Consider the following 57473-nt stretch of genomic DNA (forward strand, 5'->3'; position numbering starts at 1 on the left):
ATCGAAATTGTTCTTATTGCTGTGATTGACAGCAAGCGAATTGATATCATTGTTGGCAATGGCATTGTGAATCGCCTTATTGGCAGGAGTCTTATCGTAGGCCGAGCGGAAATTTTCAATATCCGACTGCGAAATTCCACCTGTTTTGTCAGGTGTCGCGGCTAAAACCGACGGGAATGCCATCGAGAATGCAGCTCCGATAATAAATAGTGATTTTTTCATGGGCTGTGACTATTTGGTTAAATACTACTTATTTAAAGTTTATTTCATGGCAAATTTAGCAAATATTCACGAATACTAAAAATTCTTTTACATAATTTTTATTTCGAAAAATTTGGAGGATTCAAAATAAAGACCTAACTTTGCACACGTAAAAACCACGACATGGTTCCTTGGCCGAGTGGTTAGGCGCCGGTCTGCAAAACCGTTTACAGCAGTTCGAATCTGCTAGGAACCTCAAAAAACAACTCCGAAACTTACTTTCAATCAGAAGTTTCGGAGTTGTTTTTTTATTATATTCAGGTCTCGGAGATTTTGGTTCTGACTCATCTCCGAGACCGGACTGTCTGATTTTGATTCTACATCCGATGACATATTCAGTGGCAGCGGATATTCATCGCCGGAGAGAAACAGGTCTGTCAGCTTTTATGACGCAGACTTTTCAGCAGTTGCGGAAACCTTGTTCTTGTCTTTTGACTGGCCGTGACGATGGCCGGTGAGATTGCCTTTACGGCTCTTGGCATGCTTCATGAAAGCCTTGCCACCGTGCTGACGGCCTCCCCCATTGACATACATGTTTTCGAGGAATACCACATACTGCTCAGGACCGATGATAGCCTTGACCTCTTCAAGATAAGATTTCTTCTCTGCGCGACGGGCTGCCATACGCGAAGAATCGTTGCGTTGTTTTGCCTCCTTGCGGGTCTGTGCCTCCTGTTGGCGTGAAGCCTTACGCTTGCTGTCGAGCTGCTGGAGCTGCGACTTCTGCGAATCGCTCAGATTCAGACCTTCAAACGGATTGGCGGCCTTGCAGCATGCACGTTTTTCAGTGTTTTTACATTTTACATTTTCCTTATTGACCTTACATGTCTGCTCCGACTGAGCGGGAGTCTGTGCCATGCCGGTGAATGCGAAGAGTGACATTGCGACGAATGCTAAACCTAATACTTTCTTTTTCATTTCTATCGTACTGTTTGTTTTACTGTTATTATTTCGTGTTGTTTGTCTGTTTGACCGCCGCACCGTCAAACAGTTTAACCATCCTGCGTTCTTTAACCGAAATTTAACTCTTTGACCTGCAATATACTAAATATTCACAAAAATTCACCCGCCGGATTAAACCTTTTCGAAACATCCCATTCTCAGCCACGCCCCGGTCCAGCCTTTACACTAATATCTATATATTATATATAGTCCCGCCTTCCCGCGAATCAACGCCCGGCCGTAGTGTCAGGCAGCTCTTTAAGCGCATCAAGCAGCTCTCCTACAGACCTGTAGCATACTCCATCGTTTATGAAATATCCGGTGGCATCTGCCCTGACCACGACTTTTGTCCCACATCCGCAGTCATCGGTCACAGCAAGTCCCTGACGGGCAAGCGCCTTTCTGACCATATTGACATAAGGAGGACAACCTGTCAGAGAAACAGCACCCGAAATCCTGTGATTGATTTTAAACAAACCCGTTTCGATGTCAAACACCACTCCGTCACGCTGAAAATATCTGCCCATGTCGCCGTTCAGCGAAAGATCCTCGGGAGTGCCGATCGACACTCCGTGGGGCTTGTCAAGAAGCCATATCTTATCCGCAATCTGAAGAGCGAGTTCCAGATCGTGGGTTGAAAGAAAGATGGTCTTCGACTTTTCCCTTGACAGGCTTTGGAGCAACTGCATGATTTCAACCTTGCTCGGATAGTCAAGAAAGGCCGTCGGCTCGTCGAGGAATATGACCGGGGTCTCCTGCGCGAGAGACTTGGCAATCATCACCTTCTGACGCTCACCATCGCTAAGAGTCTGCACCGTCCGGCCTCTCAGAGCCTCTATGCCGACAAGCGAGATGGCCTCGTCGACAATCTCCTTGTCAGCCTTGTCCATGCGCCCCCAGAAACCGGTGTAAGGACTACGCCCCATCCCGACCAATTCACTGACAGTCATGTTGCTGACACTCAGCCTTTCGGTAAGCACTACTCCTATCACCTTGGCAAGTTCCGAATCCGTATATTCGGTAAGTGATTTCGAACCGATTGTAATTTCTCCGTTCAGAGGCGCAATGAAACCGGTCAACGTCTTAAGCAGCGTGGACTTACCTGCACCGTTAGGGCCGAGCAGACATGTCAGCTCTCCCGAATACAACGACGCATTTATATCCTTGGTGACTGCGACCCTCTCATTCCTGACACAATAGCCGGTATCAAGATGGCTCAGTCTTATCGTTTCATGTTGCTCTGCCATAGAATCCTTTCATTTATCTCATATACCGCAACGATGCGGACGGAACTACATCCGTCATTCCGCAGCCTTTGGAGCTTTATTGCCTGAACCTCCCGGTTTCCGGCCACGGCTGTTGCTTCGTTTATGTTTGCCGGGATTTCCCGCTGATTTTGATTGTTTAGCCACAGGAGTTGAATTGGGCTTCGCCTCTGCTCCGGGTGTTGCATCAGCTTTTGGCATCGTGGCCTGATTCGGTTTCGATCGCTGCTTCGGTTTGGCCGTCGGTCGTCGGCCGTCTCCTGCCTGAGCCTGATTTCTTCCGGACTGCTGACGATTATTATTGCCGCCGTGGCCGTTCCTGCGGCTGCCCGGACGACTGTTCCCTCCCCGTGGGCTGCGTTTGGCGGGATTATAGGCCGGGGCTTCGCCAAGTTCGGCAGGGACATCCTGCTTCCTCACCTCATAGCCCAGAAACGACTCAATCTGCCCGAATTTCGCCTGTTCCCGCTGGCTGATGAGCGTGACAGCCATTCCGTCGGCATTCGCACGGGCCGTGCGGCCTATACGGTGCACATAGTCCTCCGCCTCATGCGGTACATCGTAATTTACTACCATCGAAATATCGTCGATGTCAATTCCACGCGACAATATGTCGGTTGCGACAAGCACATCAAGCCGTCCCGCCCTGAAATCGAGCATCACCTGATCACGCTCGGCCTGCTCAAGATCCGAGTGCATCTCGCCGGTCTTTATCTTTGCCTTACGCAACTCCCGGCTCAGCTCCTTCACCTTGAGTTTCGATGAAGAGAAGACGATTACCCTCTGAGAGTGCGCGTTTTTGAACAGATGGCGCAGAATGCCGGTCTTCTGGCCTTCATGACACACGAATGCCGACTGGTCAATCTTCTCGGTAGGACGCGAGACAGCGATTTTCACCTCTGCGGGATTATTCAGTATAGCCTTGGCCATCTGCTGGATTTTCGGAGGCATCGTAGCCGAAAACATCAGCGTCTGACGCTCTTTCGGCAGCTGCTTGACTATCTGCATTATGTCGTCATAAAAGCCCATGTCAAGCATACGGTCGGCCTCGTCGAGTATGAAATATGAAACCTTCGACAGATCGACATAACCCATCTGCAAGTGTGCGAGCAGACGGCCCGGAGTGGCGATGACCACATCAGCCCCCATCTTCAGACCTCTCTGCTGCCGGGCGAAAGTCGCGCCGTCAGTGCCGCCATAGATGGCCACGCTGCTGACAGGCACAAAATAGGCGAAGCCTTCCATCTGTCTGTCAATCTGCTGGGCAAGCTCGCGGGTCGGCGACATGACGATACAGTTCACATAGTCCTTGGCTTCAGGAAGTTCGGCAAGGCGGTCGATTACGGGAAGAAGATAGGCGGCGGTCTTGCCGGTGCCTGTCTGTGCGACCGCGATAAGGTCGCGGCCTTCAAGAATCACCGGGATAGCCTGTTCCTGAATCGGTGTACACTCGTCAAAACGCATGGCATCAAGAGCGTCAAGAATATCGTCGCTAAGGTCGAGCTCGTCAAATCTCATATATGTGCATTGTGTAAATCAGTATGCAAATGTACTCAAAAGTTTCCGATACACAAAACGCGCACCGTCTGTTTGAAGCCAATATAAAAATGCCGTGGAGAGAATCTTTATCCCCACGGCCGTTACTATTGTCATTCCGTCCTTGCAGGAGCTTGCCAGAACCACAGCTCATCAGTAGTGAGAAACCGCCGTCCATGCGGCCGAGCAATCCGGTATCATGACCGACAATTTCCTCAGCCGCATCATCTGCCAGCGTCAGAGGCTTTTCAGCCATGAGGTGATTTCAGAAAGCACGTTGTCGTGATACCTGAATTTCTCACGATAGCCCCAACCATGACCGCCTGTAGGATAGACCATAAGCGAAGCCGGGACACCGGCCTTGTTAAGAGCATCGAAATATCTGAGACTGTTGGCCGGGACTACAGTCTTGTCGTCAGCACTAAGGAGCATGAGAGCCCTTGGTGTCGCAGAAGTGACCTGCTTCTCGGATGAATAGGCAGCGTCAAGCTCTTCGGATGGATTCTCACCCAAAAATCCGGTGCGCGAACCTTTGTGGGTCAGACCGGAATCCATTGATATGACGGGATAAAACAATATCTGGAATGCCGGACGGCAATTTTCGGTTGGATGAGTGGCCATAGTCGAAGCGAGGTGACCACCGGCCGACGAACCCATTATGCCTATGCTGTCGGGATGGAAGCCCCATTGAGAAGCACTGTCGGCCATGATCTTGAACGCCGCATCGACATCGCCCATAGGGATGGAGCGGTCACCTTTTGGCATAGAGTATTCAAGCACGGCGTAAGCAAGCCCGAGCTGATTGTAAAACGGCGCCCAGTCGAATCCCTCGTGATAGACCGCGAGATGCGAATATCCCCCACCCGGGAGCGCGACGAGAGCCTTTCCGTTTCCAATCCCGGAAGGCGGCAGGAAAACGGTCATTTTCGGATTGTCGATTTTGATGACTTTGCTCTGGGCTTGGGCCGACACGGCCGGGACTGCCATTAAGAAGAAAACAGCTAACGATTTGATTAGGCTCTTAAACTCCATATCTGTCTTTATTGTTTTATATTAAATGTAAGGAGGAGATTGCATGAGCGCAAATATACGGAGAATATTCGACAAAAAGAAAAGTGAAAGTCGGCCTTTGGCCAGGGCGCGTTTGCATAAACCACTTCTTTGAATCAAATATACGGAGAATTCGCGAGACTATGGCAATAAATGGGGAATAAAGTAATGTGTTGAGAGTTAGGAGAGATTGGCGTTGTTCGTCCGAAGGGTGCTTTCGGCGGAAAATTCGGTTTTTGGAAGGGTTAGGAGATAGAATCGCTACCTATCCGTTGCCTTTTTCCTATCCGGAATCCGGTCTTGAAGACGGTTTTGCCGATGGATGATTATCCCTGTCTTATGTCATAGAACCCGCTTGTCAGGCATCTTTGCTACTGCAAATTTAGCGATTTTCTCTGGCATTGCGAAGAAATATAGGCTCCGGGATGGCATCTGTGATTCCTATTCGTGGTTCCGCTACGTTTTGCATACCTACAAATTACTCTATATCAGTTAATTTTGCAAACAAAGAATAGAGCTATGAAACAGAGCGGATTAAAGGTTTCGTTCTACCTTAAAAAGAGCGAGATGTCGGATGACGGTCTGTGTCCGGTGATGGGGCGTATAAACGTAGGCAGATACTCGGAGGCAGCTTTCAGCGCGAAACTCTCGGCATCACCTAAGGCATGGATGCTCGGCCGTGCCACTGGCAAGAGCGCCGCGTCAAGGGAAATCAACCGCCAGCTTGACGAAATCAGGGCAAGCGCACTTTCCGTCTATAAGGAACTGTCGGCTGTCCGCATGGGCGTGACCGCCGATGATGTGAAGTGCCAGATACAGGGGATGGCTTTCGGACAGGAAACGCTGATGGGATATTTCAGCACATTCATAGAGAACTTCGCAAAGCGTGTCGGTGTGAACCGGGTTCATGGCACACTGAAATCATACAATTACACCTACAAATGCCTGGCAACATTTCTGGAAACGGAGTATAAGCTGTCGGATATTCCGTTTACGGCTATCGACCGTTCCTTCATAGACAAGTATGACATCTACCTGCGTACACAGCGCCGACTCGCCACCTCCACCGTGGGCTTTCATACAACACGGTTGAAGATGATAGTCTCGGAGGCTATCACCGACGGCATCATAACCGCAGATCCTTTTGCCGGATATGAGGCAGAAAAGCCGCAGCGTGAGCAGAAGTTTCTTACTTCGGAGGAACTCCACCGGATTATGACGACACCGCTCCACGACAGCCGTCTGTACCATGTCCGCGATCTCTTCCTGTTCTCCTGCTATACAGGCATTCCATACGGCGATATGTGTCTTCTGACGGAAGATAATCTTGAAACTGCCGAGGACGGTACGGTCTGGATCAGGTCCTCGCGAAAAAAGACGAAGGTGGAATATGAGATACCGTTGCTTGAGCTGCCATTGAGAATTATCGAGAAATACCGGGGAATGGCACCTGAAGGGAAACTCCTGCCGATGTACAGCAACTCCACCCTGAACGCATATCTGAAAAGGATTGCCAAGATATGCGGCATAGAGCGCAGGCTGGTCTATCACTGCGGGCGTCATACCTACGCCACCGAGATCACGCTTGCACATGGTGTGCCTCTTGAGACCGTCAGCCGTATGCTGGGCCATAACCGGATTACCACGACGCAGATTTACGCGAAAGTGACCGATGACAAAATCGGGACAGACACACAGAACCTTGACAGCCGGATAGCGTCACGCTTCACTGTCGCCATTTAATAAACCAAACCCCACATAGTCATGAAAAAGGATAAAGACAACAATACACCCAAACGGCGTAGCACATTCGCCATCCTCTTCTATATCAACCGGACAAAAGTCCGCAAGGACGGAACATGCCAGCTTCTGTGCAAGGTCAGCATAGACGCCGAATGGGAGCAGATAGGAACGAAAGTGTCTGTGAACCCGGATATCTGGAACCCCGAAAAAGGACGGGCGGACGGGCGCAGTGCCAATGCAGTCACCGTGAACCGCGCCATAGACTCGCTGACAGCTGAGATAAACGAACATTACGAGGATATAAGGCGCAGCCTTGGCTTCGTCACCGCCGAGCTTGTTAAGAACGCCATGAAGGGCATCGGGCGCAAGCCATCGACCCTTTTGGCTCTTTTCCGTGAACATAACGAGGAATTCCACAAGCGTGTGGGCGTAGACCGCACAAAGGAATCATACGAAAGCTATCTCAACTCATACCGTCATCTATCTGCATTCGTAACCGGGAAACGGGATATGGATGATGTGCCGCTCCGTGCGCTTGACAGGTCTTTTTATGACGATTTCGAGGTGTTTCTCGGCGCAGACCGTGGACTCAAGCCCAAATCGGTTCACGAACACCTGTACCGTCTGAAGAAGATGACGATGCGAGCAGTCAGCCAGGGCACGCTCCGCCGTGACCCATATGCGAGGCTCCATCCACCGTTGCCACGTCGCAAGAGCCGCCACATGAGGCTTGACGATCTGAAACTGCTTATGGAAAAACAGATAGATGCCCCAAATCTCCAAAGGGTGCGCGATTGGTTCATCTTCTCGACGTTCACAGGGCTGGCATACGCAGATCTTAAACAGTTGACTGAGGATGACATATCCCAGACTCCGGACGGTACGTGGTGGATACATGTAAACAGGCAAAAGACGGGCAGTCGCTCGGCGATACGCCTGCTTGACATCCCAATGCGAATAATGGAGAAATACAGGGACGAGCGGCAGGACGGTAAGATTTTCAATCTTTATAGCAGAACCTATTTGATAAAACTTACCCGGCAGCTCGGCAAGGAGTACGGTTTCTGCCTTACCTTCCACAAGGCGAGGCATAATTTCGGAACACATATCACTCTGTCGATGGGCGTTCCCATTGAGACAGTAAGCCGAATGATGGGACATAAGAGCGTTACCACGACACAGATATACGCCCAGGTGACTGACCGCAAGGTTGATGAGGACATGAAGCGTCTGCGTATGCAGGCATCAAGTGCTGAAATTACCCTTATTGACGAAAGCATGGATAAGGAAATGGCAAAGAGAAGGAAATATAAATTCAGGAACAAGACGGGAAACGGCCTGTGATTGCAGACCGTTCCCGCCTATGCCTGATAGCAGCGCATATTGCGGAACTCAGCGGCTCTTAGAGCCACTTCTGTTCCTCCACGCATTTACGGTGCGCCTTTTCAAGAAGGCTCTGTATCTCGGATTCCCGGTACAGGGCCTTTCCCTGTACAATGTAGTAAGGGATAAGACGAGCGGTGCGGTATTCCTGCAAGGTGCGCCGGCTCACTTTCAGCAGGCGCGACAACTCCTCGTCAGTGAGGAACCTGTCCCCCTTGAACATGGGGCGTGCGACCGATTCAACTTGTCCGAGCGCCTGCCCGATGTTTCCGAGGCGGCGCAACAGGTCCGCCACACGCGGATCCTGCCTGTCGATAAAATAATGGCTCATAGCTGTGATGTGTTTGGGTGATACGACGACTGTAATAGTCTCTCTACATCCTCCGGACGGTAGAAGAGCTTGTTCCTGATACGGCTGAACGGCAGGATGCCTTTGTCGCGGTAGGTCTGCAAGGTGCGCTTTGAGATTCCGAGGATGTTGCACACGTCCTCGTTGTCGAGCCATTTCTTAAGGCCGATGTCCTCATTCTTCCGGCTCAGCAGTTCGGATTTTTCCTCGATTTCCCTGATTCTGGAAAACAGGGCATCGAAGGTTCTGATGTCCATGCTTATTATTTCCATGATGTTACGGTTTTTAGATTTTACGATATGTTTCAGTGGCTCACGGCGGCGGGTAGCGACTTCCCTTTCATCTGTAGGAATTCCTGTATCTCGGATGCCTTGTAGTAGGTACGCCCGTCTATCATGTAATAGCGGATAAGCTTCTTCTGTCGGTATCTCGCAAGGGTGCGCTTGGTGACGCCGAGCAACCGGCACAGGTCGTAGTTGTCGAGCAGCGTGTCGCCGTCCAGACAATCCTTGAGCTTGTTCATCCGCTCGAATGCCCGCTCCATCTTGTCAAAGCGTTCCATGAGCGAGGCAAACATCTTATGCACTGTTTCATTATATAGCATAGCTGATTTTTTTGATGTAAATGAATTGGTTTGTTTTACACCGTGTTGCGCAATCGGTTATACTACATATATTGGCTAATGCCGTGCCACCGCTACCAAAAGGCATGACAAGACACCGATATTCATCAGAATATCAGTGTGATAAAAATATCTAAGCGTAAAATAATGGAAATCAGAGGTCTTGCATTTTGCAAGACTTTTCGGCAGTATGCAATAGTCTATTGCGAGATTATCGCGCTTTGCGCCGGTAGATGTTTCGGCATATACCGTTTTTGAGCCGGGTGGATTTGCTTAATATCCACCCTGACGGCACGCCGTTTTGAAAGATATGGGTTCCTGTTCCTGCAATCTCAGGCAAAATATGGATTACCAGTTCGTCTATTATATTGTAACGGAAGAGCCGTGTCATAAGTTCCATACCGTCCAAATCCGACACTTCGGCGGTGTATATGCAGGATTTGTCGGTGCTGCCTTTGTCACACACAAGATCAAGGACCGGGTAATCCGCTTCAAGTGTGTATGTGCCTATGTCATGCCAAAAACGGACGCCTTTGGCATCGGTCATAAGCCAACGCATCCGGGGATTGTCGGCATCCGGGAGGAAACCGTCGATAGTCATTGCCGTTATGATGCGTACCGTTGCCATGTCGTTTCATTTCTCTATTATACAGCAAAAGAAAAAAGCGCGATGTCCACGCACTCAGACAGCGGTTCTGGCAAAACCGTAAGGAGAATACGCAACACCACGCTATGCGATACGCACAGCATAAGCATTACGCAATGATTCTCCTTAAACATCAACTGCCAGATTTCTGTCTGAGACTCTTGCGAACTTATGTATGTAAAGGCGGACATATCGGAATACGCCTGCCTGTATTTTCTATTTCACGCCCCAAAGTTACAAAAAAGTAGCGAGAAGGGCTGTATGCCAAGGCATAAATGTTACTTTATACCGTACTTATTCATCTTACGGTATAATGTCGTAGGATTTATGTTGAGCATTCTCGCCGCCTTGGTCTTGTTGCCGTTGCAGGATTCCAAGGTGCGGATGATAAGCTGCTTTTCAGCATCGTCATCTTTGATTGGGCGCAAATCAGGAACGATTTTTGCGACATTATCATTTGATGTTTTGCGGATATTCAAGTCCGAGACTGCGATAACGGTTGTCTTTGAAATCAGCACTGCCCTGCGCACCCGGTTCTGAAGCTCGCGGATATTGCCGCTCCATGAGTGTGCCAGCATAAGCCGCTCGGCTTCCGGGCTGAATCCAGAGGTTTCCTTGTGAAGCTCATCCGAAAACTTCTTGCGGAAGAATTCTGCCAGCGGGAGGATGTCTTCGGGACATTCCGCAAGGGATGGCTGGTGTATCTCGAACTCGCAGAGGCGGTGATACAGGTCCTCACGGAAACGCCCATCGGCGATGGATTTCTCCATATCCTCGTTGGTTGCCGCCACTATGCGCACATCGGCACGGCGTTCCGTGTTTCCACCGACAGGCATATAGACATTCTCCTGCAATACCCTCAATAATGATGACTGTGTGTGATAAGGCAACGTGCCGATTTCGTCAAGGAACAGTGTGCCGCCTTTCGCCGCGTCAAAATATCCTTTTCTGTCGGAATCCGCACCCGTGAAAGCGCCTTTGACATGACCGAAGAACATGGAGGCTGTAAGTTCCGGTGGGATGGCACCGCAGTTCACCGCGACAAACGGCTCGTCTTTTCTTGGGCTGTTGAAATGAATGGTACGGGCTATGGACTCCTTGCCGGTTCCGTTGGCACCGAGAATCAGTACCGATATGTCAGCGGGGGCCACAAGCTCCGCCAGATGCAACGCCTCACGCGCCTTCGCGCTGTCACGCTTGAAAAGCCGTTCAAGCGAATGCTGTATGGTCACGGCCGGATGTACCAGTTCCTTCACAACTTCGAACAGTCGCTCCCTATGTACCGGCTTGGGAAGATAGTCCTGCGCGCCCATCTTTATGGCTTTGACAGCATCGGGATATGAGGCGTATTCCGTCATGATTACGACCGGAATTCCGGGTTTCTCTTTCTTCAGCCATGCAAGTAATGACAGGCCATCCCCTTCGGGCAGGCGTACATCAGAGAGTATCAGGTCAAAATCCACTTTGCGTATATGCCTGCGTGCCACGACGGCATCTATTGCTGTCGTGACTTCATACCCCTCGCGTGCGAGCCAGTCCTTCTGCATCTGGGATAGGGTCACGTTGTCCTCAACTATCAGTATTCTGCTCTTCATCCCTTATCGTCTTCAGTTCTTCGTTTATATTCTCAATCAGATTCTCCATTGCCGTAATCACACCGGCGGCGGTTTTCTTGATGTCCGCAGGTGTAGAATTCCTGTCCCACAGAGATTTCCTCAACGGTTGCAGGCAGCTTTCAATACCGAGCATTTCCCATACGGGCTTAATCCTGTGTAGTATGGCCGAAACGCCATTCCTGTCGTCATGCCCAATATTCTTTTTCAGGACAGCTATCTCTGTGGAAGTCGATTCCGAAAGTCCCTTCAATATCTTTACCGGCTCGGTCACGTTTTTAACGAGCGGTGAAAAGTCAATCCGTACATCATCCGGGACCATAGGTTTCTCCATTACCATTGATATCCGTTCAAGCAGTTCCTGCATCGAGAATGGCTTGAAGATGCATCCGGAGAATCCGCGTTTTAACAGAGGTTTGCTATCGTCATCGTCCCTGGCGGTCATTGCCACTATGGGGATTGTCCTTGAATTGCCGATATTTGACTTGCGCAACAGTTCGATCAATGCGAACCCGTTGGTGCCTGGCATATTTATGTCCGTAAGTATTAAGTCGAAATCTCGTTTACGCATCGCCTTTACCACATCCGAGGCTGTGGCACATACGGCACAAGAGACAGCGTTGCGCTCAAGCATCTCGCTTACGATATCACGCTGTAGCGGGTCGTCATCGATTACTATCACGTTATGCGGTAGGCGCGATACACCGGCAGGCTTTGCTTCCGGGATATCGGCCGGCTCTATATTTCCGGTGAGTTCAAGCGGAACGGTTACATGAAAGGTTGTGCCTTTGCCGACATTGCTTACCACATCAATAGTTCCTCCGAGCATGGATACCAGTCCCTTGGTAATGGAAAGTCCGAGTCCGAACCCTTCGACATGCTCCACGTTGTCGGCTCGCTCGAACGGCCTGAATATGCGGTCTAAGGTTTCCTCAGACATCCCGATGCCCGTGTCGCTGATATCCATCACCAACTGTCCGCCTTCGTATGAGGCTGCGATTCCAACGGAACCGGACTGTGTGAATTTTACGGCATTCGAAAGCAGGTTGTCGACAATCTGTTCTATTCGGTCCTCATCTCCTATTACGGTAACGTCAATAACCCTGTAATCATACTTGAAAAGCAGCCCCTTGTCATTGATTATCTGCGCCGCACCGACGGCTATCCTGTCAAGCAGCACGTTCAGTCTGAACGGGACATTGTTCGGTGTTTCCTTAGCTTCGTTTAGCCGGTAAACATCAAGCAGGTTGTTGAGAAGGTGCACCACGTGCCGGCAAAGGTATCGTGCATTGTTCAGATAGCCATCGCGTTTCTTCTTGTCACGGGTGTCGATGGCGAGTTCTGCACTCCCGCTGATGACGTTGAGCGGACCGCGTATGTCATGGGATATCGTGAGGATGATTTTCTTGCGCATTTCAAGCAGCGACCGGTTCTGCCGTATGCTTTCCTCAAGTTTTTTCTTGTTCCGGTCTCTTCGCTGCATATCGCGGTGTATTATGACAAAAGAAACGAACAGCATCAGTAAGGTAATGGCTGTTAGTACACCTATATCACGATATGATTCTTCACGGGTAGCTGCAATCTCAAGTTCCTGCTGTCGGAGATCAGCCTGGGCCTTACCGTCAAGATAACTAATCAGATTCTGCAAGCGGATATTAAGATTTCTGTTTTGTTGTGACAGACTATCAGCCTGTGCTTTAAGTTTTTCGTTCTGCGCCCTGCGCTCAGCCATAAGACTGCGGTTGAAACTAAGTATAGTTGTCGTGGTAGATGGCTCAGGTTCTTCTTTTTTGCCGAAGATGCCGAGGAATCCCTTACGCTTCGGCTTCTTTGGCTCTTCTTTGGCAATCTGGCGAGCTATCACGGGCAGTTTGTTGGCCATCTCGTCACCGAGAGACTTTTGGCGCCGGTATATTTCTGCAAGCTGGAGCAATTTCTTCTCCTTGTCCTCAAGAAGAATACGGAGACTGTCTATGTCGGCTGCTTCCGAAATGAAAATCCGGCTGAACTCACACAGTGTGCTGTCTATATGCATACGTTCTTGACGATAATCCCCCCGTTCTGTTTCAGTCCATTCAAATGCTGTCTCGCCCATCATTGTCAACGATGTTAGGCGCATGTTCAATCGGTTAATCTCACAGCGGACATTATTGGTATTACGAGACTCTGTTTCCATAGAAACCAATGTCTGCTCCTCATTGTAATAGGCATAGCCTATGGTGGCAATCAGGATAAGTATCAGCATATAGCCTAAAACGATCGGGATTCGGGATGTATCCATATGAATAATTCATTTTAACAGCACATACCATTCGGTCATTTCTGTGAGAAACTCCTGCGGATGCTGTTTGATGTATGTGCCTATCATCGTGTAGAGTTGCCGGTCATTCCTCATCAAGGCATAGTACTCATCATCGAAGGCATCAAAGAGCTTCTCTTTATACACGTGGGCGAATCCTTCCTTCGTTCCGTCCCATACCGATTGCAGTTCATCCCGGTTGGCGGCATATTGGTTGTTGGCTCGTTTCACGACATCAGCGATCCGGTCTGCTCCAAGCTTGACAAAGGTGTCCTCGGCTTTTTGCGCACGTTCGCCACCGGAATTGTAGTAGTATTGGTTGAAACCGCCATTGATGACCTCCGCGTGCAGTTCCACCGCACACATTATGCTGTCGAACACTTCGCACTCCATGTCGCTTGCCAGTTCTTCGTCTATATATTTCCGGCAGAGTTTATCGGCAGGAAGACGCTCTATTAACTCTTCCGTTATCTGTTCGGAGCATCTTATCCTGAACAGTTTCTTTATCCATTGCATCATTGATTTCGGTTTTTATTATTACTTGAACATATTTTTTTCATTACCGTGTAAGACATATTCCGGCCTTTTATCAAGCAGTATGAACTGCGGCAACTGTTGCGCCCGCTTCCACATTGCCGGATTGTACGACCATAACACGGGAAGTTCCACTGGAGAATGCTGGAAGAAGTAACGCTTTGTTTCAAGACTTGGTAATATGGATATTATTGCTCCGTTGCCTTCCATACTCGGATGATAGCAGAAACGGAAACTCATATAGACATATCCGGGGCTTCCTTTCCGGGCGTCAATTTCAAGAGACTCCACAATCGTGTCCTCTTGTGTTTCCTCACTGTCGCTACGCTCGTCTGTTTCGGGAAGACCGCTGTCGTTGTCAAGATTTAGTTCCGGGAAATTCAATATCCCATCCACGGTTGAAAGCATGACACAGGCATTATACCGCTCATGCTTCCTTATGGATTGATCCGGTACTGTGACGCGGAGCAGCACCCAGCAGGAATCCTCCTCAATCAAAGCTTTCTCTATAGCAAATCTGACCTGCGGACGTTCCAACGGACGCAATTTTCCGTGAATGATTCAATAAGCCCTGTTACAGCCTGAATTGTTCACTTCACTCAGACAAATCCGTGAATCCTGAGCAGCACCGGTTTTGCGGATTGTGGCACATCCCGCAAATGCCAACGATAATGCCGACATCACGGTCAGCAATATTATATTTCTAAAATGATTGTTATTCATTGTTTAATGGTTAGCAGGGAGCATCGTCAGATGCTATCTTTCGTTGTTACTAATATATTTACAAATTCCAATCCGGTGAATAAACACACAATCCCAATAAGGGGATAAACAATGCCGCATAAGACAGCAAGCATATTCAATCCCCGTTCATCTCCTGTGAAGCCGTCTAAACTGACAGCTTGCAATATAAAGTTTGTAATTTGCCAATCCAATAGACTTTGGTCTATACTGATAAAGACAAGCCACAAAAAGATAGAGCAACATTCCAAGCCCAACAATAACATTATGGTTTTAGGTTGCATTGCATATAATTTATAGACCTTGTAGATTACCAGTATATCTATGATTACAAGCATACCCAAAAGACAATATTCCATAATGCCATATATTCCGAACAAACGCCCAATGCTTAAGCCACCACAAAATAATGTTATGGCTATCAGCAAAGCACTGAAAGCTGTCAATGATACTATGGATTGAACTGTTTTATTCATCGCACTAATTGTTTCTAATGGGTTGCGAATAGCTGACCGTTAGGGCAGTTCATTCGCTTGTTAATCTCTTTTCAACTCTCCCATGTTACATAATTGATTTTGCCTGTGTTGTCAGTGTTGATAACTTTGGCGTGGAACGTTGCCAGGCGTTATCACACTTTGTTATCAACTTTCTTTTTATTTTTTCTCACATCAATATAAAGCAGATCATCATGGTCTGTGATACTATACAGTTCCATATATAGCCGTTGTGTCAAAATCTCCTTATCGGTATCTTCTATTTTCTTAAATGAATATTATTGTCTCTGACTGTCCGATCTATTTCTTCGTAATCAAACATGACTTTTTGCTTTTTATTGTTGATGGTCTGGCGAGCGACAGCGTTAGGCGGTTGGCCAGTCCTTGCTACAGACGGCCGACCCGCGAGGTTTGCGGCTCAATTTCTATCAGATGCATTAAGAGGTCTTACATTACTTGGGAAATGTTTCTGCAATTTGTTTGGCAACGCGTTTTATAGCGCCTCTAATGTCTGCATGTACGCTCAATCCTAATGTAGTGTATGCGCCACGGCATGAAGCGATCGGGCGGCTGGTGAGATAATCTATGAAATTTACAGTTACGATGGTTTCTTCTTCGGACACATCGATCCCATATTTCACCATAAGCAGTTTTGACTGTTGAGCCGAGGTAAGTTCGTTTATACGCATATCGTTGACCAACTTAAGACGTGAGCCTTCTATTGCATCAAACAACTGTATTTCGTATTCCATCAGTTGGGCAGGAATGTGATAGATGTCATTGTTGATGATTGAGGCATATTCATATTTAGACAAATCTGCATTTTGCGATACAACGCTTTTAGAGGTTGTGCAGGATGATACGGCTATTCCTATAAAAAATAGGAATGAGATAATTACTCTATTCATAAATACTTATTTAGGTTCGATATGCAAATAATACTTCTCTTGCGCCGGCCCGTCTGTGCCATCTGAAAGCCGATGCAACATCAACATGCGGGTGGTTTCGTTTTCCCAATACCATTCGGCTTCCACACCTTTTTCGGGCAGACATTTGAATAGGTTTTCTTTGCCTTTGCCATCTTCTCCCTCTCCAACATTATTCTTCATCAGAGTCTTGATGGCTTTTTCCGTTGCCGGCAGAAAGTCAGCGTCAGACAACAATTTATGATTCATCGGAATGATTTGAGAATAAGGAGCGTCGTTCGTTGCAACAATGTCATATACCTTATATTCATAGTCTCTATCCAATAGACAATAGGCTGTTAGATTCTCGGGCTTCTGCAAGACGATTATGCCCCATTGAAGCCCTAAGAAATCGCGTTCGTATAGCGTCATATTGTGCGAAGTCTCATATTGCGCTTTCCCATCGCGGTAGCCTTTAAGATGGCTCTTTATCGTACCGCTCTTAAAGAAGTGCGAGCTCCATTGTGTTGAAATATGTTTTTCAACTCCTTCTGCTGTAACTCTATTTTCATACACTCTGAACGTGTGAGGAAAGTTATCCGCACTCCACACGATAGAATCGTAATAGTGTGTAAACTCAGGGAAGTCTATGGGTGAATATTCTCCATTCACGTCCGTGATTCGGAAGGTAATCAAATCGAGAGGCGCCGGCAACGGACTGTCAAGATGCATCAAGGGGGTGAAATCATTCATGATCATCTTGAACTTTGCCTCTTCGGGTAAAGTCTCAGGTTCGGGGTCTGTATGCCCTTCGTCTTTAAAGTTTCGGGACAAACAGATAATAGTATAAACCTTTTTTTCTCCGTCATTTGCCGAAATCCGAATCTCTTCGTATGCAGACTGAGCATCCGAAACATATTGAAGGAAATGGATTTTCACTTGATTGGCATCTACCCTAAGCATTGCCCATCCGCAATCGTATGTATAAGAATCTCCTGAGATGGGATTAAGCGAAAAGAAATTCTCACAAGTCATTATCACATCGCCTTGCTTGCCGTTTGCCTCGAATGAATACTTAGGAGTACCTTCCGCACCGGTGGAACCCAGGAACTTGACATTGTCGGGCGTAAGGATTTCATATGACCACACCATTGGCTCGCCGCGTAAAACATCATCCTTGTCACAAGCCGTTAAGATTAGGCAGACAACTACCATAAAAGGCATAAATAGTCTATTCATATTCGTAGCACACACTCTATTGGCCCTATTTGAGTGTCTAAATGGATAATGAGAAACATGAGCCAACTACGCTGCATCTAAGTGACAAGATGAACATAATGTTTCTTAGTTTTCATATTTCGGGTTAAGCGGTCTGTCTAACCGGGCTAAAAGTTAGTCATTAAATTGTAATTTTGCTTTATATTGAATGGTTAGCAGGGAACGGCTTGCCGTTACCCTGCTTCGTTAACATCATATTGTACGCATTATTCAGCTTCGTTTGGGTTACCGACCTGTCTTTTCTCTACGACCCGAACAAGCTGATATTTGTATATGCTACCGTCTGCTGGTGGATTTGCCAAAGTTGTCTTATTGACACGCAAATCGTATTCATAGCCTTTCTCATATTCGAAGCCCTGAATACCGCAGAATGCCAAAGGACGATATTCATCCTCTCCCTGCTCCTTGACGAGCATACATTCTATCGGAAATTCTCCTTCCGAATCAAATAAATCATACATAATTCCAGTTTCAGAAGAAACATACATCGTTACTTCTTTTGTGATGTCCTTTGGCTCATCTTCATTCATGCAAGCTGTCAGCCCCAATATGGTAACAAAGGCTATCAGCAGCGTTACTAAATAAATTTTCGTTCTCATACTTATTAGGGTTATTGATGTTAATGGTTTGGTGAGGAACAGCGTTTAGCTGTTGGCTCGACCTTGTTACCAACCTCAATTATAATTCAGAGAAATCAAAAAGATTGAAGAACTTATCAAACTTCTCTTCTGTTCTACATGACAAAAATATTCCGTCATCTGTTGGTGTATTGTCGGCTTTATAGAAATACCAAATCAGATTATCTTGATATGCATATATGATTAAAGCATTATATTGCACAACTTTATTCCATTCCTTTTGTACATATTCCAATATAGCAGGATAGGCTTCTTCGTTTTCAGCTATTCCGCCAAACTCAAAGCCTCCTTGTGCGCAATTATAATACATCGTTAATAGAATAAAATCCATTAATCCAATCGGTTCTGTTATCCAACCTTCATCATCACTATACTTAACCCAAATTGTGGTATCATGTATTGTAGTAGCCCATAAACACACTTCTTGATTTTCCGCAAGAAAGATAATCTTTTCACCATCAGATTGTAATTAGTCTAATGGCAAGAACCGTTGGAACGAAGAAGCCAATACCTCTACTTTTCCAACAGATAAATAAAAATGCTTTAGAGCTTCCGGCATTGTTAGTCCAAGCATATTTTCAGCCTGTTTGATTTCATCCGTTGTGTAACCGTCATTTGCAGTTAATTTTCTGCCTAATAACTGTTCTGCTGTTTGAATAATGTTCTTCATATTTTAATTGTTGGTAATGGCTTGACGGGGAACGGCGTTAGTCCGTTATCCCGTCTTGTTATCACCGTATTTTATATTTCCTATTCCATTAAGTATTTCAAATCTTCCACTTGGAACTTGTGCCATAATGCTATTCCGAAATTCCGAACACTCTCTGGCAATGTCCTATAATTATCATCCATTTGGAATTTTCCCAATTCAGGAGATATGCCATAAGATTGCGGAAACAACATATCTCTTTCTCCACGAATGGCATACTTCTTATTGCCGCTGTGCATAATGATTTTCATCGTGAGGTTAGGACCCGAAAAGTCGGAGCGACACCCTAATTGATAAACAAGCCATGTTTCACAAATGCCGTCACGGTCAAAATCATTAACATACGGTTCGCACAAATAATCAACAGAGAACATTCCACAGTAACCATCTTTTAAGAAATCATAAAGTTGCCATAGAATAGAATAATGTTCTCCGTCTTTTATGTAATGCCGTGCATACAGTTCTTTAGATGATATGGGCGTACTTTCCGGCAATACCTCTTTGTGTACAGGAGATTGACTGATTATTAGATAATTTTCACCTAACTTATCAGCCCATTCTGTACAACTTAAAAATTCCCCTGTATAACTGATCTCCTTTGGAAGTTCAGCAAGTTGAAGATTTTTCAATAATGGAATACCTTGTGCGCAAGTGGATAACACGCACAACAAGATACTGATTATTAGTACGATTTTCCTCATATTTTTTCTGTCTATATTGGTGATAATGGTTTAGCGGGGAACGCTGTAAGCGTTATCCCGGTTTGTTAGTTGCATCGTTATTGTTATTATCTACCCATGCTTTGATTTCATTTGGAAAATGTTTATGAAACATTCTTATCCACAACTCATCGTTACACTTGTCAGGAATACAAGCATGAATGCACTCAAACCACTGGTCCCACATCCAATCAAAATCATCTTCCAGCATCATCATCCAAAGCAGAAAATCTTTCGGTTCCCAATCAGATAATTTCATAATATCCTTTTGCAAAACCTTACGCATGGATTGAAGTTGCTCTGTTGCTTCTTGACCGGTTATTTTTCCTTTCCAAAAATCAACAGCCGAGTATGCAAAGTCATTTATCTGTTGGATAGTAGCATTAGGAAAATATTGTTTATCCAAATGCTCTACCATATCTTGCATAAAGCATATTCGACGTTGATGCCATTGATGTTGGTCATCATCTTCTATTTCATCTAAAATATACTTTGCTAACACTATAATTGCATCAAGTCCATGATTTTCTATTTTACCCCATTCGGTAGTATTCCAATCTGCTTGTGTTTTCACTTTATGATAGCAGACAGAGCATACTCCGTTTGGTAGAGTTATGGGATGTTTTCTGCAAATAGGGCATATTTTATCAACATTTTCCATTCTATTTAATTTGCAACTAATGACTTGACAAGGAGCTGCGTTTAGCAGCTATCTTGGCTCGTTAGTAATAATTCATTCCTCTTTCTGTTCATCCAAACATTCATTCACCCATTCTCTAAGTCCTTCATCAATATCTTTCTGCGATGTTTCTTCTAAAATCACTATACCTTCTGATTTTTCGGAAGTATCAAGAGAGTTTAAGAATCTGTTGAGCATCCATATATTATATTCAGTAGGCACTCGACGAATAGAAGCATATAAAAACGGAGTGTAAGTGTCATCATCAAATTTTTCCAAATAATGGACTACACGACCGGGATTGCCAAAGTTGAAATGTGGATGCCTTTCAAGCAATCTAAATAAAGGCTCGATTAAAGCATTATCCATTTCAGTTAAAACAGATTCTACCTCTTGCAAATCTCCTTCGGATTGAAGATTCATATTGTTGATTTTAGAAATAATCTCATTTACATTCATACTCCGTTTATCTTTATCAAGTTATTACTAATGGTTTGGTGAGGAACAGCGTTTAGCTGTTAACTCGACCTTGTTATAAACTCAATTTGGATTTGAAAAATAGCTTATTGTATTCGTTCAAATAAAATAGCATCCTTACTTTCCCAAAACTTAGCTTCTGTTATTGCAAATCCCAGTTTTGTACAATACGATAGTAGGATGTCTTTATTCACTCTATTTTTGATAAGCCTACGTTTATAATAGCTTTCATCTTCAAACCACTGGACAATACCATTTTCATAAAAAATCCATTTAGGGTCTTTCATAGCATATACAGTCCTAACAACTATTCCATTTTGTATGAATTGAAAAGAGTTCATGCTATCAGAGCTATCTATATTAGTGATTTGAAAATTGTAACAATCGCATTGTAATTTTGAAGATAAGCAACGAACCAAAGTATTCCAACCGTCCGAGTAGTTGGAATACATAACGCTGATATTTTTATTTGTTGCAGGCGCAAAGAAATATGCTTTCTCAAAATGCGCTCCACCTTTTAAGGGACTATTATCATACAAATCAAACACGAATGGTCTAAACGATAACTTTAGGCTACCATTCTCTAAGAAATCAGCACTTAAAGTTTTTACAATGTCCTCTAACGAGCATTGAAAACAACTAAAAGTGAAATATGAAAATTGTTCTATTAGCATGATGAACTATATTTTAACGAATTAAGCTATTTTCAGCCATTGTTTATAATGGGATAGCAGGGAACGGCTTGCCGTTACCCTGCTTCGTTAACATCATATTGTACGCATTATTCAGCTTCGTTTGGGTTACCGACCTGTCTTTTCTCTACGACCCGAACAAGCTGATATTTGTATATGCTACCGTCTGCTGGTGGATTTGCCAAAGTTGTCTTATTGACACGCAAATCGTATTCATAGCCTTTCTCATATTCGAAGCCCTGAATACCGCAGAATGCCAAAGGACGATATTCATCCTCTCCCTGCTCCTTGACGAGCATACATTCTATCGGAAATTCTCCTTCCGAATCAAATAAATCATACATAATTCCAGTTTCAGAAGAAACATACATCGTTACTTCTTTTGTGATGTCCTTTGGCTCATCTTCATTCATGCAAGCTGTCAGCCCCAATATGGTAACAAAGGCTATCAGCAGCGTTACTAAATAAATTTTCGTTCTCATACTTATTAGGGTTATTGATGTTAATGGTTTAGCGGGGAACGCTGTTAGGCGTTATCACGCTTTGTTAGCTACCTCTTTTGTATTTTCCAATTCTTCAATGGTTCTCAAACACATTCCTTTAATGCTTTTGTTTGAGGATTTCTGATAGACTAAACGTAAACTGTTTAGAATATCCATTCGTTGATTATTTGTCATAGTACCACCAAAGAAATGATTGTCGCCGTTAGCAACTCCGGTGCAATGCCGTCTTATTCCCAGTGTAATGTGACTTATAGTAAGCAAATCTCTTTTCTTCAACATTACATTACAGAATATGCCCCATACATCATTATCCCCCATATATCCTATTATAGAACCTGACATTTGGCGGACTATCGCACTTGAATGATGTGCATATTGTTTTGCAATCTCATAAGCTCGTTGCTTAAACTCCACACAAGAGGATTCTTTTGCAAAATCTTTGGCATAACAGCGGTGATCTATGTATCTTTCACATACCATAAGCAATATTAGTAAATACTCCCAAAGTAATTTTTCTTCTGCTTCTTGATGTAAAACCCGAATTAACTTTTCTCGGTTATCCGAAGATAAAAACCAAGTTTGCACACTTAATGTGTCACAGGTCTTTCCGAACAACTCGCTACGGGATGCCATAGATATAAATTTCACATAATTTTTTCGTTGCACTACATTTTCAGATTGTAGTTCTTCCAGTGCGACATCCAATGTTTCTTTGGTGTACTTATACTTTCTCATTTTAATTCAATTTGCATGGTAGCTAATGGTTTGCAGCTTGCCGCCGTTTAGGCGGAACAGGTGCTTGTTAGCTACGTTCCTTATTGTTCCATTTTCCGTTTTACAATATCTATAAATTCCTCTTTAGTCATGAACTTGTTTAGAAAGTCTTCTAACGCTCCCTCATTAGTAACATCTGTGAAAAACACCTCATGGTCTGTACTCCAGACAATCGGATTCTCTATATTGAGGTCTGATAAACAGATGTAATAGTAATTGGGATAACTATCCGTATAAAGCAATCCTATAAAGGCGGGAGTGGCACAGGTTGAATGTTGAATGATTTCGCCCAACTCTGCATCATCTGAAAACCAATCATTCCATTCTTCAAAATCTTTTGTCCCTTCTTGAAACGGTGTAAAAGGTTTGGCAACCCAAAATAATTGCCTGCGAGGTTCTTCATTCAATGTATAGTAGGCATCTGCCATTTTCTTGTAGAATGCCTCTTTGTCAGAATTGAACAAATCCGTATTTTCATCCACCCAATCGCCCAATCCTTCAATCGGTTCTGTGTCTTCAGCAGATAGCCAAGGCGTATCTTCCGGCTTTTTATACAATGCGGTATTAAAAGTTATAGCACACAAGTCTTCGGATAAAGACGTTCCTTTTACATTGGTGACATTACCGCCTAATTGCTTTATTCGGTTTATAATTTCCTGTTTCATGACTTCTATTTTTTTCGTTCGTAGCTAATGTATTTGTAAGATCACCCGTAGGTGCTGTTTATTGTGGTAAACGTCACCCGGCAGGTGTGTTTCCTAATCTCTAATAGCTGCACTCTGTGTCAGTGCGTCCCTTATTCTTCGAACATTCCGTTTGGCATAACCGAACGAGAATGGCGAAGTACGCTTGTTCAGGTCATTCACACTGTTGACCCATACCTGCCCTTTGTCGAACACGATGAAAATCTGCTCTCCCCATGTCAGATGCCAGATGGCGGGATTGGTATGCGCCACGATGCAGTCCTCACCGTAATGATCAACATCCCAGTCATAAGTTGCCGCCAGATTATATATCCTGTCGTAAATCGCCTGCTCGTCCAGCGTGGTCGGTATGCTTTGGAAATCCAGCTTGCGCCGCTGGTGGCGATATGACAGATAAGCAAGCGGCACAAACGCAATGCCGAGCCAGAAAAAGACAGACATGAACAGACTGTCTGTATAGATCGCAACTCCCGTTGTGGCAAGAAACAGCACGGAAAAAAGCAATAGCGTGTGCGATACGCCATAATGGGTATACGCCCAGCTTACAGTCAGAGGCAGAGCCTTCTTTTCCAACACGAATTCGGCAAGAAGGGCATCCTTATCCTCTCGGTAGCGACGTCTGCAAGCAAGCCACCATGCCAACTCGAACAATGCGCCTGCAACCACGATGGCAATAAGGAAGTCCGCACCGGCTAATTTGCCTTTTTTCGGTTTGACGGAATATGGTTTGCCACCAAAGGTCAGCTCCTCGCAGGACACCTCATAACTGTCATCGTTAAAGAAATACTCGTAAACGTATTCTTCCTTGCCGTTGGAAATTGAAAAGGACTTGCGGGTAGGTCGGAATATTTTCCCGTTTATGGACAGCAGTGGCGGGTTCTGGTCGGGACAGGCATTGCAGGTCAGCGTGGCACAGTATTTTGCGTAACCGCCGGCCATACGTCCCACCTTCAAACTGCATTTCAGTTTGTTCATATCCACTACGGCAGGATGTACGGTTACACGGCATTCCGGGGTGGTATATGTCCGGTTGCCTACCTTTACGGATGCGGAAGGGAGTTCGACCTCTCCGCTCTGTCTGAACTGCACAATATAACTGAATCCGCTTTCACGGCTCTTTCTTCCCACTCCGTTTATAATGGCGTAGCTACTGCCTTCATGTGACTTCGGACCTTCTATCACTTCAATGCTGCTGTTGAATACCGGAGGAGAAACCGAATCGAATTGTGCATTGACCAGCGCATACGTCAGTTCCACCACTTGTCCCGCACGGATCTCCCGCATCGTGTCAGCCTTTATGTGGAAATACACGGAGTCTGCTGTAGTCGAAGCGCACACCCGAACTACCGACAACAATGCGGATATCAATATACAGTAGATTTGCATGCTACTGACTGGCGGTCTTGTTATGTTGCCTTTATTTTTCATTTCCGGTTCTGCAATTTAACAGTTGCACATTATGTGTTATCCAATGAATCAAGCGGATTCGGTATGCTCGACTTGTGGGCACTTGTAACATGAAGGTAGATGCTCGTAGTCTTGATGTCGTTGTGTCCCAGAAGCTCCTGAATGGTGCGAAGGTCGGTTCCCTGCTCCAGCAGGTGAGTGGCAAAGGAGTGGCGGAGCATGTGTACGTGTACCCAGTGTCTGATGCCGGCTCGATCGGCGGCTTCCTTCAACACTTTCACCAATGCACTTGCCGAATATTGCTCTCCGGGTGTTTCGCCCTCGAACAGCCATTTTTGCGGGCGATATTCCTTGAAATATTCCCGAAGTTCGCACAATACCTTCTCCGACAGCAGCGAGTAGCGGCATTTTTTGCCCTTGCCCATAATGCGAATCAGCATACGTTCGCTCATAATATCCTGCGGAGTGAGGTTAAGCAACTCGCTCCTTCTCAATCCTGCGGAATAAATCAACGAAATCATACAGCGATGCTTGCGGTTTGCAAGGCATGAAAGAATGCGCCGCACCTCGTTGCGGCTCAACACTTCGGGCAGGCTCTTGTACTCTTTGGCACGGGTGATGCCGCCGTAGTATTGCCGTTTGCCGCCTTTCACCTGCTCGTAGTAGAACTTGATGGCGTTGATGCGCATATTCTGTTGCGACACCGAGATTTTCTTCTCGTTCACAAGGTAGAGTATGTAGCGGTTGATGTCGGCAACCTTCAGACGGTCGATGTTACGCCCCTTGTGATATTCCATGAAGTCGCTGAAATAGGCACGGTATGTTTGTACAACCGTCCGCGACAGCAGGTATAGCTTAAAAAAATAGCCGTCCAGGTTTTGGGCGGCTATTTTTGTGAGAGTTTCCAGCGGTCGGGAAGCAGGTCGCGGTATTTTTCGATCGGGGTGTTTGGCGGCCATGCGGCACATCGGTCGATTATGTCGCAGAAGTAGTCGAAGACGTTGACTCCGCAGCGGTGGCAGGTGATCGCAAGAGAGTGGTACAGGGCGGCGGCTTCGGCTCCGGAGTGGGAGCCGATTGTAAGTCGGCGACGGGTCAGGGATATGTAGCGGTTGATTCGCTCGACTTCGTTGTTGTCGAGTCTGTAGGTGGGTGAGGCAAAGATGCGTGGTATCTCGTCCCATTGTTTGAGTGCATGTTCGGTGGCGGCGAGCAGCGGGTCGTCGGGTGGCACGCCGATGCGGTCTTTGACTGCTGTCAGTCTCATGCGGATTTTCTCGAGCATCACCTTGGAGTATCGTTGTCTCCACTCAAGGTGCTTTCCCGCCGTCCATCCGTCTTTGCCTATGCGGTGCTGATGCTCGAAGTGGTAAAGGAGTCCGAAGAGCTTTGCTATTTCCTGCGCCTTTGGATTGTCTTTCAGATCGAGAAACTTTCGCTTGATGTGCTGCAGGCATGGCAAGCGTTTTATCCCGCTCATCCCACCGATTCCGATATGCCGGTATCCCGAGTAATAGTCGCACTGGAAGGCTCCGTTGAAGCCTTTTATGTGTTGCTCGAAGACTTCGGCCGAGCGGGAGCCGTCGTCATAGAAGAAGTACACAAGCCCGGTTGTCATGCCGACGAACACCCATATGTAGCCTTTCTTGATCTTTCTTCCCGAAGGAGTTGCCACCTGCAGCCGCACTTTCTGATAGGTCTCGTCACCGCAGATATAATTGTCCGCGACTATTGCCTGACCCAGCGCCTTGTATAGATTTTCCAGATGTACCCTTACCTTACTTACGAGCTTCTGTGCGGTGCCTTTGTCAAGGTCGAAGCCGTGGGCACGGAAGTATTCGACAGCATTTTCAAGTGGCATGCAGTGGAGATAGCGTAGCTCGGCGAGTCCGGCTATGAAGGAAGATGTATACTGCGAGTTAAGCAGCGGTGTGGCGGGTGCGGAACCTTTGTATATTTTCTCGTCCTGCACGTATTTTCTGACCTTGTAGATAATTTTTTTGAAGCGCATCGGCTCCATGACGTAGCGCACGACATCGCACTCGCCGATAAACGTCGCCGCCTCGGGATTGAAGTCCGGACTGTCAGGCTCCACTATAATGGTCTCCACCTCACACTCCGGATGCGTCTTCCTTTTGGCGCCGTTGTTGGTACGTTTCTTCTCTGGCTTCTGCTGTCGAGTTTCGGATGTGGCAGGAGTCGTCACCGGTTTCTTCTGACGCTCCGACGGCGAGCCCTGCAGACGCTGCACTGCCTGACGCGCGGCTTTCTCTTTGCTCAGTTCCGCACTTTTGCCTTTCATAGCCTCCTCCATTGAGGCCATTTGCTTGCGCAGTTCATCTACAGTCGCCACAAGCTTCTCGTTGGTCGACTGCAGCTTTTCATTGGATAAAGTAAGCGAGCTGACAGAGGCCAACGCCTCGTCGAGCCGCCCTTGAAGGAACTCGATCTGACGTTGCAGAAACTCTATCAACTCGTTCTTTTTCATGGTGTAAAGTTACAAAAAATATCTGACATTTGCAACTTTCCACGCCATTTATTTATTTGATTAACAAATTATTAAGCCTTATTTTACGGCCATTCTGAAGCGATTTTCGACCATCACCTTCACAGGCGTGAGGCCCCTCATCAGCATATAGAAATCGTCCCATTGGAGCCTGCGCACGCCGTCATCGCCCTTTTTGAGCACCTCCCGGAAACGGCCTCGCGACAGTCTTTTTGTGTACATCAAAAATCCGTCGCCATCCCATTTCAACGCCTTCATGGTCTTGCGGTCCTTTGAGAAAAACACATACACATCGCCCGATGCCGGAGAATGCCCCTTCCACGACCACACCATCTGGGCCAGACCCCGGATGCCGTAGCGCATCGATACCGGCTGCCGGCATACCCAGAGCCGCATATCCGCCTCAAGACTCCACATCACTCCTGCGTGTCATGACATCCACCAGAAGCGCCAGCCCCTCCGCGCTTATCTCTCCCAGACTCACGCCTCGGCCCCAACCGAGTTCGATGTGCACGTCACGCACGACACTGGTGGCACCGACATCCCGGCTCTCATCCGCAACCTGAATACCGGGAACCTTAACCTCCCGGAATAACGGCCCGCCACCTTCCCGCGACGAATCCGGTCTCTCCGGCAGACTGCGTTGATAATCGCTTATGCTGATTTTGCGGCGCCGAAGCCACTCATAAAGCCGCTGGACGTTGACGCCGGTACCGGCACAGAAACGGTTCAATGCGATATAGCCGTCTGTCTCGCATTGATTCTTGTAACGCGTCCATGTCTCTGAATAGACATCGGACAAAGACTTGTTATAACCCATGATTCTTTTTGTCGACAAAGATACAACTCTCTTTCGGAGTTCGTCAATATGCTATCGCGGATGGTTGTACGTATGTTTTGACGGTCGAGGGGCTGTAACGCTTTTGTTCCAGCAGTTCGAGGTAGCCTTTCGGCAGTGTGTATTCACGCTTAGGTTTGGGATGCCGCACGTAAACCCGGCTGTAATCGATGTAGGCATGCGGTGAATAGCGGTCGTAGAAATCAGGCAGCCGGAAAACGGCGGCAGGGATGTAGCCGGAGCCGTCCCCGATCGCCACCACGTCGGTGCCCTGTGCCAGCAGCAGGGCGATGGCTTGGCAGTCCGAGTAATCCACCCGGATGCACTCCTCGCCGCCACGCCTGTCTTTGTGAAGAACGATGTTGCCACGTTGTTTCCGTACCTTGTCCATAATGCCGACAATTGTTTTATGAGCTCAAAATTACTGAAATAATTCTGAAAAACAAACCAATCGGTTTGTTTTTAACACAAAAAAAAAAGCGGCTGAAAACACAAAACCGCTCGAATTTTAACATTTCAGGCTTTTAACAGCGAATAGACGAAGCGCAGTTCCCTTGCAAGCCGTTGTATGTCAAGCCCCCTCAAAAAAGACTGCTCAAAGGACAGACCGAAAAACACCTGCCGGAACAGCATGGCTGTGTCCTCGATGTCCACATCCTGCCGTATCTCCCCTGTGTCCTTTGCCGACTGTATGGCGGCTCTCCAAAACTCGTAGTCCTGCCGGAACATGCCTGCTATCTTTTCCTCCACATCCGGATAATAAAGCCGTACCTGCATCATAAGATGGTAATAATAGAAATTGAAGCTGCATCCTGCCGGATTGTTGCCGTCATCAAGAAGCGATATGAGTTTCCGCATGGTCTGTTCCACACCTTTTATATATTGTTCGATAAATTCCGACAGGGTGGCAGCCTTGAACCGGAACTTGTTTGCCACCGACTGCATCCCGAACACGTATTTATCTATAACCGCCACGAAAAGGTCCAGCTTTATCGGATAATAATACACAAGCCCGGCTTTCGTCAGCCCGCAGGCTTTTCCGATCTCTACCTGACTTGCCTTCTCATAATTCATCTTGGCGAAAACGCGCAGTGCGTTTTCAAGCACTTCTTCACGGTTGGTTATCATACTAACTTCTATCGTTTATTTTTGCGAAGTTACAAAATAATAATGGAATCATAACGCAAAAAATTTAGATTAAACTATCGATTTTCAAGGTTATGGTATTTATAATATAATTGGGTTCACTTTCATGGTGGAGAGACTCAGATACAGCCCATGGTGTTCTATCATACCGTGGCGGAACAATTTCCACAGCAGATTGCAGCCGAGCTGCGCCAGTGTCGAGTTAATAAACAGGTCTTGTTTCTCCAATGCTTCGGCAAGGGAGCAACTCGGACCTGAATCATTATCTTTCACTTTTGAATACCGCACGAGGCGTGTCACCACTTTCAGAGAGCTTACCGTTTCATAAAGATGCGATTCCGGCTGCTTGATTTTTCTTGGCACGGTTCCCATTACAACCTGTCCGCTTGACTGCGAGTTTCCGAAGTCGAGCCAATATATCGGTGTGCCATGATTGGTGTAGTCTGATTCCGGTACAGCCTTCAACACTTTCCATAAATCCATACGTGATTTCACATTGTCGGTGCAGGTAATCGTTATGTTGGCCATATTGTCCCTTCGTGCATCCTTGGGACATACCGGATATAAGTCCGGGATTGCAGCCCAATCATTCCCGAAGAAGTTGTTTATCCGTGTCACCAGACACTGCGCCTTGTTCAGCCCGATATCCGACCATCCGAAAAGCTGGCGCCCGATATTGGCTTCGGTAACTATGTCCGGGTCATAGACTGTCACGAACAGACCGGGATGGTTCAATGCCCTCAGTGTCACATCGAGCCGGGCGAGATTTGTAAGGACCTGTGAACCCGTGCCGCCGGCGCCTATAAGATTTACCGTAACCGGATGCTGCGGATTGAGTAGGTAATTGTGAATATAATGTACACGTTTCATTTCAGAAGGTCTTTTAGTTTAAGATTATTCAGAGGTATAAGTTCATTGAGGTTGAACGGTTTGTCACGTGCGGCCTTTGTCACCAGCACAAGATTGGACTTCGTAGGATTACGGCCTCCGCCCAAGTGTGAAAATTCCGTCAGCCAGAACCTTTTCTCAAGATATTCCAGAAATGTTCCGAATGTCGGTTGCCTCGGACTCTCAATTTTCGGATTCCCCATGCACACGTTTGCGCTCGTGACGTTGAAAAACGGGGCGGCATACAGTTTTGTCTCCGGAGTTGGGACTTCTCCCTTGAAGGCATACACGTTCATTCCGCCACCTTCCTTTGATTCATAGATCACTCCCGGAACATTGTATTCCGCATTTTCAATCTTCAGGCTTTCCACAAAATACATCATTCGTCTTTGCGGCGGATTATACCATACATACCGTTCAGACCCCTTGCGAGTGTCGCAATACAGCAGGTTTGACGGCAACATCCCGCATGGAGTGCCGTTGTGGACTTCCGAATAATTCCTCACAAGATCGTTCATGAACTCCAAGGTCACAGGGCGTCCTTCACCCATATTACCCTTTTTATCTATTGCACGCATCTCAAGGAAATGTTTCTTCTCGTCCTCGCTGACATAGGCGATGAGAACGGCTTTGGGATATATTACGGAGCTTATCTCCCGAGTCAGTTGGTTGGAATTCGTCATGATTCAAGATTACTTATTATGTTAATGAACTTATCGGACCATTGGAAGAACCGTTCGGGATACTCATCCGATATTTTGAAGAGTGATTCCGTTTTTGGAGTCAGTTTCATAGTTGTCACCGGTATTATCTCATACGATTCCTGATAATCCGAGTTTATGAAGTCAATCAGTGTCCTGGTGACTATGTCATCTTCCTCATAGACAATGCAGATCTGACGGTGCAGGTCCACCGGACGTATGTCCGGGTCATCATCGTAATATGGGTCATAGGCATAATGCATTATCGGTTTCTTCGGTTCAAGGAATTCCATTCCATCCAGCATGGCATCTATAAATTTTAATTCCCATGCGTTAACGGGTTTATAACCGTGCAACGCCGTGTGTATGTCGTTATGATATGACTTACTTTCAACACGTCTGAGCAGTTTGTGTATTGCTCCTGACTGATATGACTCTATGCGCTTCCTGTCCCTGATAATTTCTTTGTCTGCCTCGTTAGTGTCATAATCCATAAGGACACATTCCATTATACAGTCATGTTCATCGCAGTCCAATATTGAACCGATTCGGTTGGCGTGCATAAACTTGTTAAGGAACGATATGGCTATGCGCCTAAGCCCGTTGTTGATTCGGGTCAGAAATTTCACCGGGAAATAATACAGCTTGCAGGTTCCCCACCTGTGGCATTTCCAGAGTGTAAAATGAAGCCTGCTGTCATACATCTCGATATTCAGTCCAATATTGTCGGAGAGAATGGTCTGCATTTCATAATACAGATGGTTGATGCTCTCATTCAGAGTCCTGCCGGGTGTGTGATCGGTCTTCACATTCAACAATTCCGCATACCAGAAATAAGAATCACGCAGGAAATCATAGTTCTCCTGCGTGATTATGTTGAATGTATCCTCTCCATAATCCTTGATTATGAAAGAAGGTACGGTGCTCTGGAAGGTCGTTTTCAGAAAAGAATTACAGCACCGCTGGGCGCTGTAATTCTTCTTTGCCGGTTCACTCCGTAATGATAGCGTCTCTCGGTCTGGCTTATGAGTAGCTTTGCGAGCTGTTCCGACTGTGATTCGCTCAGGAGTCTGCATTGGTTCTCTTTTTTAGGTTTTATGGGCATTGGTTCTTATCCTTTGGTTCCGATTGTGGTCTTGAACTCATAGACCGCCGCGTCGTCCTTCATGGTGGGACCGTGTACCGTGGCGGTTGTCAGTTCGGGATAGGTGTTGGAATAGAATCCCATCACCATTTCGGGGCTGTCCGACGGATTGGGGTCGTCGAGTGTGATTGTGGCTGTCCCTTTCTTGAAAGTGAACACGCGTTTGATTCCTGTGATTTCGAGTGCCATAGTCTTACATCATTTGGGGTTGTGCATAATTTCCTTGTAACATTGATGCCGGGAAGTCGGGATATTCCGCATATTCCTCCGGTCGGTATGGTGGTGCGTCATCCGGATCCGCCATTCTCGGTGCATGAGCCGCCATGTCGTGCTCGAACGGCATCGGCTGCTGTGAGTACCGTGGCTGACCGTTGTGAGGATACGAGCCGTTCTGACCTCCGTTTGGCGGCATCATCCCGCCATTGGGATGCGCATATTGCGGATAGCCGCCATTGGGTTGCGCCTGCTGCGGCCATCCCTGCGGCTGTTGCGGATACCCGTACCGGCCGCCATATCCCTGTCCGGGATTGCCGTATGGCTTTTGAGCGGGATATGCAGCTTGTGCCGGCATTTCCTGCTGTGGCATGGCGGACTGATGTTGTGGTGCATCTTGCTGTTGAACGGTCGGTTGTTGAGCTTGCTGTACCGGTTCCGGCGTTGGTTGAGACTGTGCCTGCGGTTGTTGGACTTGAGCCTGCTGTGGTTGAGTCTCTGCGGGTTCCTCCATCATTGCGAAGAGATCTCCATGTCCCACTAATTTCCTCTGCTCGTCAAGCCGCTCGTCGATTGTCTTCAAGTCATCGGGTTTGGCGTACTTGCGTGCCTCGGTAAGCGCGTCCACAGCCTCCTTATGTTTCTTGGCGGCGATATGCTCCTCTGCCTTCTTGAGATTTTTCTCATACTTCTCGCGCTTCTCCCTTTCCTCTTTGGATTCTTTCGCCTTGGCTTCCTTAGCACTCTTGCTCGATGACGCGGCCTTGTCGGCCTGCGCCTCGAACTGCGCCATGTTGGAGATCAGTCCCGACGCCTTCTGCATTGGGCGTGCGACCACCTGCATGAAGCCGGTGTCAAGTTCTTCGGGTGTGCCGTTCAATGTCAACGGCACGATGCTGTTCTGCGCCTCATCCTTGAGAGTGTTGGACTTCGGTAGCACCGACACTGCCATGCGCCCGTCGGCGGACTTGCGGATGACCAACGTGATATCCACGTTAGGGTTCATCATCTGGTTCATTGATTGAAAAAACATATTCTTATCGTATTTAGTGTGAATATTTCCGGTTATTGCCTGCGCTCATCCCTTGAAGAATTCTGCGAGAAGCCTGTTACGGTCAGGATGGCGGCTTATCTCCATTATAGGATCCAGGATGGTGGAGATATGCACCGGTCCCCCTGTCCTGCGTGACGGGAACTTGATTTCCGGTCTTTCAATCCGGACGATTCTTTTCTTCGGCACCGGGATTGTAACCGCCGGTTGTGCCGCTGTCATGATAGCCTGTCTCATAGTCATTTCTTTTTTAATTTATTATTGAATATCCGGGCTTGGCAGCCCGATGAACTACAAGGGCATTACAGCGGCCGACTCCGGTAATGCAAGGCTTTCGGGAAAAATACCGGAGCGAAGCGAGGATGATTTTTCCCGAAACCGATAGGCCCGGCCTTGCAGTCCGAATGAGGCGGACGCTAATTTTGCCCGGTAGTTTCTTCGGGTCTGTCAGCCAGACTATTCTTTTCTGCCTTATTATCTTCTTACATATATTTATTTCATACAGCACATAAAAAGAGCCGCCCATGTGGACGGCTCTGCCATATATGCCTTTTGTAAATCTATGCCTGAGATGGAAGCTCATGATGCGTTGTTTCAAAAAATCAGACCGCTGATTATGGCGAACAGCAGAGCCGCCGCCACTATGATGCAGGCAATCTTATAGAGGAATCGGAAGAATCCCCTGAAAAAGACTATCGCCAACGCCGCCCATACAGGTGATACGCCCCTTGTATAGAGGTATCCGAACACGGCGGCCAAAGCGAGTATCAGGATTGCTTTCCACAGCCAACCCATACCGGTGATCCTTGTGATAAGTGCAGATGCTTTCATAACTGTATATATTTACCGGGGGACACGGTGTCATCCGGATTTCGGAGGCTCCCCCGTGGCGCGCCTCCACAGGCAAGGCTACGGGTAAAAATACCGGAGCGCAGCGAGGATGATTTTTGCCCGTACCGCAAGGCCCGGCCTTGACGGTGGGAAATGGCAAGCCACGAACTTCGCCTCCGAATCCGAATGACGGCATTCACTGTCCTATCTCTTTCTTGAAGTCTTCCTGTCCGGGAAAACGAGTGTGACATTGTAGCCGCGGTCGAAAACGAGCATGGCATCGAATGAATTTCCCTTCTTTCCCTTGAACCCCTTTATCAGCTTAGTCCTGCCGGATGACAGCAGTTGCTCGATATGGCCGTCCGTGAGTTCCTTGTTCAAGAATCGTCTGAACACCATCAGACCGCAGGATGTATTGTCGCACCGGGCGGTCTTAGCCCGTATCACGACATTCCCTTTGCCGCATTTGGGACATGGGCGGGAATGCACCGGGGTGACAGGCACTGTGATTCCGAGAATCTCAGTGGTGGCCTTGCGTGTATAGCCGACGATGGCGTTCATGAATGTAGAGGGTTCAAGAGTGTGCCGTTCAATCTGCAACAGTGTGTTTTCCCAGCAGCCTGTCATGCCTACATCCGCCACGAGCATATCCTTCACGGCATCGTACAGTGCCAGACCTTTGTCGGTAGGCATGATGCTCTTACCTGAGCGTCGTATGTAGTCACGTTTAACCAGAGTGGCGATAATGGCCGCACGGGTGGCGGGCGTGCCGATGCCTATGTCGCGGACAGCCTCGCGCGCCTTCTCGTCGGCGATATCCTTACCGCACGATTCCATTGCGGCAAGGAGGGTGGCCTCGGTGTACAAAGGGCGCGGCATGGTCTTCCTCTGCGCCAGCCCGTGCCCCGACACCGGCGCGGTGTCACCAACAGAAAAGGCTGGGCAAGCCGCATTGTCATCGGATTCATCCTCGCCACGGTCCTCCTTGCGGTCGAACACGGCACGCCAGCCTGGTATTACGACGGACGAGGACTTGGAACGGAACGGCATCCCGCAGATTTCGGCTTCTATTAGGTGTGTTTCGGTGACACACGGGGGTGAGAATGCTTCGAGCATACGCCCGGCAATCATCAGATAGACGGCACGTTCGTCGCTTGAAATGCCCGAAGGTGTGACACCGGTGACAATCAGAGCATGGTGGTCGGTCACTTTGGTGTCGTTTACACTGCGGTTGTTGAGCGCCGATAGGTCAAAAGTGGCACCGTAGGTGTGGAATTCCGGCATGGTGTACACCTTTTGCAGCAGTTCCGGCACGGTTCGCATGACATCATGCGGTATGTAACGGCTTCCGGTTCGCGGATAGGATATCAGTTTCTTCTCGTAGAGCGACTGCGCCACGACCAAAGTCTTCTCTGCGGTCATGTCGTGGTGCACGTTGCAGTCCTTCTGGAGAGCCGTGAGGTTGTACAAAAGCGGTGGCTGGCGGTCGGAACGCCTGCATTCCGCCTTGGTGACACGTCCGGTGGCACCGGGGACGATACGGGAAAAGGCGGCGTCAGCCTGTGTCTTCTCCCTGAAATCATCCTTGTGGAAGAAACGGCACAGCCTGCCGTCCCTGGAGAGAGTCACATGTAGCTGCCAGTAAGGGACGGACACGAAATCACGGTTCTCACGGAAACGGGAGCAGACCATAGCAAGCGTGGGTGTCTGCACACGTCCGATGGAGCTGTTGGAAGTGCCCGACACGCAGGCGAGGGCGCGGCTGGCGTTCATTCCCACAAGCCAGTCGGCTTTCGCGCGGCAGTCTGCGGCGGCATGAAGGCTATTATACTCACGACCGTCGCGCAGGTTCGCCATGCCGGTACGGATTGCCTCGTCTGTAAGCGATGATATCCACAGCCTGCGGAAAGGCTTGGTGTAGCCGAGGTATTCATAGATATAACGGAAAATGAGTTCCCCTTCGCGTCCGGCATCGGTCGCCACGATGATGCTGTCACATCTGGAGAACACATCGTCGATGATCTTGAGCTGTTTAGCGGCGGCGATGTCCGTCACCAAGCCCCGGTCGGTACGGATCTGGCGAACCACAAGCCGGAATGGGTCGGGAATCATGGGAAGACTTTCGGTAGATGTCCGGTCGTAACCGTATGCGCCCGGCATGGCGAGCGACACGAGGTGTCCGAGCGCCCATGTCACCATGTAGCCGTTGCCGGTACAGTAACCCTCTTTGCGTATGTTGGCGCCGACGACACGGGCGATGTCCTGCCCGACGCTCGGCTTTTCAGTTATGATTGCTATCATATTGGTGAAAATTTAGCCGTTCCCCGCCATAGTCAGGGAGGCAGGGAACGGCGGTTTGACATTGGGTTATATAAGAACTCTGTCATGCGGGCTTGATGCCGATAATCTCAAGGAGAGGTTCGCCGTTTTCCCTGCGTACAAGCTGCAAGGTGGCGTCAAGGACGACATCCACGCCGAGGAGCACAAGACTGAGGGATATCACACCGGTTTTTTCTCCTTGCAGGAGCGTGTCGAGTTCGCCGGCCATCTCCAGCTCGTCGCGGAGTATGCCGATGGATTCCAGTTCGCCCCAGTCCACATCTTCGGCATTGAAAGGAGTTATGTTTTCCTGATTCATTGTCATGGTCTTTTACGTTACACATTTTCTTATCGTCAGCCGACGCTCTGGCCTTTCGGTTTGCGGTTCTGCTGCCCTTGTCCCTGTGACTGACGGCGTTCCTGAGCCTGTGCGACGACATTGCGCTGCGAGGCGTCACGCTTGCGGGTGGGGTCTTCGTTGTAGTAGTCCAGACGGCCGGTGTTGAAGTTGGCACGAACATACTGGGAGAAAGGTTTCTTGTCAAAACCTATCATCCCCTCTATGAGCACCGCCTTGCCGTCCTGAAGCTGGGCGCGTTCGGTTGCGGTAAGCGTCCTGCCCCACAGCTCGGTGGGAATCTTGAACTGCTCGCGCTACTCGAAACCGTCCGGCGTGCGGGAGTAGCTCAGCCGTCCGGTTTCAAGGTCGGCCTTGATAAACGAGGAGAATTCCTCACCTTTGCGGCTCACCATATCTTTGAGGAATATTACCTGACCGGCACGCAGTTCTTCCCGTTCTTCACCGGTGAGCTTCACACCGTTGATTTCCTTGGGAATGTAGATTTCCCGGTCTCCTTCGGGCGAATCCGGATTGTAGCGCGTGTATGCGGGACGCCCGCTTTGTGGGTCGAGCTTGACAAACGAAGAGAAGTATTCACCGTCCTTTCGCTTCATATCCTCCACGAAGATAGCTTTGCCGAGATTCAGATCCTCAACCTGCTGCTTGGTGAGTTTAACTCCGCCGAGTTCCTGACGGTTGAAAACCCTGTCGTTCTCGAAGATGTATTCGATGCCGCGACGTTCGGCGCTTATCTGCACCTTGGCGTCGAAGTCGTTGCCGGCTTGCGACTTCATACCTTCGAGGAATATGGCCTTCCCTTCCTTGAGATCGTTCTTTTCCTGCTCGGTGAGCTTGACACCCTTGATTTCATCGGGGATGAATACGTTCTCGGCTTTCATCGCCACAACCTCGTTGGTGAGTTTGTCGATGCTGATGAAGGTGGGGACAATCTCACCGCTGCGGGATTTGAGGTCCACAACGCGCCCCATGTTGCCGGTTTCAAGCAGGTTCTTCTTGTCCTCGTCGGAGAAGATATGCCCGAAATACGGGCGATCGAGATCCGGTTTCTGACGCATACCGTGGATGGCGAGTACCACGGGGCCGTTAGCCGACTGTTGGAACGACAGGCGTGCGTCCGTGCGGAGCACGGCTGAGCCGAAGTTCATGGTTATAGGCACCATCTGGTTGGTCTTGTAGCCACGGAGCATCTGGTCGAGCAGTCCGCGCTCGGCGAGATAGTCGCGCGAGATACCGAATAATTTGAGCTGTTCCCAGTCGATCATTGACTCGTTGTAACGTGGGGCGCGCTGTTCCGGCTGTTGTCCGGCGGCTGCGGCCTGCTGTGCCTGTACCTCGCGGGGTGACATCCGCACTTCTTCATTGTCTTTTTGTTTCTTTGCCATTTCTTCTACATTTTGATTATTGGTGTTTTCTTGTTGTTTCCCCTTCGGGGTAATCTCGTATTTCTTGAGGAATTCCTCCACCGCGTCGGTTTTCTTCCCTGCTGCGATATCCTCTATCGCCTGCCTTACATCGTGGTCGTCAAGGTGCTTGTCCTTTACCGACAGGATGCCGAAGCGTGTGGGGTCTTTGATCTGGCTCCAGAAATTCTTGAGGAAATTCTCGAACATGTCCGCATAGCGGTCGATTTTCAGGAACGAGTTTCGGTGTTTCGTGTCTGCCGGGACAGTTTCATGTCGCCCGTCCTTGTCAAGTTTTGACACCGCCTGCAATATCAGCTCCATCTTGTCAAGGATGAACACGATGTCGCTCATCTGCTCGTTCTCGGTGATTTTGGGTGTCGGTAGATCCGGTTCCGCCCTTGCTGATTTTTTTGCCATACATTGAAGTATTTAGAGTGAATAAATAAATGTTTCCACTGCAAATATAGGCTCTAAAATCATACAAAATACTGATTTGCAAACGCTTGACAATACGTTGCACCGTATGTCATCACGTTGCACCGCAGGGTGTCACGCAAAGGTCGGAATGAGCCGATTACGGAGCGAAAAAGACAGGTACGGAGGGAAACGGAAAGGAGAACAGGCGGGACGGAGAAAACGACCGTAATATGCAGAATTGAGAGGCGGAGCTGCTTTTGTCCCCGCTTATATCCGTCAGTAAAAAACAGGCGGCAGGATTATGTGTGTTCCTGTAATATTATATCGGCTGTGGCACCGTCAATATTCCATAATGCCGGCGCCACAGTTTCTCAGTTGACCGTTTTATGCGTCATCGGTCGGCATCGCTTGCTAAGTCCCGACCGACACTACAACTCGGAGGGGCGAAACCGGAACGTTTTTTCCAAGAAAAATTACCGCAGGGAATTTTTTGCAGGAAAACCCGAAGGGCCTGAACGAGAGGATTTCGGTCTCCGAGTTACCTTGATAAAGGGACATAGCCGGCGCTGCCGACCATGCTGTTATTATCATTTAGCTTATTGTTCACTGCTTAGTATCATTCATTTTTAACAAACTGAGTAAAATTTTGAACACGGACATACATAACATATTGAAGAAGAACCATATATATAGATGCAGTGGCAAAACATTGAAAAATAGGACAAAAGCATCAGTCATAAGATATTTATGACCACAATCATTTGATAAACAACGTTATTAGAATTACTTTTGTAGCGTGACATTCTAAGATATATAATTCTCGTAAAAATATAAACGGCATAATCCAAATCAAACTTTAATGGGATTTTCGCGCTAATTACGCAAAATCGCCGGAATAAATTTGTTTAAGCGAGATTAAAATGCTATCTTTGCAGAAAATCCGCAATATCATGATACTAAATCTGGAATTTAAGAACTTTCGGTCATTTAAAGGGTGTTGTTCTTTTACGACAGAGCCGACATCTTCAAGAGCAAAACCTGACAACATCTGTAAAGTCGCTACCGGTGCTGAAGGAGAGAAACGGGTCTTGAAGATTTCTTTGATTTTCGGTGCAAATGCCTCGGGAAAAACCAATATCATTAAATTCATGTATGGTTTTCGCCGTTGGGTGCTGAATATAGACAACCGTGTTGGTGAGGATATCCCATTGTATATGCCGTTCAAATTCGACAGTGACACGGCAGACGCTCCAATTGAATTCTCCATAGAGTTCATAACAGCGAATGTCCGGTATAAGTACACCCTAAAATTTGAAAGGTCCAAGATTCTTGCAGAAACATTACAATCCTATCCTGTCGGACGACCGGTGCTTTTATATGAGCGTATGTTACTTGATGATGATAAGGAATCTGACTCAATCAGATTCGGTTCAAGTCTTACCTCAAACAAGAGCTTTAACGTCTTTAAGAACCAGTTGCTCTTGTCAAAGTTTTTAAAAGACACTCCGTGTGAGCCGGTAACCAATGCCGCAAAATATCTGTCAGGAATAGTCGTATCCAATGGTTTCCACGAAGATACAATGCTTGGGGAAGATAAGGAGATGCTTCGCTGGCTATATTCTCATCCTGACAACAGGCGTATGTTGTCAGAGTTTCTTTCTTTCGCAGATACGGGCGTTACTGACTTGCGGCTTGAAAAACGAAGTGACGGAGTTGAAGCGAGCGGCCTGCATGGACTTTATAAAGATGGTAAGGATATAGGGGAATCAGACCTGCCGCTGAAAGAGGAATCTTTCGGTACAAGGGCATTGTTCATTATTGGATGTAATATATTGCAATCCCTGCAAAATGGCAGTCCTTTCTTTGTTGACGAAATGGATTCTGGTCTGCACTCTCACATAACCCAGCTTATTGTAGATATATTCCGAAATAAACGGATAAACCGAAACAACGCACAATTGGTATTCACCACGCATGATGTAAACCTTCTTGACCAGAATACAATTCGAAAGGACCAGATATGGTTTACCGAAAAGAATAAGTATGGTGTATCCGAAATATTCTCCCTCTCTGACTTTTCCGATGTCCGGGAGGACACACTTTTCGGCAAATGGTATCTGAACAACAAATTCGGTGGCGTGCCTTCATTGCATCCGCTTGAAAAACTTTTTGTGGATAATGGCAAGGAAGAATGAAGATACACGCCATAGTAAATCTGTCATCAGGATAGTTTGCGAGGGAGACAAGACCGAGCCGTTGTTTTTCAGCGACTTGTGTAACACATACTTCCATGATAACGAATATGTTGATATCCGTACCATACCGCAACCATATGTTCCTGAAGAAGCGGATGATGTGAATCATACAAAAAGAGGATGGCACAAAGGGAAGAAACGGAAGGTTAAAGCTTCACAAAAGAAGGAGCCGGAACCAATTATCATAAGCGGTCAACCGCCGTTAAAATGGGTTCAGTATGCCCGTCACATATTATCAGAAGGGGTCGATGAGGCATGGGCTGTATATGACAAGGACGAACATCCAAAACACAAAGAGGCATTTGAAGAGGCTGCCAAAGTGGTTGACGGTAAAATTGTGAATATCGCATTCAGTAGTCGTAGTTTTGAATATTATCTGCTTCTGCATTTTGAATATCTGTACCGATCGTTCTTGCAAACAGAATGTGGTGAACGCGTTGATGGCAATAAGCATATATTTGAATGCGGCACCGGCAAAATACCTGAGAAAGATTGCAATGGGGCAATCTGCATAAATGGTTATGCCCGAACACGGGGATATTGGATGGAAACGAAATCCGGGGAATCAACATTCCCACTTGTTAAAGACAAATTAATCAAGGGTATGGTAAATGCGTGTCGGCTCAGATCTGAAAGCGATGCTAAAACCGCCGCACCCGTATATGAAAGGAATCCATATACAGATGTTGACCGACTTGTGGGAAGACTAATCGGCAAATATACTGTACCATTTGGTACTAAACAAAGAATTTGCGAGTCCGGAACAGACTGGACGATAGAACTTTCATCCCAAGGCGTTGAGATTGACAACCATAGTGACAGGGCGATACTTTTAAGTAGGGGACAGTTTACAGTATATGATTGGGAAAAAGAAGATGTCCTTATATTGAATGAAACACCCATTCTGATACAGCCTCATGATAAATGCATATTGGACTGTTGTCTCGATAAAACAAAGGTTATCTCAATAAAGCTATCAACAGAAAAGGAGATATTGTTGCTTCCCAAATATGAGAGTTGACCCTTTAAAGCTCAAATTTTGCAGATATTCCGCAAGATTTGAGCTTTGGCCGCCATTTTGGAGCGTTTTGGAACAATTTATTGCAGCCTATTCGTCCAACATACATTATTATACTGACTATCCCTGGAAAGTGTTGACAGATTTGAGGGCGATTAACTAATGCGGTTTACACCGTCGGTGACGGTTCTCTGTTTCTCTTTACACGATACTAAAAAATGGTGATATAAATGGCATAATAAGGGGTGGCATGATAAATGACGGGATAAAATTTGACCCGACTACAATATAATATCATAGAAGTTCTAATGCAACTTTAATTCTTTAACAAAATCAGCTTTACAACATAAAAATAAATTTGACATTTCAGTTCCCGAATGCTAATTTTATGATACCGTCAAATACTTATAAAGAGGCGACAGTCACAAGGTGGCAGACCTCATGCAGAGATTATTAACACGTTTCATTCATACTTAAATTTAATTTCTCATGAGTGCTATAGATGTAGCGTGTGAAATCGGGAAATCAATTATAACCGACCACGCAGTAACAAGTGCAACACAAACTCTAATGACTTCCACCATTTCCGGTGGTGCACAAATCGTTGGTGCAGCAGCTACGGGCGGCAACGTTTCCGCAGCCGTGAGTGCGGCGGGTGCATCTATCAGTTCTGCTTCGGCAGGAGTCGGAAATGCCGTAATGGGAACACAGGTGGTTTCAATGGTCTCCACCCTTTTGGCATCTCCAGCCGATCCTTTTGTAATTGGAGCGGGTATTATAGCTGGATTATGGTGGCTGTGTAGCGATTGACATCAACAAAACTCTAAAAACGGGGGACGGCACTCGGTTGTGTCGCCCCTGATGTTTTTTACACAGCAATATTGTAGAGCTGTATCAGTGTGTAATATAATATAAAAACAGCGGAACGTGCTTCAATGTAGATTCCGCTGTTTTCTTGTATTTTATTGTGCAATTTCATTTGGCATTTTTGTTAGCCGGGGTATCATCAAGTCATCACAGGCATCCTTCAACGCCACCCAATAGCCTCCATACTCCGTATGGCCCTCGTGCATACTTTCAGCAATTCGCTCAAGGTCATCATCACTGACGGCATCGGCATCATATCCTGCGGACACTATATCTTCACGCGAGACTGTTGAGACAATAGCATAGCCGTCATTGTGTGACAGTGCCAGTTTTATTTTATCAAGGAGCTTTTCAGACAGCCCATTATCCGGATGCGAGCGTATATACTCCGCACATTCTTTCAGTAACTTTATCATAAGCATTTATTTATTATTTGAAAGACATTCTTCTTCTGCCCATTTGCCGAATCTGTAGCATCCGACCAGTATGAAATCCTCACAGCCATATTCTGCCAGAGATTTGAAATCGGAAAGGCAGTCGCAGTAATAGAATATGCTCTCTTCCATTGCTGCGGATTTGTCATCCACTTTCAATGATATTTTTATATCATGCTCATTACCGTCATCCTTGTACACTATCCGGCAGTTGGCATAATCCGGCTCCGTGTCCGAATAAGACTTGAATTCCTGATACAATCTGTCGATATCCATTTTGACTTCATCGGGATCGGTCAGCTCCGGACAAGTACCGCAATCCTCGCACTGTCCGTATAGGAAAGACTCATCCGTATAACGTCTGAATACATTCCCGTTGGGATTTACTATCGCTTCACAAGCGACATTGGTGCTTCCGCACCTTGTACATATAATACTCATATATCTTCTATTTAGTTGATTATAAATCCTTATCGGGCACAGCAGCCTGTGTCCTATTCTTGCCGCCATGACAGCCACACGCCGGACAGTGCAAGGCTTTCGGGAAAAATACCGCAAGCCCCACGGGGCGCGGCAGATTTTTCCACGAAACCCGCAGGGCCTGGCCTTGCATCCGTCCGAAAGGCGTGTGGCTACCTTCGCGGAGAGAATAGACACCGGCTTTATTTCTCCCCGGCCTCTCCGTTATCCTCCGGCGGGAGCAGATGCTGTAATTCCGGGTCGTTCTTGATGCGCTCCATCTCGTCGGCGATTATCTGCTCTACATCATTCTTTATCTGAGAATAGTTTCTTTCAATCTGTTCCTGCATGATGTCGTTGCCATCCTCGTCCAGAAAATCATTGATTACAGGTATTTTCTTGTAGGCTTTTGTCTCTGCCGCCACTTTTGCGCTGTCAACGATGATGCGCGAGTGAAAGATCTTCTGGTCTATCTCCTCGCCGAAGTTGTCGGCAACGCTGCCGACGAACGTGCCCTGCGACAGATTTGCTATCTTGGATGCGGGAATGAGGAAATCGAGCTGGGTGTTTATCGAAGTGGAAGTGTCCTGCCGGTTGATGGATACCGACTGGCGCTGCTGGAGTATTTTTCCGAAGCGTTCCGACAGGTTCTTTGCCGTCTCGCCTACGACCTGCCCGCTGAAGATATTGCCGACAGTGTTCTGGATTACTTTCGCCTCCTTGTCGCCGTAGTCGCGCGCAAGCTGGGAGAAGTCCTGAAATCCGAGGCATACAGCCACCTTGTTGGAACGTGCCGTGGCTATAAGGTTGTCGATGCCGCGAAAATATATGGTCGGCAGCTCGTCAATGATGATTGAACTCTTGAGCTGTCCCTTCTTGTTTATCAGCTTGACGATACGGCTGTTATATAGTCCGAGGGCGGCCGAATATATGTTTTGTCTGTCTGGATTGTTGCCTACACATAGGATTTTGGGAGCCTGCGGATTGTTCAGGTCGAGCGTAAAATCATCGCCTGTCATGACCCAGTACAGCTGCGGTGAAATCATCCTTGACAGTGGAATTTTTGCGGAAGCTATCTGGCCCTGGAGTTGATCCTGGGCGCCCCCTTTCCATGCGTCCATAAAGGGTGACAGATAGTTTTCAAGGGAGGGATATGAAGTGAGAATGGTGAATATGTCGGCATACGGCTTGTTGAGGAATTCTATGGCATGGGGGAAGGTGCAGTAACGCCCTTCCTTATATATACGGAGGTACCATATTATCGCGGCGAGCAGGATAATCGGTGACTCAACGAAGAAATCTCCCTGTTTCTGTATCCATGTCTTGTTCAAATTCAGGAGTATGGTGTATGCCGATTCGTATGCGTCGCTGATATCCGCCATGAACTGCGGATTGATGGGGTTGCACCTGTGCGAGCGGCGAGGGTCATCGAAATTTATCACATAGAACTCCGGCTTCACCTTGTACTTGTCAAGGTTCTTGAGCAGTTCGTTGTAGGCGATGATAGATAGGTCATCGAACTTGTAGTTGTATAGGTATAGCGCGAACCCTTTGGAAATCTGCTGTTTGATATAGTTGTTCACCACAGCGTAGCTTTTCCCGGAACCCGGTGTACCGAGGACTATCGACGCACGGAACGGATTGACCACGTTTATCCATCCGTCCCATTCGCGTCCTTGATACACGAACTTGGTCGGCAGGTTCACCGAATACTCGTTCTCCATGAGGCGTGTCTCCTGCATGAAGCTCTCGTTGGCCGTGTTGAACACATCGTCCATGAGGTTGTGGAGGAACATGCGGCTCGTCCATATTCCGGCCATGAGCAGCAGTATATATCCGGTCGTGAGTGTTGCGGTGTATAACGCCGCATTCACCATCGGAGACAATGGCAAGGAAAGCATCCACCAGTTCATGAAGAAAAGCACGAGTCCCGATATGTAGGCTCCGTAGATTTTCTCCCATGTCATCTTCTGATTTTTGACACCCTTTGTACCGAGGCATGACAGGGCGAGGAATATCAGTGCGAACATCTTGGTGATAAGGAGGTTCTTGAAAAGTCCCGCAGTCCGCTGGAAGTTCAGCAGTATGCGGTCCACGACACCGATGTTCACACCGAGGTCGGTTATAGCCTGGTAGCAGTACCAGTAAACGTGTATCACTACGAATATTATGGAGATGGCGCGCATGAATTCCATGACTTTTGCCAGTCCCCGGAGGTCATCTTCCTGTTGCATATGGGATAATTTTTAATGGGTTTATAATATTGGTTGTCATTGCAGGCCGCGATAACGGCGTTTTTTCTTTTTCTTTCGGAGCAGACGGTTCGCCAGAGCCTCCTCCTGCGGATCGGGGTCATTGGTGTCGAGAGACAGTATTCCGAAAGCCTGCTGTATCGCTTCGCCCATGTCGGTGACAGCATTGGAATGTGTGCCAATACGCAGGCCATCGTTAAGTCCGTCAAGCCCCGGAATATCTGTATTGGAATTGAAAAGATTCTCGAAAGCGTTTGCCGAAAACTCCTTGCCGAGCCGGGAGCCGTTATACACCTCTTTATTGCGGTGGTCAATGAAAGTGGCACCGTATATGCGCCCGTCATCGTTCTCACGGAACACCACATCTATGCCGCGCAAGGCCAGTATAGACACGAAAGTGTCACGGTCGCCACGGCAACCGTGCTTGGCAAAGGTGACATCATTCGCAATCTTCGATTGCCATTTCTTCGCCTTGTAGTCACGCGCGTTGTAGCCGATACGTTTCTGTATCCCCTCATACCCGAACCTCTTGCCAATAAGCGATGACTTGACAGGTACGCTGACCGGACGACCCGAATCATCGGTAATCGCATAGACGATACCATTGTAGGGTGTCCCCTCATGTTCGCCTTTCACCTGTTTCGCCTCTATGTTGAAGCATGACAGCAACGCGCTGTATTCTCCGAACGACTGGAATCGGTATGATGAAAACACGCTCTTGAATATGTTGCCGATCTGACGCTTCACATCACCGTCGCGGTAATCGGCCTTTTTCAGATATGGTTCCAACAGCTCGCGGCGTTTGTCAGCCACCTGCTGCAAACCGAATTTCCGTTCCAGCTCGCGGCAGGCGCGCATGGAGCGGTTCCACTCGTATGAGTCGTCGATCTTCTCTCCGCGCTCGTTCACGCAGGTTGACACTATATGTATGTGGCGGCGCTCTATGTCTTCGTGAAGGAACACTATGTATGGCTGGGAACCATAGCCCATCTTGCGCATATACTCGTCGGCAAGCATTGCCAGCTGCTTTTCCGAGAGATTGTCATCAAGCGACGGATTGAGAGATATATGCAGTATAGGCTTGTCCGTGTTCTTGTTTGCCAAAAGGTATTTCCGGAAGCCGTAGATGGCATTCTGCATATTCATATCGGGGCAGTTGGCCGAATCAGTAATCATTCCATTCCCCGATATTATACGCGCGGTCCTGTCATCCACCTTCTGCCAGTTATAGGCGAGTGCCCCGTAGAGCGAAACGCCCCGGTTGATTTTCGCCACCATGTCAGTCCGGGAGATGGGTGTCAAGATACTTCTCCTTGTACTCGTTGATGAGAGCCACTATCTGGCGGCTCACTATCACAAGTTCGACGGTCTCCTTCTCCAATTTGCGGAGCAGCACGAAGGCCCTCTTGTCCCCGAAATTGGTCTTTACGGCTTTTACCACTTGGTTGTAGTTGTTGCCAATCGCCTGGAACTGGTGATAAAAATTGGTTAGCCGGATGTAGAAATCCGTCGTCGCAGGATCTATCTTGATTATTTTAATAGTCCGATTCAGCAACACGGATTTGATGAATTTGGAGTGATGCACCGCCTCTGATTTCTGAAACATCAGTTTGAACTGACGGTTCTCATCCTCGTCCATACGGACAACATAACGGTATTTTTCGGGTTTGGCCTTAGGTTTTCGCCCGACTTTTCTTCGTTGTGGGTTCTCTTTTTTCATACGGTTCAATACATTTTTTAGTTACTGATAATCCGGCACGGATTTCCGACTTTGGAGGAAATCCCCTCCCGAGCCGTCAGGCGAGTGGCAAGTTGTTTCAAGGCACGAAATTTATTTCGTGTGCCGAGAAACACAACTTGCTATGTTCGCTTGAACATGAATTTTCCTTCGTCAAATTGTTTCCGGGCCTCTTGCCTGACATTAGCGGGGATTTCCACCGATTGCATCGGTCTGTTTCCTTGTCGGTGGCAAAGTTACAGGCATTTATCCGGCTGTAAAATAGGGCATTATATACAACGTGATGACATAAGGTGACACGTAATGTCAGGGGCTTGACAAGATGGTTGAAAGTCGAAAAAATCTCCTTTTATTTGCAGTGTGATTGAGATCCGCAAGTCAGTAGTGACCGATTGAAAGATTGAGAGACATCTTGACTGAGTGAGGTCAATCAGGCACGAGTGACAGAGTGACTGCACTTAAAGAATCAGTAAATCACGAATGAGTGAATGCCCGAACTCATGTATGTATGAATGACTGACAGAGGTCATGAATGAGCGTACACATTCAGTCATACGGACATGCACTCATGCAGGAATGAATTCAGTATCATATAACATAAAAACGTAGACATGAAAAAAGAACCATTATTCGTTGCCATCAGCAACCAGAAAGGCGGGGTCGGCAAATCCGCCATCACAATCATGCTGACCGGGTATTTCCACTACCAGAAAGGTCTTAATGTAGCCGTTGTTGACTGTGACTTTCCACAGTTCAGCCTTATCCGTATGAAAGAGCGCGATATGCGCACAGTGGAGAACAGCGAGTATTTCCGCCAGCTTTTGGTGAACCAGTGGAACCGTATCCATAAAAAAGCCTACGCCATCGTGGGGGCGCAGGCGGAAAATGCGAGGGAAGCGACAGACCAGCTAAGGAAAGACGGTGAATACGACCTCATTCTTGTCGATCTGCCCGGCACCGTGAATTCAGCGTACAACCATCCGCGATAGCATATTGACGAACTCCGAAAGAGAGTTGTATCTTTGTCGACAAAAAGAATCATGGGTTATAACAAGTCTTTGTCCGATGTCTATTCAGAGACATGGACGCGTTACAAGAATCAATGCGAGACAGACGGCTATATCGCATTGAACCGTTTCTGTGCCGGTACCGGCGTCAACGTCCAGCGGCTTTATGAGTGGCTTCGGCGCCGCAAAATCAGCATAAGCGATTATCAACGCAGTCTGCCGGAGAGACCGGATTCGTCGCGGGAAGGTGGCGGGCCGTTATTCCGGGAGGTTAAGGTTCCCGGTATTCAGGTTGCGGATGAGAGCCGGGATGTCGGTGCCACCAGTGTCGTGCGTGACGTGCACATCGAACTCGGTTGGGGCCGAGGCGTGAGTCTGGGAGAGATAAGCGCGGAGGGGCTGGCGCTTCTGGTGGATGTCATGACACGCAGGAGTGATGTGGAGTCTTGAGGCGGATATGCGGCTCTGGGTATGCCGGCAGCCGGTATCGATGCGCTACGGCATCCGGGGTCTGGCCCAGATGGTGTGGTCGTGGAAGGGGCATTCTCCGGCATCGGGCGATGTGTATGTGTTTTTCTCAAAGGACCGCAAGACCATGAAGGCGTTGAAATGGGATGGCGACGGATTTTTGATGTACACAAAAAGACTGTCGCGAGGCCGTTTCCGGGAGGTGCTCAAAAAGGGCGATGACGGCGTGCGCAGGCTCCAATGGGACGATTTCTATATGCTGATGAGGGGCCTCACGCCTGTGAAGGTGATGGTCGAAAATCGCTTCAGAATGGCCGTAAAATAAGGCTTAATAATTTGTTAATCAAATAAATAAATGGCGTGGAAAGTTGCAAATGTCAGATATTTTTTGTAACTTTACACCATGAAAAAGAACGAGTTGATAGAGTTTCTGCAACGTCAGATCGAGTTCCTTCAAGGGCGGCTCGACGAGGCGTTGGCCTCTGTCAGCTCGCTTACTTTATCCAATGAAAAGCTGCAGTCGACCAACGAGAAGCTTGTGGCGACTGTAGATGAACTGCGCAAGCAAATGGCCTCAATGGAGGAGGCTATGAAAGGCAAAAGTGCGGAACTGAGCAAAGAGAAAGCCGCGCGTCAGGCAGTGCAGCGTCTGCAGGGCTCGCCGTCGGAGCGTCAGAAGAAACCGGTGACGACTCCTGCCACATCCGAAACTCGACAGCAGAAGCCAGAGAAGAAACGTACCAACAACGGCGCCAAAAGGAAGACGCATCCGGAGTGTGAGGTGGAGACCATTATAGTGGAGCCTGACAGTCCGGACTTCAATCCCGAGGCGGCGACGTTTATCGGCGAGTGCGATGTCGTGCGCTACGTCATGGAGCCGATGCGCTTCAAAAAAATTATCTACAAGGTCAGAAAATACGTGCAGGACGAGAAAATATACAAAGGTTCCGCACCCGCCACACCGCTGCTTAACTCGCAGTATACATCTTCCTTCATAGCCGGACTCGCCGAGCTACGCTATCTCCACTGCATGCCACTTGAAAATGCTGTCGAATACTTCCGTGCCCACGGCTTCGACCTTGACAAAGGCACCGCACAGAAGCTCGTAAGTAAGGTAAGGGTACATCTGGAAAATCTATACAAGGCGCTGGGTCAGGCAATAGTCGCGGACAATTATATCTGCGGTGACGAGACCTATCAGAAAGTGCGGCTGCAGGTGGCAACTCCTTCGGGAAGAAAGATCAAGAAAGGCTACATATGGGTGTTCGTCGGCATGACAACCGGGCTTGTGTACTTCTTCTATGACGACGGCTCCCGCTCGGCCGAAGTCTTCGAGCAACACATAAAAGGCTTCAACGGAGCCTTCCAGTGCGACTATTACTCGGGATACCGGCATATCGGAATCGGTGGGATGAGCGGGATAAAACGCTTGCCATGCCTGCAGCACATCAAGCGAAAGTTTCTCGATCTGAAAGACAATCCAAAGGCGCAGGAAATAGCAAAGCTCTTCGGACTCCTTTACCACTTCGAGCATCAGCACCGCATAGGCAAAGACGGATGGACGGCGGGAAAGCACCTTGAGTGGAGACAACGATACTCCAAGGTGATGCTCGAGAAAATCCGCATGAGACTGACAGCAGTCAAAGACCGCATCGGCGTGCCACCCGACGACCCGCTGCTCGCCGCCACCGAACATGCACTCAAACAATGGGACGAGATACCACGCATCTTTGCCTCACCCACCTACAGACTCGACAACAACGAAGTCGAGCGAATCAACCGCTACATATCCCTGACCCGTCGCCGACTTACAATCGGCTCCCACTCCGGAGCCGAAGCCGCCGCCCTGTACCACTCTCTTGCGATCACCTGCCACCGCTGCGGAGTCAACGTCTTCGACTACTTCTGCGACATAATCGACCGATGTGCCGCATGGCCGCCAAACACCCCGATCGAAAAATACCGCGACCTGCTTCCCGACCGCTGGAAACTCTCACAAAAATAGCCGCCCAAAACCTGGACGGCTATTTTTTTAAGCTATACCTGCTGTCGCGGACGGTTGTACTATCGAAGTACATCTGACGAATTGATGACTCCATATCAGACATAAGTCCATTCAATTCAGTGGCAACTTTTGATTTGCCGCTGACCTTGCCTTGCTTGGTGTCCCACAGTTTGGGATTGACATTCAGTTTAGAACTGAAATTAGTGTTCTCTCCGTTGATGGTGATTCTTGTCATGATGCAGCACGTTCCGTCTGCATAGACATGGTTTCTTCGCAGGAAGAAACGGATTTTGAGGGTGCTTTTACTCATACGTCTTTTTGATTTGTTTGGGATTTTTTGTGGCGATCCCCAACAGGAATGAGCAAAAAGGCGTTAAGGATATTTAACTATCCCGATATTTGTCTCCGTAGGCTCATATCCAATTGGTAATCGAACGCAAAGTTAATTGATTACTCTGAGGTATGAGTAGACAAATCATTGCCAAATGACGACAAATCAGTTTGTTATACTGAAAAACCTAACAATTTGAGGTTTGCCGATTTTTCTGTTAGGTTTTTGTTAGGCAACTCTGTCTAACAATGGCCTAACAGTGTCAAATCTTGGCATTGCATCCAAAAGAAAATCCCCTGTAAATCAAGGATTTACAGGGGATTGGGATTGTTCCAAGCGGAGAGAGAGGGATTCGAACCCCCGGAGGTGTGACCCTCAACGGTTTTCAAGACCGCCGCAATCGACCACTCTGCCATCTCTCCATTACGTCATCAAGGTTTCGAGCCGATGCCCTCGCTTGGTCATCTTTCGTGACTTATTTCCTTTTGACGTGTGCAAAGTTAGGGCGTTTTTTTGAACTGTGCAAATTATTTTGAAACTTTTTATGTAAAATTTCAATACAACTATCGCACAAAGCAGGCAAATGACAGCTAATCAAGCTTTTATATATTTATTAATTTCTGTTAATATCGGAATAGTAATTTATCATTATCTCCTATTTACCTTTTGGGGGATGACAATCATCAGCTGTCACACTGTCATGACCGATGACATATTCCCCATAATATGATATAAGGAGAGTCGTAAGCGGAAGGGCTATGATCATTCCTATAAGACCAAGCAAAGTCCCCCACACTGACAACGACAGCAATATTATCGCCGGATTAAGCCCCATAGCCTTTCCCATGATCTTAGGAGTAAGCACATAGTCACATATACTCTGGCTTATGACATAGACAAGCAGACATTTGCTGAATTCAGTCCAGAAAGTCACCTCTCCTCCCATCGAGGATATGAGACACACAAAAGCTACAGGGATAACAGTGATGTACTGAAAATATGGAATCATATACAGAACCCCGACAAGGATACCCAGCACAATAGCCAGAGGGATGCCGACAATCGAAAAACCTATACAGTAGAACACTGCCGCACACAGAGCCAACACGGCCTGCCCGCGGAAGTAGCGGTTCATACTGTTCTTTATATCATTACCAACTTTATTGGCTACCGGGCGATATTTAGGTGGGATTATCAAGGCGAAGCCCTTCATCAACTGACGGTAGTCAAGGAGAATGAAAATAACATAGATGAATGTCAGAAACCACTCAAGTGTGTGGAGCAGAAAACTTATCGAAGCTGAAATAAACGATGTCCCCTTGGTGATCAATGTCTCGAAATGCTGATTTTCAAGCAGGCTCTGCATAGTAGCGTCGTCAAATCGGCTGACAAGATAATCGTGGATATTTTTCGGAAGCAAGGGTATAGGATCGCCACGTTTAGCATAGTCATTTATGAGAGTCCCCATCTGATGAATCTCTTTCACTATTGACGGAACAAACATGTAGGCCAGCCCGAATATAATCCCGCCAACGGCAATCAATGTCAAGAAGATCGCCACAATACGCCAACGGATGTGCAGCCGGGTCATACAGAATTCGACAATCGGCTGCAGAATATATGAAATGAGGCATGCCAGAAAGAAAGGCAACAAAACATTGCGCAAAATATCTACGAGCCATATTATACCCGCAATGACGAGTGCGGCAAACAGGAAGCGCATCACCCGGTCAAATGTAATTGGACGTGAGGTCGACATAAACGTGATGATTTTACAATTATAATACCAATAAGAGCCAAATAGTTTACAATATCGTTAAAATTACCGCATGACAGAGTGTACGGTGTCCGCATCAATAATCAACAATCGGACAAAACCGTCCGTATTCGGACAATAATCAAATCAGCTACATATTATAAATCAGCTACATACCACTTTGGCACGATAAATGCTATATTATACACCATAACAAATAAAAAATCATTCACACATTATTTTTACTTCTGAAAAGATGGACAGAGAACTCACTAAAGCAGAACGGACCAAAGCACGGCGCAAAAAAATAATCCCTTATATAATAGGTATAGTCGCGGTGATAATAATCTTCGCGGTAATTATGATTTCGCTTAAGGCGAGCGTCAATCGCGACGACCTTATGACAACGACTGTCGACCGTGGAACAATCGAGACAACAGTCACGGGTTCAGGCAGTGTAGTCCCGGCATTTGAAGAAATCATCAATTCCCCGATCAGTACACGGATAATGGAAGTATATTGCAAGGCCGGCGACAGTGTCGACATGGGTACTCCCCTACTCCGGCTCGACCTACAGAGCACCGAAACAGAACTCAACAAGCTCAAAGACCAGATAGAAATGAAACGCTATGAACTTGAACAGCAGAAAGTCAACAATTCAACCCGTGTCAGCGATCTGGCCATGCAAGTCAAAGTAAAGGAAATGAGCGTCAACCGTCTTGAAGTCGAACTCCGTAACGAACGCTACCTCGACAGCCTCGGCTCAGGGACAGGCGACCGTGTGCATCAGGCCGAACTTGCCTACAACACCGGCCGTCTTGAACTCGAACAGATGCGCCAACAGCTTGCCAACGAACACCGCGTAACTGACGCAGGGCTTAATGTCAAGAATCTCGACATCAACATTGCTGAAAAAAACCTCGGTGAAATGAGCCGTACACTCAGTGATGCCCAGATACGTGCCCCACGCCGTGCGACACTCACATTCATCAACGACCAGATCGGCCAGAAAATCTCCGAAGGTGAAAAAATCGCCATCATTTCCGACCTGAGCCACTTCAAGGTCGACGGCGAACTGGCCGACTCTTACGGCGACCGCATACGTGTCGGTTCTAAAGCTGTTGTCCGCATAGGCCGGGAACGAATGCCGGGAATCGTCAGCAACGTAACGCCGCTCTCCCGCAATGGTGTCATATCGTTCACCGTGCGTCTCGACGATGACGCAAACCATCGGCTACGCTCAGGTCTGAAAACCGACGTATATATAATGTGTGATGTAATGGAAGATGTGAAGCGAATCAAAAACGGCTCTTTCTACACCGGCCCCGGCTCTTATGATCTATACGTCTTCAATGGAGACAATGAGCTGACGCGCCGTACCGTAAAGCTCGGCGACAGCAATTTTGAGTTTGTCGAAATCATCAGCGGACTTGAACCTGGCGACCGCGTGGTCATCAGCGACATGAAACGCTTCGGCAATTCCAACACAATCAAAGTGAAATAAATCTCTCACCTCTACATGACCATATCACATCAACAATAAGCCCCACTCCCATGCAGTTAAAATCGTCATTAAAACAGCTTCTGGTCGAATCCCGTGCAAATCCGGGCTTTACATCGCTCTATGTCGGCGGTGTGGCCTTCGCCGTGGCATTTACCATGATATTCGCCATTATCTACTATGTCCACCTCGCCCCGCTCTATCCTGAATATAACCGCTCGTCGACATATTATATCAACAATCTCACCGTCCGCAACGACAAGACAGGTGCGATGAATCAATCATCAGTCGGAATACCGTTTGTACGCGAATTTGTTGAAAAGTCCAAGAATATAGAATATTCGACAATCGTCTTCCAAAAGCAAGGCTTCATCCAGCCTCCCGACCAGAGCGGCGACTTCAGTGTCAATATCATTGACACGAATCCTGATTTTTTTAGACTCTACTCCTATGAGTTCGTCGTCGGACGCCCGTTCAACGAAGCCGAGACCGAATCAGCCATCAATAACATAGTCGTCGACTCCTCGGTTGCCGACCGTCTGTTCGGAGACCCCGAACAGGCCATAGGCAAAGAAATATCAATAAGCTACAAACCCTACAGAATAGTCGGAATAGTGCGTAGCGGCAATCCTGTAGCCTATATGTCATACGCCAACGTATTCCGCCCTTATACAATCCGCACGAAATCAGACAACACTTCATTAAAGGGCGACAAATGCGACTACCTCGGCTACTACTCTGTGCCCATCAAGTTCAAAGACAGCAGACAGGCCGAAAGATTCCGTGAGGAGCTGACCGAAAAAGTCCGGCGTATCAACGCGGCCGATTCCACAGGCCAGCGGCTCGATATACAGAGTGCTCCCATAAGCCATACCGTCCGAATCCTCTCCCAGCGCAGCAACGGCGAGAATCTTTCAATGACTGAATACCTGAAACCGTTGCTTATCACACTCCTCTTGTTGCTAATAATTCCCGCCATCAACATCAGCGGCATGATAGGCGGACAGATGGACCGGCGTCTTGCCGAAATCGGTGTGCGCCGCAGCTTCGGAGCTACACGCGGACACCTCACCCGGCAAGTGATGTTCGAAAACCTTATCCTAACCCTTTTCGGCGGTATTATCGGATTTGCAATCGCATGGATTATAATTGCGTTCGGACGCAATATGCTATTGAAGCTCATCATCCCGGCGTGGGAATGTATCGACGCTCCGGCCGAAATCAGCACTGAGATGATGTTTGCACCGCTCGTCTTCATCGCAGCCTTGCTCCTCTGCATCATGCTCAATCTTCTCTCGGCCTATATCCCGGTACGCCTGTCCCTCCGGCGTCCCATAATATCATCTCTTAACTCAAAACGCTGATTATCCGCCATGCTTAAACTGATTTATAAAAACCTTCTTGCCCGTCGCGGACGTTACTGCTGGATTTTCATTGAGCTTTGCCTTGTCGCACTCATATCATGGACAGTGCTCGACAAAGTTGTCGTCAACACATACAAGAAGACAATCCCGACAGGCTACGACCTCGACCGCCTCGTGTCATTCCAACTTTCCCAAAAGCCTCACGACGGCGAAAGCGACGAAACCGAAAATACTGACATTGACCGACGTGCGGAAATCGCCCTCGGCCATCTCAACCGCATCCTCGACCGTGTGCGTTCAGACGCGCGTGTCGAATCTGCGACATTTGTCAACGACCTCTCACCCCTGAGCGGGTCAGTCAATGTCAATTCCCTGCCGTCGGGACGTGAAAACGAAGACGGCTTCTATTTTGTCGTACAGTTCTGGCCAGAGACCGATTTCTTCAAGACCTTCGGCATCACTGATGCCAATACAGGTAAAATCTATGACGAGACTTCAATGTCAGGTCGCGATCTGATTATCTCAAAAAGCGTCGCTGACTATCTCTTTCCCGGTGAAAATGCCGTAGGCCGCTTTCTCGAAGAGAATGACAAAAAACACAAGCCGGAAAAACTCAGCGGAATCGTCGGAGTAGTCAACGATGTCATCTATCGCCCGGATCTTGCCATTACACCTATTGTATATAAGACTCGTAAAACACGCGACATTGTCCGCAATGGCGGCATCACATCCATCCAGCCTGTCATCCGTCTCAAAGCCGGAGTCGATGTCAGCAAATTCATCGAGGATTTTTCCCCGGTAGTTGCCACGGAAATCCGTTCAGGCAACATATATTCCCACTCTTTGCAGAGCTTTAAAGAAAAGAATGAAATAATGTCGCGCGACATGAACAATCAGGATTTCATCTCCATGTCAATCGCGTTGTTCTTCTTTGTCAACATTCTTCTCTGCATGGTGGGCACATTCTACCTTCAGACCCGCAAACGTAGCGAGGAGACCGGTGTCATGCGCACCTTCGGAGCCTCACGCGGATTCATCGTGCGCGAAATGCTCGGCGAAGGATTCGTCATCACGACCTTGGCATGGATTTTCGGCTGTTTTCTCTACTGGCTATATATCAAAGACGAAAGTCTTGCGCAACTTGCCTATTCATTCAGCGATGCACCGTCATCCATCCTGAGACAGATGACACCGACATGGATAGATGATTTCACAATTCACTTCTCAGTCGTCTCTC

At 47.6% G+C, this 57473-nt stretch carries 60 protein-coding genes, 2 tRNA genes and 4 pseudogenes (2 of these 66 running past the window's edge); 13 read left to right on the forward strand and 53 right to left on the reverse strand.

Going from position 1 to position 57473, the window contains the following annotated elements:
- Positions 1 to 222, reverse strand: the start of a protein-coding gene (locus tag E7747_RS15305; RefSeq protein WP_136416865.1) for a C1 family peptidase. Its footprint begins 1185 nt before the window's first position; the window shows 222 of its 1407 coding nt (coding positions 1-222); its start codon is at positions 220 to 222; its stop codon lies off the left edge, out of view.
- A gap of 164 nt (positions 223 to 386) precedes the next feature.
- On the opposite strand from E7747_RS15305, the gene E7747_RS15310 reads away from it, so the two are divergent.
- Positions 387 to 457: transfer RNA gene (locus E7747_RS15310), tRNA-Cys, on the forward strand.
- Positions 458 to 645: 188 nt separating this feature from the next.
- Here E7747_RS15310 and E7747_RS15315 read toward each other — a convergent pair.
- From E7747_RS15315 to E7747_RS15335, 5 genes are all read right to left on the reverse strand, one after another.
- On the reverse strand, positions 646 to 1179 hold the full coding sequence (locus E7747_RS15315) for a hypothetical protein (RefSeq protein WP_136416867.1): 534 nt from the start codon (positions 1177 to 1179) through the stop codon (positions 646 to 648).
- Between the two features lie 251 nt (positions 1180 to 1430).
- Entirely contained in the window at positions 1431 to 2450 is a 1020-nt protein-coding gene (locus E7747_RS15320; RefSeq protein WP_136416869.1) for an ABC transporter ATP-binding protein, read from the reverse strand.
- Positions 2451 to 2504: 54 nt separating this feature from the next.
- Positions 2505 to 3986: a DEAD/DEAH box helicase gene (locus E7747_RS15325; RefSeq protein ID WP_136416871.1), complete on the reverse strand. Its 1482-nt coding sequence runs from the start codon at positions 3984 to 3986 to the stop codon at positions 2505 to 2507.
- On the reverse strand, positions 3976 to 4260 hold the full coding sequence (locus E7747_RS15330) for a hypothetical protein (protein ID WP_136416873.1): 285 nt from the start codon (positions 4258 to 4260) through the stop codon (positions 3976 to 3978). Before E7747_RS15330 ends, E7747_RS15325 begins: the two co-directional genes overlap by 11 nt.
- Entirely contained in the window at positions 4242 to 5036 is a 795-nt protein-coding gene (locus E7747_RS15335; protein WP_136416875.1) for an alpha/beta hydrolase, read from the reverse strand. The genes E7747_RS15330 and E7747_RS15335 overlap by 19 nt, the downstream gene beginning before the upstream one ends.
- Before the next feature lie 537 nt (positions 5037 to 5573).
- Here E7747_RS15335 and E7747_RS15340 point away from each other — a divergent pair.
- Positions 5574 to 6797, forward strand: a complete 1224-nt coding sequence (locus E7747_RS15340; RefSeq protein ID WP_136416877.1) for a site-specific integrase — start codon at positions 5574 to 5576, stop codon at positions 6795 to 6797.
- Positions 6798 to 6818: 21 nt separating this feature from the next.
- A complete protein-coding gene (locus E7747_RS15345) occupies positions 6819 to 8141 on the forward strand; it encodes a site-specific integrase (protein ID WP_120466198.1) in 1323 nt (440 codons plus the stop codon).
- A 58-nt stretch (positions 8142 to 8199) separates the two neighbouring features.
- Here E7747_RS15345 and E7747_RS15350 read toward each other — a convergent pair whose 3' ends face one another.
- The 39 genes and pseudogenes from E7747_RS15350 to E7747_RS15540 all read right to left on the reverse strand — a co-directional run bounded on the left by E7747_RS15350 (position 8200) and on the right by E7747_RS15540 (position 38781).
- Positions 8200 to 8511 carry a helix-turn-helix domain-containing protein gene (locus E7747_RS15350; RefSeq protein ID WP_016273983.1) on the reverse strand — a complete coding sequence of 104 codons (312 nt, stop codon included), beginning with the start codon at positions 8509 to 8511 and terminating at the stop codon, positions 8200 to 8202.
- Entirely contained in the window at positions 8508 to 8801 is a 294-nt protein-coding gene (locus tag E7747_RS15355; RefSeq protein WP_016273984.1) for a helix-turn-helix domain-containing protein, read from the reverse strand. The genes E7747_RS15350 and E7747_RS15355 overlap by 4 nt, the downstream gene beginning before the upstream one ends.
- A 32-nt stretch (positions 8802 to 8833) precedes the next feature.
- Entirely contained in the window at positions 8834 to 9133 is a 300-nt protein-coding gene (locus E7747_RS15360; RefSeq protein ID WP_016273985.1) for a helix-turn-helix domain-containing protein, read from the reverse strand.
- 229 nt (positions 9134 to 9362) lie between these two features.
- Positions 9363 to 9779 carry a hypothetical protein gene (locus E7747_RS15365; RefSeq protein WP_120466194.1) on the reverse strand — a complete coding sequence of 139 codons (417 nt, stop codon included), beginning with the start codon at positions 9777 to 9779 and terminating at the stop codon, positions 9363 to 9365.
- Positions 9780 to 10075: 296 nt separating this feature from the next.
- The gene (locus E7747_RS15370; protein WP_120466192.1) at positions 10076 to 11392 is read right to left on the reverse strand and encodes a sigma-54-dependent transcriptional regulator; all 1317 of its coding nucleotides are present in this window, start codon (positions 11390 to 11392) and stop codon (positions 10076 to 10078) included.
- The gene (locus tag E7747_RS15375; protein WP_016273988.1) at positions 11367 to 13691 is read right to left on the reverse strand and encodes an ATP-binding protein; all 2325 of its coding nucleotides are present in this window, start codon (positions 13689 to 13691) and stop codon (positions 11367 to 11369) included. The genes E7747_RS15370 and E7747_RS15375 overlap by 26 nt, the downstream gene beginning before the upstream one ends.
- Before the next feature lie 9 nt (positions 13692 to 13700).
- Complete coding sequence (locus E7747_RS15380; protein WP_136416879.1) at positions 13701 to 14228, reverse strand: DMP19 family protein; 528 nt, start codon at positions 14226 to 14228, stop codon at positions 13701 to 13703.
- Positions 14229 to 14246: 18 nt separating this feature from the next.
- The gene (locus E7747_RS15385) at positions 14247 to 14789 is read right to left on the reverse strand and encodes a hypothetical protein (protein ID WP_136416881.1); all 543 of its coding nucleotides are present in this window, start codon (positions 14787 to 14789) and stop codon (positions 14247 to 14249) included.
- Between the two features lie 203 nt (positions 14790 to 14992).
- Positions 14993 to 15460, reverse strand: a complete 468-nt coding sequence (locus tag E7747_RS15390; protein WP_120466187.1) for a hypothetical protein — start codon at positions 15458 to 15460, stop codon at positions 14993 to 14995.
- 470 nt (positions 15461 to 15930) lie between these two features.
- Entirely contained in the window at positions 15931 to 16386 is a 456-nt protein-coding gene (locus E7747_RS15400; protein ID WP_136416882.1) for a hypothetical protein, read from the reverse strand.
- 6 nt (positions 16387 to 16392) lie between these two features.
- Positions 16393 to 17607 (reverse strand): hypothetical protein, encoded by a 1215-nt coding sequence (locus E7747_RS15405; protein ID WP_136417143.1) that lies wholly within the window; start codon positions 17605 to 17607, stop codon positions 16393 to 16395.
- 260 nt (positions 17608 to 17867) lie between these two features.
- Positions 17868 to 18260, reverse strand: a complete 393-nt coding sequence (locus E7747_RS15410) for a DUF4377 domain-containing protein (RefSeq protein ID WP_136416884.1) — start codon at positions 18258 to 18260, stop codon at positions 17868 to 17870.
- A gap of 79 nt (positions 18261 to 18339) precedes the next feature.
- A complete protein-coding gene (locus E7747_RS17150; RefSeq protein WP_228449202.1) occupies positions 18340 to 18720 on the reverse strand; it encodes a hypothetical protein in 381 nt (126 codons plus the stop codon).
- Positions 18721 to 18768: 48 nt separating this feature from the next.
- Entirely contained in the window at positions 18769 to 18969 is a 201-nt protein-coding gene (locus E7747_RS17155) for an SMI1/KNR4 family protein (RefSeq protein WP_228449203.1), read from the reverse strand.
- Between the two features lie 80 nt (positions 18970 to 19049).
- Positions 19050 to 19709, reverse strand: a complete 660-nt coding sequence (locus E7747_RS15420) for a M949_RS01915 family surface polysaccharide biosynthesis protein (RefSeq protein ID WP_121766454.1) — start codon at positions 19707 to 19709, stop codon at positions 19050 to 19052.
- Between the two features lie 52 nt (positions 19710 to 19761).
- Positions 19762 to 20388 (reverse strand): hypothetical protein, encoded by a 627-nt coding sequence (locus E7747_RS15425; protein WP_136416886.1) that lies wholly within the window; start codon positions 20386 to 20388, stop codon positions 19762 to 19764.
- Positions 20389 to 20460: 72 nt separating this feature from the next.
- Complete coding sequence (locus tag E7747_RS15430; protein ID WP_124076232.1) at positions 20461 to 20865, reverse strand: hypothetical protein; 405 nt, start codon at positions 20863 to 20865, stop codon at positions 20461 to 20463.
- 104 nt (positions 20866 to 20969) lie between these two features.
- On the reverse strand, positions 20970 to 21557 hold the full coding sequence (locus tag E7747_RS15435; RefSeq protein ID WP_123613418.1) for a hypothetical protein: 588 nt from the start codon (positions 21555 to 21557) through the stop codon (positions 20970 to 20972).
- A gap of 107 nt (positions 21558 to 21664) precedes the next feature.
- Complete coding sequence (locus tag E7747_RS15440; protein WP_136416884.1) at positions 21665 to 22057, reverse strand: DUF4377 domain-containing protein; 393 nt, start codon at positions 22055 to 22057, stop codon at positions 21665 to 21667.
- Positions 22058 to 22111: 54 nt separating this feature from the next.
- Positions 22112 to 22813 carry a hypothetical protein gene (locus E7747_RS15445; protein ID WP_136416888.1) on the reverse strand — a complete coding sequence of 234 codons (702 nt, stop codon included), beginning with the start codon at positions 22811 to 22813 and terminating at the stop codon, positions 22112 to 22114.
- Between the two features lie 80 nt (positions 22814 to 22893).
- Positions 22894 to 23517, reverse strand: coding sequence for a hypothetical protein (locus tag E7747_RS15450; protein ID WP_124076237.1), 624 nt, complete (start codon positions 23515 to 23517; stop codon positions 22894 to 22896).
- Positions 23518 to 23610: 93 nt separating this feature from the next.
- Positions 23611 to 24942, reverse strand: coding sequence for a BatD family protein (locus E7747_RS15455; protein ID WP_228449204.1), 1332 nt, complete (start codon positions 24940 to 24942; stop codon positions 23611 to 23613).
- 71 nt (positions 24943 to 25013) lie between these two features.
- A pseudogene (locus E7747_RS15460) lies at positions 25014 to 25790 on the reverse strand (tyrosine-type recombinase/integrase); the annotation flags it as partial.
- A 59-nt stretch (positions 25791 to 25849) separates the two neighbouring features.
- Positions 25850 to 27451 carry an IS66 family transposase gene (gene tnpC / locus E7747_RS15465; protein ID WP_136413423.1) on the reverse strand — a complete coding sequence of 534 codons (1602 nt, stop codon included), beginning with the start codon at positions 27449 to 27451 and terminating at the stop codon, positions 25850 to 25852.
- Positions 27452 to 27529: 78 nt separating this feature from the next.
- Positions 27530 to 27886 carry an IS66 family insertion sequence element accessory protein TnpB gene (tnpB, locus tag E7747_RS15470; protein ID WP_136413421.1) on the reverse strand — a complete coding sequence of 119 codons (357 nt, stop codon included), beginning with the start codon at positions 27884 to 27886 and terminating at the stop codon, positions 27530 to 27532.
- On the reverse strand, positions 27873 to 28289 hold the full coding sequence (locus E7747_RS15475) for a hypothetical protein (protein WP_136413419.1): 417 nt from the start codon (positions 28287 to 28289) through the stop codon (positions 27873 to 27875). Before E7747_RS15475 ends, tnpB (E7747_RS15470) begins: the two co-directional genes overlap by 14 nt.
- A gap of 70 nt (positions 28290 to 28359) precedes the next feature.
- Positions 28360 to 28698: pseudogene (locus tag E7747_RS15480) on the reverse strand (recombinase); the annotation flags it as partial.
- 125 nt (positions 28699 to 28823) lie between these two features.
- Positions 28824 to 29435 (reverse strand): TetR/AcrR family transcriptional regulator, encoded by a 612-nt coding sequence (locus tag E7747_RS15485; RefSeq protein WP_065540271.1) that lies wholly within the window; start codon positions 29433 to 29435, stop codon positions 28824 to 28826.
- A 99-nt stretch (positions 29436 to 29534) separates the two neighbouring features.
- On the reverse strand, positions 29535 to 30323 hold the full coding sequence (locus tag E7747_RS15490) for a PRTRC system ThiF family protein (RefSeq protein WP_136416892.1): 789 nt from the start codon (positions 30321 to 30323) through the stop codon (positions 29535 to 29537).
- Positions 30320 to 31024: a prokaryotic E2 ligase family D protein gene (locus E7747_RS15495; protein ID WP_120466167.1), complete on the reverse strand. Its 705-nt coding sequence runs from the start codon at positions 31022 to 31024 to the stop codon at positions 30320 to 30322. The genes E7747_RS15490 and E7747_RS15495 overlap by 4 nt, the downstream gene beginning before the upstream one ends.
- Positions 31021 to 32118, reverse strand: coding sequence for a hypothetical protein (locus E7747_RS15500; protein WP_136416894.1), 1098 nt, complete (start codon positions 32116 to 32118; stop codon positions 31021 to 31023). The genes E7747_RS15495 and E7747_RS15500 overlap by 4 nt, the downstream gene beginning before the upstream one ends.
- 35 nt (positions 32119 to 32153) lie before the next feature.
- The gene (locus E7747_RS15505; protein WP_016274015.1) at positions 32154 to 32375 is read right to left on the reverse strand and encodes a PRTRC system protein C; all 222 of its coding nucleotides are present in this window, start codon (positions 32373 to 32375) and stop codon (positions 32154 to 32156) included.
- A 4-nt stretch (positions 32376 to 32379) separates the two neighbouring features.
- Positions 32380 to 33432, reverse strand: coding sequence for a PRTRC system protein E (locus E7747_RS15510; protein WP_136416896.1), 1053 nt, complete (start codon positions 33430 to 33432; stop codon positions 32380 to 32382).
- Positions 33433 to 33477: 45 nt separating this feature from the next.
- The gene (locus tag E7747_RS15515) at positions 33478 to 33687 is read right to left on the reverse strand and encodes a hypothetical protein (RefSeq protein WP_120466161.1); all 210 of its coding nucleotides are present in this window, start codon (positions 33685 to 33687) and stop codon (positions 33478 to 33480) included.
- A 13-nt stretch (positions 33688 to 33700) separates the two neighbouring features.
- On the reverse strand, positions 33701 to 34033 hold the full coding sequence (locus E7747_RS15520) for a hypothetical protein (protein WP_136416898.1): 333 nt from the start codon (positions 34031 to 34033) through the stop codon (positions 33701 to 33703).
- An 11-nt stretch (positions 34034 to 34044) separates the two neighbouring features.
- Positions 34045 to 34245, reverse strand: a complete 201-nt coding sequence (locus E7747_RS15525) for a hypothetical protein (protein ID WP_228449339.1) — start codon at positions 34243 to 34245, stop codon at positions 34045 to 34047.
- 240 nt (positions 34246 to 34485) lie between these two features.
- A complete protein-coding gene (locus E7747_RS15530; protein ID WP_136416900.1) occupies positions 34486 to 36582 on the reverse strand; it encodes a type IA DNA topoisomerase in 2097 nt (698 codons plus the stop codon).
- 82 nt (positions 36583 to 36664) lie between these two features.
- Positions 36665 to 36925, reverse strand: a complete 261-nt coding sequence (locus E7747_RS15535) for a DUF4099 domain-containing protein (RefSeq protein ID WP_120466150.1) — start codon at positions 36923 to 36925, stop codon at positions 36665 to 36667.
- A 29-nt stretch (positions 36926 to 36954) separates the two neighbouring features.
- A pseudogene (locus tag E7747_RS15540) lies at positions 36955 to 38781 on the reverse strand (DUF3945 domain-containing protein).
- A gap of 950 nt (positions 38782 to 39731) precedes the next feature.
- Between E7747_RS15540 and E7747_RS15545 the strand changes: the two are divergent.
- The 3 genes from E7747_RS15545 to E7747_RS15555 all read left to right on the forward strand — a co-directional run bounded on the left by E7747_RS15545 (position 39732) and on the right by E7747_RS15555 (position 42864).
- Positions 39732 to 40976: an AAA family ATPase gene (locus E7747_RS15545; protein ID WP_136416901.1), complete on the forward strand. Its 1245-nt coding sequence runs from the start codon at positions 39732 to 39734 to the stop codon at positions 40974 to 40976.
- A complete protein-coding gene (locus E7747_RS15550; protein ID WP_120466147.1) occupies positions 40960 to 42057 on the forward strand; it encodes an RloB family protein in 1098 nt (365 codons plus the stop codon). The genes E7747_RS15545 and E7747_RS15550 overlap by 17 nt, the downstream gene beginning before the upstream one ends.
- A gap of 486 nt (positions 42058 to 42543) precedes the next feature.
- Entirely contained in the window at positions 42544 to 42864 is a 321-nt protein-coding gene (locus tag E7747_RS15555) for a hypothetical protein (RefSeq protein ID WP_136416903.1), read from the forward strand.
- A 152-nt stretch (positions 42865 to 43016) separates the two neighbouring features.
- On the opposite strand, the gene E7747_RS15560 is transcribed toward E7747_RS15555, so the two are convergent.
- The 5 genes from E7747_RS15560 to mobA all read right to left on the reverse strand — a co-directional run bounded on the left by E7747_RS15560 (position 43017) and on the right by mobA (position 47786).
- Positions 43017 to 43337, reverse strand: coding sequence for a hypothetical protein (locus E7747_RS15560; RefSeq protein WP_228449205.1), 321 nt, complete (start codon positions 43335 to 43337; stop codon positions 43017 to 43019).
- A gap of 6 nt (positions 43338 to 43343) precedes the next feature.
- Positions 43344 to 43796: a hypothetical protein gene (locus E7747_RS15565; protein WP_123614586.1), complete on the reverse strand. Its 453-nt coding sequence runs from the start codon at positions 43794 to 43796 to the stop codon at positions 43344 to 43346.
- A gap of 221 nt (positions 43797 to 44017) precedes the next feature.
- On the reverse strand, positions 44018 to 46048 hold the full coding sequence (mobC, locus tag E7747_RS15575) for a conjugal transfer protein MobC (protein ID WP_136416907.1): 2031 nt from the start codon (positions 46046 to 46048) through the stop codon (positions 44018 to 44020).
- A 36-nt stretch (positions 46049 to 46084) separates the two neighbouring features.
- Positions 46085 to 47344: a conjugal transfer protein MobB gene (mobB, locus tag E7747_RS15580; RefSeq protein WP_136417145.1), complete on the reverse strand. Its 1260-nt coding sequence runs from the start codon at positions 47342 to 47344 to the stop codon at positions 46085 to 46087.
- 1 nt (position 47345) lies between these two features.
- Positions 47346 to 47786 (reverse strand): conjugal transfer protein MobA, encoded by a 441-nt coding sequence (mobA, locus tag E7747_RS15585; RefSeq protein ID WP_120466137.1) that lies wholly within the window; start codon positions 47784 to 47786, stop codon positions 47346 to 47348.
- A 629-nt stretch (positions 47787 to 48415) separates the two neighbouring features.
- Between mobA and E7747_RS15590 the strand changes: the two are divergent.
- The 4 genes and pseudogenes from E7747_RS15590 to tnpC (E7747_RS15600) form a co-directional block, all read left to right on the forward strand.
- Positions 48416 to 48775 (forward strand): annotated as a pseudogene (locus tag E7747_RS15590) (ParA family protein); the annotation flags it as partial.
- Between the two features lie 69 nt (positions 48776 to 48844).
- Entirely contained in the window at positions 48845 to 49261 is a 417-nt protein-coding gene (locus tag E7747_RS16785) for a hypothetical protein (protein ID WP_136413419.1), read from the forward strand.
- Entirely contained in the window at positions 49248 to 49604 is a 357-nt protein-coding gene (gene tnpB, locus E7747_RS15595; protein WP_136413421.1) for an IS66 family insertion sequence element accessory protein TnpB, read from the forward strand. Before E7747_RS16785 ends, tnpB (E7747_RS15595) begins: the two co-directional genes overlap by 14 nt.
- 78 nt (positions 49605 to 49682) lie before the next feature.
- Positions 49683 to 51284: an IS66 family transposase gene (gene tnpC / locus E7747_RS15600; RefSeq protein ID WP_136413423.1), complete on the forward strand. Its 1602-nt coding sequence runs from the start codon at positions 49683 to 49685 to the stop codon at positions 51282 to 51284.
- 19 nt (positions 51285 to 51303) lie between these two features.
- Here tnpC (E7747_RS15600) and E7747_RS15605 read toward each other — a convergent pair whose 3' ends face one another.
- The 3 genes from E7747_RS15605 to E7747_RS15615 all read right to left on the reverse strand — a co-directional run bounded on the left by E7747_RS15605 (position 51304) and on the right by E7747_RS15615 (position 53374).
- Positions 51304 to 51594, reverse strand: a complete 291-nt coding sequence (locus tag E7747_RS15605; protein WP_136416909.1) for an Arm DNA-binding domain-containing protein — start codon at positions 51592 to 51594, stop codon at positions 51304 to 51306.
- 358 nt (positions 51595 to 51952) lie between these two features.
- Positions 51953 to 52037, reverse strand: a tRNA-Ser gene (locus E7747_RS15610).
- A 233-nt stretch (positions 52038 to 52270) separates the two neighbouring features.
- Positions 52271 to 53374 carry an AI-2E family transporter gene (locus tag E7747_RS15615; RefSeq protein ID WP_136416911.1) on the reverse strand — a complete coding sequence of 368 codons (1104 nt, stop codon included), beginning with the start codon at positions 53372 to 53374 and terminating at the stop codon, positions 52271 to 52273.
- A 253-nt stretch (positions 53375 to 53627) separates the two neighbouring features.
- Here E7747_RS15615 and E7747_RS15620 point away from each other — a divergent pair, with 253 nt between their 5' ends.
- The 3 genes in view from E7747_RS15620 to E7747_RS15630 are tightly spaced (at most 50 nt apart) and all read left to right on the forward strand, a layout consistent with a single transcriptional unit that may run on beyond the window.
- On the forward strand, positions 53628 to 54875 hold the full coding sequence (locus tag E7747_RS15620) for an efflux RND transporter periplasmic adaptor subunit (RefSeq protein ID WP_136416913.1): 1248 nt from the start codon (positions 53628 to 53630) through the stop codon (positions 54873 to 54875).
- A gap of 50 nt (positions 54876 to 54925) precedes the next feature.
- Positions 54926 to 56236 (forward strand): ABC transporter permease, encoded by a 1311-nt coding sequence (locus tag E7747_RS15625; protein WP_136416914.1) that lies wholly within the window; start codon positions 54926 to 54928, stop codon positions 56234 to 56236.
- Between the two features lie 9 nt (positions 56237 to 56245).
- Positions 56246 to 57473, forward strand: partial view of an FtsX-like permease family protein gene (locus tag E7747_RS15630; RefSeq protein ID WP_123615844.1) — the 5' portion only. 104 nt of this gene lie beyond the right edge of the window; only the first 1228 of its 1332 coding nucleotides appear in the window; its start codon is at positions 56246 to 56248; its stop codon lies beyond the right edge, outside the window.

This window comes from Duncaniella dubosii (assembly GCF_004803915.1).
Classification (GTDB): domain Bacteria; phylum Bacteroidota; class Bacteroidia; order Bacteroidales; family Muribaculaceae; genus Duncaniella; species Duncaniella dubosii.

Bases quoted from the DNA above. Each gene is read 5' to 3' on its own strand.
- E7747_RS15315 (WP_136416867.1), bottom strand. From the start codon at position 1,179: ATGAAAAAGAAAGTATTAGGTTTAGCATTCGTCGCAATGTCACTCTTC.
- E7747_RS15320 (WP_136416869.1), bottom strand. From the start codon at position 2,450: ATGGCAGAGCAACATGAAACGATAAGACTGAGCCATCTTGATACCGGC.
- E7747_RS15325 (WP_136416871.1), bottom strand. From the start codon at position 3,986: ATGAGATTTGACGAGCTCGACCTTAGCGACGATATTCTTGACGCTCTT.
- E7747_RS15330 (WP_136416873.1), bottom strand. From the start codon at position 4,260: ATGGCTGAAAAGCCTCTGACGCTGGCAGATGATGCGGCTGAGGAAATT.
- E7747_RS15335 (WP_136416875.1), bottom strand. From the start codon at position 5,036: ATGGAGTTTAAGAGCCTAATCAAATCGTTAGCTGTTTTCTTCTTAATG.
- E7747_RS15340 (WP_136416877.1), top strand. From the start codon at position 5,574: ATGAAACAGAGCGGATTAAAGGTTTCGTTCTACCTTAAAAAGAGCGAG.
- E7747_RS15345 (WP_120466198.1), top strand. From the start codon at position 6,819: ATGAAAAAGGATAAAGACAACAATACACCCAAACGGCGTAGCACATTC.
- E7747_RS15350 (WP_016273983.1), bottom strand. From the start codon at position 8,511: ATGAGCCATTATTTTATCGACAGGCAGGATCCGCGTGTGGCGGACCTG.
- E7747_RS15355 (WP_016273984.1), bottom strand. From the start codon at position 8,801: ATGGAAATAATAAGCATGGACATCAGAACCTTCGATGCCCTGTTTTCC.
- E7747_RS15360 (WP_016273985.1), bottom strand. From the start codon at position 9,133: ATGCTATATAATGAAACAGTGCATAAGATGTTTGCCTCGCTCATGGAA.
- E7747_RS15365 (WP_120466194.1), bottom strand. From the start codon at position 9,779: ATGGCAACGGTACGCATCATAACGGCAATGACTATCGACGGTTTCCTC.
- E7747_RS15370 (WP_120466192.1), bottom strand. From the start codon at position 11,392: ATGAAGAGCAGAATACTGATAGTTGAGGACAACGTGACCCTATCCCAG.
- E7747_RS15375 (WP_016273988.1), bottom strand. From the start codon at position 13,691: ATGGATACATCCCGAATCCCGATCGTTTTAGGCTATATGCTGATACTT.
- E7747_RS15380 (WP_136416879.1), bottom strand. From the start codon at position 14,228: ATGATGCAATGGATAAAGAAACTGTTCAGGATAAGATGCTCCGAACAG.
- E7747_RS15390 (WP_120466187.1), bottom strand. From the start codon at position 15,460: ATGAATAAAACAGTTCAATCCATAGTATCATTGACAGCTTTCAGTGCT.
- E7747_RS15400 (WP_136416882.1), bottom strand. From the start codon at position 16,386: ATGAATAGAGTAATTATCTCATTCCTATTTTTTATAGGAATAGCCGTA.
- E7747_RS15405 (WP_136417143.1), bottom strand. From the start codon at position 17,607: ATGCCTTTTATGGTAGTTGTCTGCCTAATCTTAACGGCTTGTGACAAG.
- E7747_RS15410 (WP_136416884.1), bottom strand. From the start codon at position 18,260: ATGAGAACGAAAATTTATTTAGTAACGCTGCTGATAGCCTTTGTTACC.
- E7747_RS17155 (WP_228449203.1), bottom strand. From the start codon at position 18,969: ATGAAGAACATTATTCAAACAGCAGAACAGTTATTAGGCAGAAAATTA.
- E7747_RS15420 (WP_121766454.1), bottom strand. From the start codon at position 19,709: ATGAGGAAAATCGTACTAATAATCAGTATCTTGTTGTGCGTGTTATCC.
- E7747_RS15425 (WP_136416886.1), bottom strand. From the start codon at position 20,388: ATGGAAAATGTTGATAAAATATGCCCTATTTGCAGAAAACATCCCATA.
- E7747_RS15430 (WP_124076232.1), bottom strand. From the start codon at position 20,865: ATGAATGTAAATGAGATTATTTCTAAAATCAACAATATGAATCTTCAA.
- E7747_RS15435 (WP_123613418.1), bottom strand. From the start codon at position 21,557: ATGCTAATAGAACAATTTTCATATTTCACTTTTAGTTGTTTTCAATGC.
- E7747_RS15440 (WP_136416884.1), bottom strand. From the start codon at position 22,057: ATGAGAACGAAAATTTATTTAGTAACGCTGCTGATAGCCTTTGTTACC.
- E7747_RS15445 (WP_136416888.1), bottom strand. From the start codon at position 22,813: ATGAGAAAGTATAAGTACACCAAAGAAACATTGGATGTCGCACTGGAA.
- E7747_RS15450 (WP_124076237.1), bottom strand. From the start codon at position 23,517: ATGAAACAGGAAATTATAAACCGAATAAAGCAATTAGGCGGTAATGTC.
- E7747_RS15455 (WP_228449204.1), bottom strand. From the start codon at position 24,942: ATGCAAATCTACTGTATATTGATATCCGCATTGTTGTCGGTAGTTCGG.
- tnpC (WP_136413423.1), bottom strand. From the start codon at position 27,451: ATGAAAAAGAACGAGTTGATAGAGTTTCTGCAACGTCAGATCGAGTTC.
- tnpB (WP_136413421.1), bottom strand. From the start codon at position 27,886: ATGTGGAGTCTTGAGGCGGATATGCGGCTCTGGGTATGCCGGCAGCCG.
- E7747_RS15475 (WP_136413419.1), bottom strand. From the start codon at position 28,289: ATGGGTTATAACAAGTCTTTGTCCGATGTCTATTCAGAGACATGGACG.
- E7747_RS15485 (WP_065540271.1), bottom strand. From the start codon at position 29,435: ATGATAACCAACCGTGAAGAAGTGCTTGAAAACGCACTGCGCGTTTTC.
- E7747_RS15490 (WP_136416892.1), bottom strand. From the start codon at position 30,323: ATGAAACGTGTACATTATATTCACAATTACCTACTCAATCCGCAGCAT.
- E7747_RS15495 (WP_120466167.1), bottom strand. From the start codon at position 31,024: ATGACGAATTCCAACCAACTGACTCGGGAGATAAGCTCCGTAATATAT.
- E7747_RS15500 (WP_136416894.1), bottom strand. From the start codon at position 32,118: ATGCAGACTCCTGAGCGAATCACAGTCGGAACAGCTCGCAAAGCTACT.
- E7747_RS15505 (WP_016274015.1), bottom strand. From the start codon at position 32,375: ATGGCACTCGAAATCACAGGAATCAAACGCGTGTTCACTTTCAAGAAA.
- E7747_RS15510 (WP_136416896.1), bottom strand. From the start codon at position 33,432: ATGTTTTTTCAATCAATGAACCAGATGATGAACCCTAACGTGGATATC.
- E7747_RS15515 (WP_120466161.1), bottom strand. From the start codon at position 33,687: ATGAGACAGGCTATCATGACAGCGGCACAACCGGCGGTTACAATCCCG.
- E7747_RS15520 (WP_136416898.1), bottom strand. From the start codon at position 34,033: ATGAGCTTCCATCTCAGGCATAGATTTACAAAAGGCATATATGGCAGA.
- E7747_RS15525 (WP_228449339.1), bottom strand. From the start codon at position 34,245: ATGGGTTGGCTGTGGAAAGCAATCCTGATACTCGCTTTGGCCGCCGTG.
- E7747_RS15530 (WP_136416900.1), bottom strand. From the start codon at position 36,582: ATGATAGCAATCATAACTGAAAAGCCGAGCGTCGGGCAGGACATCGCC.
- E7747_RS15535 (WP_120466150.1), bottom strand. From the start codon at position 36,925: ATGACAATGAATCAGGAAAACATAACTCCTTTCAATGCCGAAGATGTG.
- E7747_RS15545 (WP_136416901.1), top strand. From the start codon at position 39,732: ATGATACTAAATCTGGAATTTAAGAACTTTCGGTCATTTAAAGGGTGT.
- E7747_RS15550 (WP_120466147.1), top strand. From the start codon at position 40,960: ATGGCAAGGAAGAATGAAGATACACGCCATAGTAAATCTGTCATCAGG.
- E7747_RS15555 (WP_136416903.1), top strand. From the start codon at position 42,544: ATGAGTGCTATAGATGTAGCGTGTGAAATCGGGAAATCAATTATAACC.
- E7747_RS15560 (WP_228449205.1), bottom strand. From the start codon at position 43,337: ATGATAAAGTTACTGAAAGAATGTGCGGAGTATATACGCTCGCATCCG.
- E7747_RS15565 (WP_123614586.1), bottom strand. From the start codon at position 43,796: ATGAGTATTATATGTACAAGGTGCGGAAGCACCAATGTCGCTTGTGAA.
- mobC (WP_136416907.1), bottom strand. From the start codon at position 46,048: ATGCAACAGGAAGATGACCTCCGGGGACTGGCAAAAGTCATGGAATTC.
- mobB (WP_136417145.1), bottom strand. From the start codon at position 47,344: ATGGTGGCGAAAATCAACCGGGGCGTTTCGCTCTACGGGGCACTCGCC.
- mobA (WP_120466137.1), bottom strand. From the start codon at position 47,786: ATGAAAAAAGAGAACCCACAACGAAGAAAAGTCGGGCGAAAACCTAAG.
- E7747_RS16785 (WP_136413419.1), top strand. From the start codon at position 48,845: ATGGGTTATAACAAGTCTTTGTCCGATGTCTATTCAGAGACATGGACG.
- tnpB (WP_136413421.1), top strand. From the start codon at position 49,248: ATGTGGAGTCTTGAGGCGGATATGCGGCTCTGGGTATGCCGGCAGCCG.
- tnpC (WP_136413423.1), top strand. From the start codon at position 49,683: ATGAAAAAGAACGAGTTGATAGAGTTTCTGCAACGTCAGATCGAGTTC.
- E7747_RS15605 (WP_136416909.1), bottom strand. From the start codon at position 51,594: ATGAGTAAAAGCACCCTCAAAATCCGTTTCTTCCTGCGAAGAAACCAT.
- E7747_RS15615 (WP_136416911.1), bottom strand. From the start codon at position 53,374: ATGTCGACCTCACGTCCAATTACATTTGACCGGGTGATGCGCTTCCTG.
- E7747_RS15620 (WP_136416913.1), top strand. From the start codon at position 53,628: ATGGACAGAGAACTCACTAAAGCAGAACGGACCAAAGCACGGCGCAAA.
- E7747_RS15625 (WP_136416914.1), top strand. From the start codon at position 54,926: ATGCAGTTAAAATCGTCATTAAAACAGCTTCTGGTCGAATCCCGTGCA.